This window comes from Streptomyces sp. NPDC017979 (assembly GCF_044328175.1).
Lineage (GTDB): Bacteria > Actinomycetota > Actinomycetes > Streptomycetales > Streptomycetaceae > Streptomyces.
Window position 1 is genome coordinate 419,708 of the sequence record NZ_JBIRGU010000004.1, and the last position, 57,671, is coordinate 477,378.

46 protein-coding genes (2 of these 46 running past the window's edge) are annotated in these 57,671 nt (G+C 71.3%); 20 read left to right on the forward strand and 26 right to left on the reverse strand.

The features are described 5' to 3' along the window. Together ACH4E8_RS14805 and ACH4E8_RS14810 are read right to left on the reverse strand one after the other, a co-directional pair. On the reverse strand, positions 1–216 hold the 5' end (the start) of the coding sequence (locus ACH4E8_RS14805; protein ID WP_398447987.1) for a CaiB/BaiF CoA transferase family protein. The gene continues 957 nt to the left of window position 1, outside the view; only the first 216 of its 1,173 coding nucleotides appear in the window; it begins with the start codon at positions 214–216; its stop codon lies off the left edge, out of view. Positions 217–273: 57 nt separating this feature from the next. Then, complete coding sequence (locus ACH4E8_RS14810) at positions 274–1,068, reverse strand: enoyl-CoA hydratase-related protein (RefSeq protein WP_398447989.1); 795 nt, start codon at positions 1,066–1,068, stop codon at positions 274–276. Between the two features lie 1,029 nt (positions 1,069–2,097). Between ACH4E8_RS14810 and ACH4E8_RS14815 the strand changes: the two genes are divergently transcribed. Further along, positions 2,098–2,499, forward strand: coding sequence for a transposase (locus tag ACH4E8_RS14815; protein ID WP_398447991.1), 402 nt, complete (start codon positions 2,098–2,100; stop codon positions 2,497–2,499). A gap of 21 nt (positions 2,500–2,520) precedes the next feature. Here ACH4E8_RS14815 and ACH4E8_RS14820 read toward each other — a convergent pair whose 3' ends face one another. The 4 genes from ACH4E8_RS14820 to ACH4E8_RS14835 all read right to left on the reverse strand — a co-directional run bounded on the left by ACH4E8_RS14820 (position 2,521) and on the right by ACH4E8_RS14835 (position 6,731). Then, positions 2,521–2,970 carry a nuclear transport factor 2 family protein gene (locus ACH4E8_RS14820; RefSeq protein ID WP_398447993.1) on the reverse strand — a complete coding sequence of 150 codons (450 nt, stop codon included), beginning with the start codon at positions 2,968–2,970 and terminating at the stop codon, positions 2,521–2,523. 393 nt (positions 2,971–3,363) lie between these two features. Next, complete coding sequence (locus ACH4E8_RS14825; RefSeq protein WP_398447995.1) at positions 3,364–4,278, reverse strand: tyrosine-type recombinase/integrase; 915 nt, start codon at positions 4,276–4,278, stop codon at positions 3,364–3,366. Between the two features lie 166 nt (positions 4,279–4,444). Continuing rightward, on the reverse strand, positions 4,445–5,488 hold the full coding sequence (locus ACH4E8_RS14830) for a DUF4157 domain-containing protein (protein ID WP_398447996.1): 1,044 nt from the start codon (positions 5,486–5,488) through the stop codon (positions 4,445–4,447). A 310-nt stretch (positions 5,489–5,798) separates the two neighbouring features. Then, entirely contained in the window at positions 5,799–6,731 is a 933-nt protein-coding gene (locus ACH4E8_RS14835; RefSeq protein WP_398447998.1) for an alpha/beta hydrolase, read from the reverse strand. A gap of 307 nt (positions 6,732–7,038) precedes the next feature. Here ACH4E8_RS14835 and ACH4E8_RS14840 point away from each other — a divergent pair, with 307 nt between their 5' ends. After that, on the forward strand, positions 7,039–7,944 hold the full coding sequence (locus tag ACH4E8_RS14840; RefSeq protein ID WP_398448000.1) for a helix-turn-helix domain-containing protein: 906 nt from the start codon (positions 7,039–7,041) through the stop codon (positions 7,942–7,944). Positions 7,945–8,302: 358 nt separating this feature from the next. Further along, positions 8,303–8,563: a hypothetical protein gene (locus tag ACH4E8_RS14845; RefSeq protein WP_398448002.1), complete on the forward strand. Its 261-nt coding sequence runs from the start codon at positions 8,303–8,305 to the stop codon at positions 8,561–8,563. Positions 8,564–8,866: 303 nt separating this feature from the next. On the opposite strand, the gene ACH4E8_RS14850 is transcribed toward ACH4E8_RS14845, so the two are convergent. Continuing rightward, positions 8,867–9,310 carry a ricin-type beta-trefoil lectin domain protein gene (locus tag ACH4E8_RS14850; protein WP_398448004.1) on the reverse strand — a complete coding sequence of 148 codons (444 nt, stop codon included), beginning with the start codon at positions 9,308–9,310 and terminating at the stop codon, positions 8,867–8,869. Positions 9,311–9,911: 601 nt separating this feature from the next. Between ACH4E8_RS14850 and ACH4E8_RS14855 the strand changes: the two genes are divergently transcribed. Further along, the gene (locus ACH4E8_RS14855; RefSeq protein ID WP_398448006.1) at positions 9,912–10,322 is read left to right on the forward strand and encodes a hypothetical protein; all 411 of its coding nucleotides are present in this window, start codon (positions 9,912–9,914) and stop codon (positions 10,320–10,322) included. Positions 10,323–10,890: 568 nt separating this feature from the next. Here the strand turns inward: ACH4E8_RS14855 and ACH4E8_RS14860 are convergent. Next, positions 10,891–11,130 carry a hypothetical protein gene (locus tag ACH4E8_RS14860; protein ID WP_398448008.1) on the reverse strand — a complete coding sequence of 80 codons (240 nt, stop codon included), beginning with the start codon at positions 11,128–11,130 and terminating at the stop codon, positions 10,891–10,893. A 757-nt stretch (positions 11,131–11,887) separates the two neighbouring features. After that, positions 11,888–12,181 carry a hypothetical protein gene (locus tag ACH4E8_RS14865; RefSeq protein WP_398448010.1) on the reverse strand — a complete coding sequence of 98 codons (294 nt, stop codon included), beginning with the start codon at positions 12,179–12,181 and terminating at the stop codon, positions 11,888–11,890. A 589-nt stretch (positions 12,182–12,770) separates the two neighbouring features. On the opposite strand from ACH4E8_RS14865, the gene ACH4E8_RS14870 reads away from it, so the two are divergent. Beyond that, a complete protein-coding gene (locus tag ACH4E8_RS14870; RefSeq protein ID WP_398448012.1) occupies positions 12,771–13,238 on the forward strand; it encodes a cyclic nucleotide-binding/CBS domain-containing protein in 468 nt (155 codons plus the stop codon). Between the two features lie 178 nt (positions 13,239–13,416). Here ACH4E8_RS14870 and ACH4E8_RS14875 read toward each other — a convergent pair whose 3' ends face one another. The 7 genes from ACH4E8_RS14875 to ppsA form a co-directional block, all read right to left on the reverse strand. Then, positions 13,417–14,745, reverse strand: coding sequence for a Ni/Fe hydrogenase subunit alpha (locus ACH4E8_RS14875; RefSeq protein WP_398448014.1), 1,329 nt, complete (start codon positions 14,743–14,745; stop codon positions 13,417–13,419). Next, positions 14,742–15,524, reverse strand: coding sequence for an oxidoreductase (locus ACH4E8_RS14880; RefSeq protein WP_398448016.1), 783 nt, complete (start codon positions 15,522–15,524; stop codon positions 14,742–14,744). The genes ACH4E8_RS14875 and ACH4E8_RS14880 overlap by 4 nt, the downstream gene beginning before the upstream one ends. Position 15,525: 1 nt before the next feature. After that, complete coding sequence (locus tag ACH4E8_RS14885) at positions 15,526–16,332, reverse strand: FAD/NAD(P)-binding protein (protein ID WP_398448319.1); 807 nt, start codon at positions 16,330–16,332, stop codon at positions 15,526–15,528. A gap of 5 nt (positions 16,333–16,337) precedes the next feature. Further along, entirely contained in the window at positions 16,338–16,781 is a 444-nt protein-coding gene (locus tag ACH4E8_RS14890; protein ID WP_398448018.1) for a cyclic nucleotide-binding domain-containing protein, read from the reverse strand. Next, complete coding sequence (locus ACH4E8_RS14895; RefSeq protein WP_398448321.1) at positions 16,781–17,938, reverse strand: 4Fe-4S dicluster domain-containing protein; 1,158 nt, start codon at positions 17,936–17,938, stop codon at positions 16,781–16,783. Before ACH4E8_RS14895 ends, ACH4E8_RS14890 begins: the two co-directional genes overlap by 1 nt. 136 nt (positions 17,939–18,074) lie before the next feature. Further along, positions 18,075–18,614 carry a hydrogenase maturation protease gene (locus ACH4E8_RS14900; protein ID WP_398448020.1) on the reverse strand — a complete coding sequence of 180 codons (540 nt, stop codon included), beginning with the start codon at positions 18,612–18,614 and terminating at the stop codon, positions 18,075–18,077. Between the two features lie 21 nt (positions 18,615–18,635). Continuing rightward, the gene (gene ppsA, locus ACH4E8_RS14905) at positions 18,636–21,008 is read right to left on the reverse strand and encodes a phosphoenolpyruvate synthase (protein ID WP_398448022.1); all 2,373 of its coding nucleotides are present in this window, start codon (positions 21,006–21,008) and stop codon (positions 18,636–18,638) included. A gap of 553 nt (positions 21,009–21,561) precedes the next feature. Between ppsA and ACH4E8_RS14910 the strand changes: the two genes are divergently transcribed. After that, on the forward strand, positions 21,562–21,888 hold the full coding sequence (locus tag ACH4E8_RS14910) for a carboxymuconolactone decarboxylase family protein (protein WP_398448024.1): 327 nt from the start codon (positions 21,562–21,564) through the stop codon (positions 21,886–21,888). A gap of 225 nt (positions 21,889–22,113) precedes the next feature. Here ACH4E8_RS14910 and ACH4E8_RS14915 read toward each other — a convergent pair whose 3' ends face one another. Together ACH4E8_RS14915 and ACH4E8_RS14920 are read right to left on the reverse strand one after the other, a co-directional pair. Beyond that, positions 22,114–22,935: an isocitrate lyase/phosphoenolpyruvate mutase family protein gene (locus tag ACH4E8_RS14915; protein ID WP_398448026.1), complete on the reverse strand. Its 822-nt coding sequence runs from the start codon at positions 22,933–22,935 to the stop codon at positions 22,114–22,116. A 640-nt stretch (positions 22,936–23,575) separates the two neighbouring features. Continuing rightward, positions 23,576–23,830: a DUF1876 domain-containing protein gene (locus tag ACH4E8_RS14920; protein ID WP_398448028.1), complete on the reverse strand. Its 255-nt coding sequence runs from the start codon at positions 23,828–23,830 to the stop codon at positions 23,576–23,578. Positions 23,831–24,443: 613 nt separating this feature from the next. Here ACH4E8_RS14920 and ACH4E8_RS14925 point away from each other — a divergent pair. The 7 genes from ACH4E8_RS14925 (at position 24,444) to ACH4E8_RS14955 (ending at position 35,504) form a co-directional block, all read left to right on the forward strand. Then, positions 24,444–25,388: a 1-phosphofructokinase family hexose kinase gene (locus ACH4E8_RS14925; RefSeq protein ID WP_398448030.1), complete on the forward strand. Its 945-nt coding sequence runs from the start codon at positions 24,444–24,446 to the stop codon at positions 25,386–25,388. 260 nt (positions 25,389–25,648) lie between these two features. Then, positions 25,649–26,515: a universal stress protein gene (locus tag ACH4E8_RS14930; protein ID WP_398448032.1), complete on the forward strand. Its 867-nt coding sequence runs from the start codon at positions 25,649–25,651 to the stop codon at positions 26,513–26,515. Between the two features lie 307 nt (positions 26,516–26,822). Continuing rightward, positions 26,823–27,221, forward strand: a complete 399-nt coding sequence (locus ACH4E8_RS14935; protein ID WP_398448034.1) for a DUF302 domain-containing protein — start codon at positions 26,823–26,825, stop codon at positions 27,219–27,221. 480 nt (positions 27,222–27,701) lie between these two features. After that, positions 27,702–30,476 (forward strand): cation-translocating P-type ATPase, encoded by a 2,775-nt coding sequence (locus ACH4E8_RS14940; protein ID WP_398448036.1) that lies wholly within the window; start codon positions 27,702–27,704, stop codon positions 30,474–30,476. Between the two features lie 753 nt (positions 30,477–31,229). Continuing rightward, complete coding sequence (locus tag ACH4E8_RS14945) at positions 31,230–33,452, forward strand: MMPL family transporter (protein ID WP_398448038.1); 2,223 nt, start codon at positions 31,230–31,232, stop codon at positions 33,450–33,452. 118 nt (positions 33,453–33,570) lie between these two features. Continuing rightward, positions 33,571–34,800 carry a sensor histidine kinase gene (locus ACH4E8_RS14950; RefSeq protein ID WP_398448040.1) on the forward strand — a complete coding sequence of 410 codons (1,230 nt, stop codon included), beginning with the start codon at positions 33,571–33,573 and terminating at the stop codon, positions 34,798–34,800. After that, positions 34,797–35,504: a response regulator gene (locus tag ACH4E8_RS14955; RefSeq protein WP_398448042.1), complete on the forward strand. Its 708-nt coding sequence runs from the start codon at positions 34,797–34,799 to the stop codon at positions 35,502–35,504. The genes ACH4E8_RS14950 and ACH4E8_RS14955 overlap by 4 nt, the downstream gene beginning before the upstream one ends. Positions 35,505–35,634: 130 nt before the next feature. On the opposite strand, the gene ACH4E8_RS14960 is transcribed toward ACH4E8_RS14955, so the two are convergent. Continuing rightward, complete coding sequence (locus tag ACH4E8_RS14960; RefSeq protein WP_398448044.1) at positions 35,635–36,231, reverse strand: dihydrofolate reductase family protein; 597 nt, start codon at positions 36,229–36,231, stop codon at positions 35,635–35,637. A 312-nt stretch (positions 36,232–36,543) separates the two neighbouring features. Continuing rightward, on the reverse strand, positions 36,544–37,239 hold the full coding sequence (locus tag ACH4E8_RS14965; protein ID WP_398448046.1) for a DUF998 domain-containing protein: 696 nt from the start codon (positions 37,237–37,239) through the stop codon (positions 36,544–36,546). A gap of 443 nt (positions 37,240–37,682) precedes the next feature. On the opposite strand from ACH4E8_RS14965, the gene ACH4E8_RS14970 reads away from it, so the two are divergent. Next, positions 37,683–38,954, forward strand: coding sequence for a cytochrome P450 (locus ACH4E8_RS14970; protein ID WP_398448048.1), 1,272 nt, complete (start codon positions 37,683–37,685; stop codon positions 38,952–38,954). On the opposite strand, the gene ACH4E8_RS14975 is transcribed toward ACH4E8_RS14970, so the two are convergent. Next, the gene (locus tag ACH4E8_RS14975) at positions 38,933–40,441 is read right to left on the reverse strand and encodes an SDR family NAD(P)-dependent oxidoreductase (protein WP_398448050.1); all 1,509 of its coding nucleotides are present in this window, start codon (positions 40,439–40,441) and stop codon (positions 38,933–38,935) included. The two genes, ACH4E8_RS14970 and ACH4E8_RS14975, sit on opposite strands and share 22 nt — an antisense overlap. 314 nt (positions 40,442–40,755) lie before the next feature. On the opposite strand from ACH4E8_RS14975, the gene ACH4E8_RS14980 reads away from it, so the two are divergent. After that, complete coding sequence (locus ACH4E8_RS14980; RefSeq protein WP_398448052.1) at positions 40,756–41,922, forward strand: pentapeptide repeat-containing protein; 1,167 nt, start codon at positions 40,756–40,758, stop codon at positions 41,920–41,922. Positions 41,923–42,092: 170 nt separating this feature from the next. Further along, the gene (locus ACH4E8_RS14985; protein WP_398448054.1) at positions 42,093–43,343 is read left to right on the forward strand and encodes an acyl-CoA thioesterase/BAAT N-terminal domain-containing protein; all 1,251 of its coding nucleotides are present in this window, start codon (positions 42,093–42,095) and stop codon (positions 43,341–43,343) included. Positions 43,344–43,482: 139 nt separating this feature from the next. On the opposite strand, the gene ACH4E8_RS14990 is transcribed toward ACH4E8_RS14985, so the two are convergent. Together ACH4E8_RS14990 and ACH4E8_RS14995 are read right to left on the reverse strand one after the other, a co-directional pair. Continuing rightward, on the reverse strand, positions 43,483–45,612 hold the full coding sequence (locus tag ACH4E8_RS14990; protein ID WP_398448056.1) for a M4 family metallopeptidase: 2,130 nt from the start codon (positions 45,610–45,612) through the stop codon (positions 43,483–43,485). Between the two features lie 593 nt (positions 45,613–46,205). Continuing rightward, positions 46,206–47,645, reverse strand: a complete 1,440-nt coding sequence (locus ACH4E8_RS14995; protein ID WP_398448058.1) for a helix-turn-helix domain-containing protein — start codon at positions 47,643–47,645, stop codon at positions 46,206–46,208. Between the two features lie 176 nt (positions 47,646–47,821). On the opposite strand from ACH4E8_RS14995, the gene ACH4E8_RS15000 reads away from it, so the two are divergent. Continuing rightward, positions 47,822–48,139 (forward strand): hypothetical protein, encoded by a 318-nt coding sequence (locus ACH4E8_RS15000; RefSeq protein WP_398448060.1) that lies wholly within the window; start codon positions 47,822–47,824, stop codon positions 48,137–48,139. Positions 48,140–48,204: 65 nt separating this feature from the next. Further along, complete coding sequence (locus ACH4E8_RS15005) at positions 48,205–48,495, forward strand: hypothetical protein (RefSeq protein WP_398448062.1); 291 nt, start codon at positions 48,205–48,207, stop codon at positions 48,493–48,495. A 104-nt stretch (positions 48,496–48,599) separates the two neighbouring features. Here the strand turns inward: ACH4E8_RS15005 and ACH4E8_RS15010 are convergent, their stop codons facing one another. Together ACH4E8_RS15010 and ACH4E8_RS15015 are read right to left on the reverse strand one after the other, a co-directional pair. Continuing rightward, positions 48,600–49,808, reverse strand: coding sequence for an MFS transporter (locus ACH4E8_RS15010; RefSeq protein WP_398448064.1), 1,209 nt, complete (start codon positions 49,806–49,808; stop codon positions 48,600–48,602). Between the two features lie 166 nt (positions 49,809–49,974). Further along, positions 49,975–51,831: an SMI1/KNR4 family protein gene (locus tag ACH4E8_RS15015; protein WP_398448066.1), complete on the reverse strand. Its 1,857-nt coding sequence runs from the start codon at positions 51,829–51,831 to the stop codon at positions 49,975–49,977. A gap of 122 nt (positions 51,832–51,953) precedes the next feature. Between ACH4E8_RS15015 and ACH4E8_RS15020 the strand changes: the two genes are divergently transcribed. Further along, positions 51,954–53,702 (forward strand): hypothetical protein, encoded by a 1,749-nt coding sequence (locus tag ACH4E8_RS15020; protein WP_398448068.1) that lies wholly within the window; start codon positions 51,954–51,956, stop codon positions 53,700–53,702. A 213-nt stretch (positions 53,703–53,915) separates the two neighbouring features. Next, entirely contained in the window at positions 53,916–55,223 is a 1,308-nt protein-coding gene (locus tag ACH4E8_RS15025; RefSeq protein WP_398448070.1) for an MFS transporter, read from the forward strand. 18 nt (positions 55,224–55,241) lie between these two features. On the opposite strand, the gene ACH4E8_RS15030 is transcribed toward ACH4E8_RS15025, so the two are convergent. Further along, positions 55,242–57,671: the 3' end of a type I polyketide synthase gene (locus ACH4E8_RS15030; protein WP_398448072.1), read on the reverse strand. 5,646 nt of this gene lie beyond the right edge of the window; 2,430 of the gene's 8,076 nt are visible here — the last part of the coding sequence; the start codon falls outside the window, past its right edge; its stop codon occupies positions 55,242–55,244.

Sequence of the window (57,671 nt, forward strand, 5' to 3'; positions counted from 1 at the left end):
GACGGTGATCGAGCGGCGGTTGCGGTGGAGCACCGGGTGGGCACTGGGACTGCCTGCGTCCGATGGCCGATCGACGCGGACGACCTCGGCGCCGAGGTCGCCGAGGAGCATGCCCGCGTAGGGGGCCGGCCCCACGCCGCCGAGTTCGAGGACGCGGACGCCTTGCAAAGGACCGTGCACGCCCCGGCCTGGCGTGGTCGACGCGGGTGCGGTCATGGGGTGGAGTCTCCTGTTCGTGTACGGGTCGGGGGCGGCGCGGAGCACGGAAGCGCCCTAGCTGTACGCGCCGTACCGAGGGGCGCGCTTCTCCAGGAACGCGCGCCGGGCCTCTTCGGCGTCGGGTGAGACGGCGCAGGTCATCAAGTGGTCGGCCTCGACCGGCAGGTAGTCCCCGAGCGACAGGGTCTGGGCGGCCTGGAGATTGTGTCGGAGGGCGGCCATCGCACCGGGGGCGGCGGCGGCGATGCGCGCCGCCGTGTCCCGGGTCCTCGCTGCCAGTTCGTCCGGCGGCACCACGGCGTTGACCAGTCCCCAATCCGCCAGCTCCGTTCCCCGCACCTTCGGCGACAGCATCATCAGTTCCCTGGCCCGCAGCGGGCCGACCGCCCGGGTCAGCAGCCACGAGGCTCCGAGGTCGCCGGCGAAGGCGACCTTGATGAAGGCCGTGCTCATCACGGCGTCGGTGGACGCGTAGCGGAAGTCGCAGCCCAGGGCGAACGACATGCCCGCCCCGGCGCAGCCGCCCCGGATCTCGGCGATGACGGGGGTGGTCATCTCGTACATGAAGGTGACCAGTCTGCTGATGCGCATCAGCTTGGTCCGGCCCTGCAGGTAGTCGCCCGGCGGGTAGGGCGGCTCCGGTGCTTCCGAGTTGTCCCGGCCGACGCAGAAGTTGTTGCCGGTTCCGGTCAGGACGACGGCTCTGACCTTGCTGTCTCCCTCCGCGTGCTCGAAGGCGGTCATGAGTCCGTCGGCCATCTCCACGGTGAAGGCGTTGCGGCGCTCGGGGCGGTTCATCGCGATGGTCGCGACGGCGTCGTCCACCGAGTACAGGACGGTGTCGGTCATGGCGGACCCTTCTGCCGGAGAGCGTGTTCCCGGGTGCCGGAGGCCACCTGCGAGCACGCGGGGTCGGGTGGGTGCGAGACGGCCGGCAGGGGCCTGGAGCGAGGGACCCCGGCGCGGGACGGCTCGTCAAAGTGACTGGCCATTTGTCTTCATGTTCCAGCGATCTCCCTCATGATGCGCGCCCGGAGCGATGGGGTCAACCAGTTGTTACTGCATATATGGCCATGCTGGTTCGCACGCCGCCTTGGTGTGCCTGCCGATGACCTCAAAAGTGAATCGCGATTCGCTTTGGTGGGGGCCTTCGGTGGAGTGCCTGCGGGATCTTCCGGACGTGCCCGCCCGCGGCAGGTCGTAGTCAACACGACAAGCGGACAACGGAGTTCGCTTCGACGCCGACGCTCGCACGCCCCTGCTCCCTTCCCGCGGGCGGCGCCGGTGACCTGCCACCAGAGCGAGTGGCCAGCGCTCTGACGGGTTGACGTTCCTGCTCGTGGTAGGCGTAGAGGCTCTCGCCGCCCCAGCGGCCCAGCAAGAGCCAGAACCCGTCCGGATCATCGAGGAACGCGACCGTCGACAACGCCAGCAGACCGCTACACCGCGTGCAGCGAGGGCACGGCGCTCACCGGGACTGGAGGGGCGTCCACGGACTCGCGGGCACCTGACCGCCGAAACGATCACGGACGGTGATCAGCAGGCGGCATCCGCGCCATCGGGGATTGGTGCCCCGAACACGACGAAGCCCCCGTCCGTGGCGGATTCCAGGGATCGTTGCAGCACGTGATCACTGGCGTGTCTGGCGAGCAGTGTAGGCAGTGGCTCGGCTGGGAGTTCCCGGCCGAGCCACTGCTGCGTTGTCGGTGGGACTGCGCGGCGTTCCGGGAAGTCCAGGGTTGAGCCGATCGCAGAGGTCCCGCCAGGGCCCCTGTTCCTGAGCCGTCAACGGGCGGGAACAGAATGAGCCCATGAATGACGGATCGGGCTGGCCGATGGACAAGCTCTCGCCGTCGAGCAGGGCAGAAGCCTTTGTCGGTGCTGATCACGGCCGGGCAGCGGGGCGATTCCCCGCAGTTCGAGCCTGTCCTGGTGGTGATCCGGGTGCCGCGGATCGGTCCTGGTCGGCCCCGCAGGAGACCGGACCGGGTGCGGGCCGACAAGGCATATGACTCCCGCAAGAACCGCGCCTACCTGCGCAGGCGCGGTATCAGGGCAACCATTCCGGTCCCAGCAGACCGAATCCGTAACCGCCAGAAACTCGGCTCCCGAGGGGGTCGGCCGACGAAGTTTGACAAGACCGACTACCGCGAGCGCCACGCGGTCGAGTGCGGGATCAACCGCCTCAAGCGGCACCGGGCCGTGGCCACGAGGTACGACAAGGTTGCCGTCCGCTACGAGGCGACCGTGCTGATGGCAGTCCTCAACGAACGGCTGTGACCAGCGGGTTTGTTGTCGACCTCACTCTGATGGTGTGGGCACGGCGCAGGCGTCGGCGATAGCCTGCGTGTCCCAGTAGAACGGACGGACCTTGGTGATCCTCCCGTCCTTGACCGTGATCGCTTGCAGAATCGGGAAGTTGAGTTCGCGGCCGGTCGCGCGAGCGCGAGCACGGACCTGTGTGAGCACGACCGCAGTCTCACCGGTGGCAAGAAACTCCTGTTCCACCATGTCGAACGACTCCCACACCTCTCCCATTTTGAGGAAGAACTGCGTCATGCCCTTGTGTCCACGCCAAGTGCCTCCATAGGGCAGAGCATCTGCTTGGTGCAGTTCGACATCCGGCGCAAAGAAGGGGGCGAGCAGGTCGAACGAAGCCTCGCCGGGGCCTCCTGCCGCCAGGTACTCCGCCTCAGCCGCGTACATGCCGGTGAGAACTGTTACTGACTGCGTATTGGGTGACATCGTCATGCCGCCAGCATGGTCACCACAGGAGGATCTTGCTGGCGGCAATCAGACATCGCATCGTGCGGAGGAGTCGACACTTCCGCAACACGCCCTCGGGGCCAGTGCAAGACCGACGGTAACGCAGCGTATGGAGAGCCCTTCGCCCGTCGAACACCGCCATGGCCACGCACCAGCCTTGCTCTGGGGAGAATCTGGGGAGTATTCGCGTTGCTGGGGAGCGCGTGGGGAGGATGCGCCAGGTAAGACGGCACAGCTCTGAAGCACACGGAAAGAGACGTCTCCCATGTCATCCGCGTGGACTAGCGGAAAACCGCAGGTCCATGGCGCTAGCTCGACGACTTCATGACGTACGTACCGAGGTCGTCGGCCTCGACGATCCCGGGGAGCGAACCGCCCTCACGCAAGGGCGTGACGTAGCGGGTCGCTGTGACCTCTGTCAGCATTTCCCCAGGCTATACGGGGCAGCTCCCTGCCAATCCGCGGAAGGACACTGCGGCCTACGGCCGGGAGTATCCGCCTCCTCAGCCCTGGGGAGAACCTGCAGAGTTTCCACCGACAGCCCCTAACTCCCCAGAAGCCCGTCGATACCCGCATGCCCACTTCTTCCCGGCCCCCGGCATGAAGTGGGCATAGCAGCGAATCATAACCGTCGGCGAGGAGTGCCCGAGCCGGCGTCACCTCGCACTCCCCCGCCGCCAGCACCATCGAGGCGTAGCTATGACGCAGCACATGGAATCCGCCCTTCGGGGATGCTGCCCACTGCCAGGGTTTCGCGCCCTCAGCCCGCGGCGGGATGACCCCGGCTCGGGCCAACGCGGACTTCCAGGTCCAGGTGTTCCACGTGTTCACCGCGACGGCGATGCCGAATCGTGTGGTGAGCAGGAGCGGGAGCTTCTTCTCCTGCCCCTCTGGTCTCCCCCAAGGCAGCTCCACTGAGACGGGTGGGAACGCCACGTGGGGCGGGAGGGGGACTTCGCGTTGGCTCTTGGAGCTCTTGGGGTACTCCTTGATGCCGCTCTTGGTGTTGACCTCGACGACGAAGAGGCGGGAGCAGCGGCGGTCGATGCGGTGGTGGTGGTGGAGTCCGGTGAGTTCGCCCCAGCGAAGCCCGGTGTAGAAGCCGAGCAGACACATGGTGCGCCATGCGGCGGGGAGTTCGTCCAGGACGCTCTGGGCCTGGTCGAGGGGGAACCACTGCGGGGGGGTGGTGGCGATGGCGGGCAAGTCGATGCTGCGGCAGGGACTTACCGCGATGACGTCGTCATCTACGGCCGCGCGCATGATCGAGGACACCGGAGACGTGGCGTTCACGGACGTCGCGGGTGCCCGTCGCTGCTTCGGGCGCGATGTGCGGGACCTGGTCGTGTTGTGGGTGGTCACGGTGTACGGGATCGACTGCGCGGCGGGTATCGGTCCGGACCATTGGCTCGCCCGGATCGCCACTCGGTCCGGCCCGCCGGCCGCGATCAGCTGCGACTCAGCCGCTGGTGATGTTCTGGAGTTCGTCGTTGGCCATGAGCTGGACGTGGTACCCCCGGCCACCGGCGTTGATGGTGATGTGGCGGTTGGGGTCGGCGCCGCGGCCCGCGCCACCGAGGCCACCCGCGTGGACGCCAGCAGTGATGCACCAGAAACGTTCCGCCATCCGGCGCAGCAACTCCTTGACTATCCGGCCGCGCTCACCGCGATCATTCATGTGCGCGACGAGCAGGTCCACCAGCCGCTCAGGGCTGACCCGGGCCTCGACGGGGACGGTCGCGTTGCCCTGGAACTCGGCCTGCCTCTGGTCGTAATTGGTCACCGCATTGTTGCGCAGCACAGATGCCTGGCTCGGCATTCGTTGGATCGGACCGGTCTGCTTCATGGCGGCGGATGCCTCGTCGACCGCGCTGGCGCGCTGGAGTGAGCCTGCCGAGGCCGACATGACCCGTCGTGCGTTGGCCTCCGCCTCGCGCTCGAAGCGGTCACCCGGTTCGCTCACGCGCAGCCCCTGGCCGTTGTCCTTGCCGGCGACCGGTCCCTGCCGCTGCTGGATGACGTGGGTGAGCTCATGGGCGAGGGTGTGCTTGTCGTCTCCGCCCTCGCCGATGACGACGTGGTTGCCGGAGGTATAGGCGCGGGCACCGATCTCGGCAGCGGAGCGCTGGGCAGTGGTGCCCGTGTGGAGCCGGACGTCGGCGAAGTCCGCGCCGAGGCGCGTCTCCATCTCCTCGCGCAGCGGCGCAGCGAGAGGTTGCCCGGTGGAGGCGAGGGCATCGTGGACGGAGGAACGCTGTACGAGCGGTGCTTCCTGAACGCCCTCTTTGTTCTGGTGGCTGCAGCCGGGGCCGTGCTGGTGACGGGCCTCCTGGATTGCGCGGCTCACAGCGGCGTTTCCCACAGCGCGCTGCAGCGCCAGCAGCTCGGCCGGAGCGAGGCCGCCGACACCGGGCCTGGTGGAGAGCGGTAAGGGCATGGTGCGGGGACGGGGTGTTGCCCTGGCATGAGCCTCGGGGCGCTTCGCAGACTCGTTGATATGCATTCCTGGTTCCTTCCAGAGGGGGGATTGCTCCCTTTCTACTGCGGCCGCCACCGGTCCCGGCAGGGCGGGAAGGGCAGTGCCGGTGCCTGATAGGTCCTCGGAAAGCACCGACCGGAAGAGGTCTCAATGTCCAGTCCAGCACCTGCCCACGTGCTATGTCCTTGAGGGCCAGCTCCTGGTCGTTGCCGACGTCCGCGGCCTCCACGGGTTCCCCGGGGGCGACGGCGGTCGGACGGGGTGCGGGGTAACACGACCGGGGCCACCGATGCGGCAGGTCGTCCTCGGGCCACGCCGCTGCGGATTCGGCTGCTCAGAGGTGCTTGTCGAAGAACGGGATGAGGGCCTCCAGCGCGGGCCCGACGGCTTCGGGCTTGTCGTAGAGGTCGTAGTGGGAGACGTCCGGGATCACCAGGACCTCCTTGTCCTTCGACGCCGCGCGGTCGAAGACCTCGAACGCGTCCCGGTAGGCGCCGAACTCGCCGGGCTTGTTGCCGACGACGAGGAGCAGCGGCTGGGTCAGCAGCTTGTCCGCGAGGTGGTAGGCGTCGAACCCGACGGTGGGCGCCATCGAGGAGAACGACCACAGGTTGGTTCCGTGCGGGTGGGCGCCGCGCGGCGTCTTGTAGTACTCGGTGGCCTCCGCGACATCGATGTGCAGCGGCGGAACCAGGCCGAGCTCCCGCGCCTTCTCGACCGAGGGCGGCAGAGAGCTGTCGAGGCGCTGCTCGCCGCCACGGGCCTCCGCTGTGCGCTGGGCGGCGATGGCCTCCAACGTCTTGATGGCGGCGTCGGGGGACATGTCGCCCTGGCGCAGCAGGCGTCCCAGGTTGACGCCGGTGACGGTCGCCACCGCCTTGAAGCGGCGCTCGGTCATGGCGGCGGCCCAGGTGTAGCCGCCGCCGGCGCACATGCCGAACACGCCGATGCGGTCCTCGTCCACGTAGGGGAGGGTGACGAGGTAGTCGGCGGCGCAGCGGAAGTCCTCCACCCGCCAGGTGGCGTCTTCCAGGTGGCGCGGCTCGCCGCCGCTGGCGGCCTGGAAGGCGGCGTCGAAGGCGAGGACGACGAAGCCCGCCTGCGCGAACGCCTTGCCGTACACCGAGCCGGAGGTCTGTTCCTTGCAGCTGCCGACGGGGTGGGCGCTGACGATGGCCGGGTAGGTGCGGGCGGGGTCGAAACTGGGCGGGAAGTGGATGTCCGCTGCGACGTCGACGTGCTTGTTCTTGAAGGTGACGGTCTCCACGGCTGATGCCTCCTGGGAGTCGGTTCTACGGGGAGGGGAACGAGGCGCCGGCCGTCCCGTGCTGCGGGCAGCGGTCACGAGGCGGTCCTGCCTGATCTCACCGTTGCATGCGGGGCGGCGGCCGTGCAGGGTAGAGATCTCTACCCCTCCTCCGAGTCGCCCTGCTGCGGGGTGCGCGCCGCCTTGGCTGCCGAAGACGCGGGCCGGGCGCCGGGGCGGTGGTGCCATCCGGCCGCGTTTCAGGGGGTAGAGGTTCCTACCCCCGGGGACCGGCGGCCCCGTACGGTCGCGGCAGTACCGTGGTCGTATGGGCATGGGTACGGACAGCAACGAACTCGGGCAGTTCCTCAAGGCCCGGCGCGCCGGGCTGAGCCCCGGGGACGTGGGTCTGACCACCGACGGGCGGCACCGGCGCGTTCCCGGCCTACGGCGTGAGGAAGTCGCCCGGCTCGCCTCGATCAGCGTCCAGTACTACACGCGGGTCGAACAGGGGCGCCTGCAGGCGTCCGCACCCGTCCTGGCCACCCTGGCGAAGGTGCTCCGCCTCGACGACGACCAGCAGACCTACCTGCTCGAACTGGCCGGCAAGGACGCCTCGCGCCCCCGCCGACCCAGGACGCAGCACGTGCGGCCCCAAACCCGGCGCCTCCTCGACGCGATCGGCGCGCCCGCGATCATCCTCGGGCGCCGCATGGACATCCTGGCCTGGAACCCCCTCGCCGCGGCCCTCCTCACCGACTTCTCCCAGCTCCCCGACAAACAGCGCAACTACGCCCGCCTGGTCTTCTCCGACTCCGACATCCGATCGCGCTACGAGAACTGGGAGACCGTGGCGCCGGACTGCGTCGCCTTCCTGCGGATGGAGGCCGCACGCCACCCGGACGACCCGCGCCTGAGTGAGCTGGTCGGCGACCTGTCCATCAAGGACCCGCACTTCCGCACGTGGTGGGCGGCCCGCAACGTCGCCGTGCAGACCGCCGGCGTCAAGACCATCAGCCACCCGCTCGTCGGCAGACTCACCCTGGACTGGGAAACCCTCGCCTGCGCCGCAGACCCCGACCAGCAGCTCGTGGTCTGGACTGCCGAACCCGGCACCCCGAGCCACCAGGCACTCGACTTCCTGGCCTGCTGGGCCGCCGCCGGCTCCGCCTCCGAACCCACCGCCCACCCGGCTGACGAGCCGGCCGAGCGGACCGGCCCCCATCCCCGGTGAAACCACTCCACCCGCAGGGCCTCCACCGGATGCGGACTCAACGCCCCCGAATGGATCGCTCGTTCGGTACGCCGTACTGGCACCCACAACGGTGACGTCTGTCAGGCGCATCGGGACGGTGCAGGCCATGACCAGCCACCTCGCGCACACCGGAGACGACCTGGGAGTACTGCATCTCCGCAGGCGATGAACTGGTTCTCTGGCACCTTGCCGAAGACTGCGGGCGCGTTGTCCGGGACGGGGATCGCGCGTTGATCGTCGTTCTCCTGGCGGCAGCGCTGCAGGAGCCGGCCGGCGCCGGCTGCTCAACAAGGCGTCGACCGGAGCCCCTCGGCGCATCCGCGTCAAGGTCGAGGTCGTGAGCACCGTGTTCGTCCTCGATGACGACGGCGGCACGGGTACGCCGTTGATCTGCGGTACGTGCGCCGCGCGGACCGGCTTCCGGCTCGCCGCCGACTGCGACCTCGCCACCGCGACCTGCCCCGCCGGCCACATCCAGGCCGACTCCCGCCTCACCCCCGCCGGCATCCGAGCCGTCGTCGATGAGGACCGCGCCACCTTGCTCGGCGACCTCGACGTCCCGCTCGACGGTGCTGAGAAGCCGTCCCACAACTCCTGATCTCGGATCGAGCCCGGCCTTGCTCACCAGGCACTTGACCCGGGGCAGGCGTCTCCCTGTGGAAGGCCAACAGCATGCGCAGGATGCCTTCGGGACTCCCAGCGGCCACTCCTGCCACTCCCGCGAAGAAGTGAGACGGCTTCTGAAGATGCTGGCCACCTCGACCCGACCGGCGGCGACGCGATGAACCGCATCATCAACGGCCTGTCGAAGGTGGCCCCGAAGGCGTGACGGCCCGCCGGGAGGGGCCGGCCGGCCCCTCCCGGCGGCGCGCGTGGTGGGATCGGCCGCCGGGCCGGGCGGTCAGTTGTTGAGGATGATCTTCTCCCCCTGGACGAGCCACCGCTGGTGGCCGGTGTTCATGCAAGTGTTGAGGCCGGCCGAGGTGCCGTTGCCGGACAGGCACCGGGAGCTCCCGGCGAGCCTGATCTTGTCTCCCTCGACGGCCCACCGCTGCCTACCGGTGTTCATGCAGACGCCGAGGGTGACAGTGCCGCCGAGATTCCCTTCGGACAGACACCAGGAGCTGCCGGAGCGCCTGATCTTGTCTCCCTCGATGGTCCAGCGCTGCTTGCCGGTGTCCATGCAGACGTTGACGAAGACCCCGCCGAGATTTCCTTCGGACAGACACCGGCCCGCCAGTGGGGCCGCCGGCTCGGCGGGTGCGGCGGTGGCGGGTGCCGGCAGCCCGAGGACCGCCAGCGCGAGCAGCGCGGGCAGGAGGAACTTGTGCGTGGTCCTGGCCATGGAATGAGCCCCTTCGGCAGTCGGCGGATCCGCCCCGGCAGGTGGGCATGCGCCTGCCCGGACGGTTGGATCCGGTTGCGTGGCGTGCCTGGACTGATGCCCTTTGATGGTGGCGGCAGGGGTGGCCGCTGCGAAGTCGGATATCCGCCGCCTGCGGATGCGGATGAGGCCGAATACGCATGCGCGGACGGCTGTCCCGGCACGAGTGGTGCGGCCGGGACGCGTGTGCCCGCCCACCGCGCGCCGCACTCGACGGGCCCGGCGGGATCTCCGCACCCCGGTGAGCCGGTCGGGGCGCCCAGCGGGTGCCGTACCCGTGGAGTGGGTCAGTATCCGGTCAGGCTGATCAGCTCGCCGAGCCTGATCCAGCGCTGTTGCGCCGAGGAGGCGTTGCAGCCGTCCACGCCTTCGTGGCGGAGAAGCGGACCGAGTACGGCTGTGCGGTCACTGGGTGCTGCCGGGGTGAGGCTGCGTGCGAACTGAGCCGGATGTCGCCACTGGTGGCCTGGGCGACCGGCTACCGTCTTTCGGTGCACGGCGCACTCTCGTGGCGTGCAGGCTTGAGGCGGGCTCTGTCCGACCGTGCTGGTAGAACCTCGTCATGACGTTTCGATTCACTGCTCGCGCTGCCTGCGTGGAGATCGATCCTGAGGGCTGTTTCACCGAGGCCGGTCTCGCGGAGAGCGAGGACGGCAGCGGCTTCATCCTGATGTTCATGGCGGGCGAGGCTGAGCCCGACGATCAAGAGGTCGCCTTGGGGATGGACACGCACTGCCTGGTCACAGCCGGGCAGGGGACTGCCTACGGGTGCGTGCGCGAAGCCGTCCTGGAGGACAACGTCCTCCGTGTCGTGCTGGATCCCGAATCGTTGGAGAGCCTTCGGTTGGACGACGGCGAGATCGAAGCCGTCATCGAGGCACCCGCAGGAGACATCGCTCGCTTCCGAGAGGTCCTTGCTCAAGTACTCACCTACGGGCGCGCGGACGCCACGCCAACACGGCTGGCCGTCTGACCCGAGGGACGGGGCCACATCATGCGCCCGCGGCCGGCCGTCCGATCTGTCGACCACAGCCCGCCTCGCAGCGCTCCGTGTACCGCGACCCGAACTCGTCCAGGTCGCGCAGCCGCTCCAGCAGCGCGGTCAGCAAGTACTGCGCGGTGCCTCTGCCAGGCGGTGTCGACGGGCTTCGTCCCACCGGCGACGGCTCCGCGACGGGCGGGTTGTGTTTGAACCAGCGCCCTCCCCTGCTCGCCGACACGACCAGCAAGCCTCTACTTCGGGCACCTCAGACCGCCCCCGCGCGCCGTGCAGCCAGCAGATTCCGCCACCGCGGAAGACGACCACCGCACCCGGGACCGCTGCCTGACGAAGGCCCAGGCCAAGGTTGCGATATCCAAGCCTCCGGGATCTGCGAGCTAAGGGGTGTCCCGTAATCCCTGGCGGATCAGCGTGCGGCGTCAGATGCGGTGCATCGCAAGGCGTCGGGGTGTTCGCATACTGGATGTATGTGGACACTCCGACAACGCAGCGAGGAGCCGTAGCTGTCGTCGCACGCCCGCCAGGGATTACGGGACACCCCTTAGCCGAACCTGACGAACGCCGGGAACGGAGCTGAGAAATCAGCCGATTGCCGGGAACCGAGGGCTACGCCATCCGACGTGCAACTGCTGTCCGTGAACAGTTGGGCATCCGTGTCGGTGTTGTTCAGCGCTTGGCTGGCCCCGCCCGGAATGGGCAGGCACTTGCCGTTCGGTGTCAGGCCGAGCACGCTTTCGGCTCCCGTGTCGGCACGGGTGTAGAAGAAATCTCCTTCGGCCACGTCAGAGTTCCTTTCAGTGAGCGGCGGTACTGGCACGGAGACGCGTCACCAGCCGAGCCAGTCTCTCGCGCTTCACCTTGAATGTAATCAGCCACAAGTGTGGCATTTCCCTATCAACCAATGGCACCTCTCTGTTAAAGGCCGGACTCCTCGTCTGGATCGCCATCGGCCGGTTGGAGATCTCGGCCGATGGCGATCCAGCTACACGGCGACGCGTTCAAGCACTGGAACGCGGGCCTCACCCCGACCGACGGCTGCAACACCCGCCACAAGGTCCTGATCGCGGAGGCCATCGAACGAGGCCCTGGGCATCGCGGGAAAGGCCGGGGAGGTGAGTACCCGTGCTCACGCCTTGCTGCCTGGGCGTGAGACGGGCTGATCGTCATGTACGAGACGGGCACGACTGCAGGCCGTGTCGGCTGGTACCCGCGCATACGCAGCGCTGACGCCTTGGTGGCGGTCTTGGTCGGGTCACAACCCGGCTGTGTACTTCGGCCTTGTCGTGGCAGGGTGACGACCGCGCTGCACATTGGGGACGACGTCCATGCGGCCTTGGCCGCGTCGAACTCGCGGCCTGGACCCGCCCGGCGAGTTCGGGCACGGCCGCGGCGAGCCCGAGCGGCTCGCCCGCCGCGCCGTACGACCACGGTGGTGCCCCGCTTCGGCTTGGCGTTGGCACCCCTTCTTCTTTGCCGCCTCCCGGGCCGCGACCAGGGCCTGGCGCGCAAGGTCGAGGCCGCTCAACTCGGTCATGCGATCACCGCCTCGGCGTCGTCGAGACGGCGGCGAGCTCGGGAAGCCGGTCCGTCCACGGCGCGGCCGTAGCCGTCGCGGTACGGGCGGTGGTCCGTTCGCGCAGCCGCACCTCGAGGACGCGCTGACGCTCGCCGCCGGACAGGCCGGGCAGCTCCCCGGTCGATCTCCGCGCCGATCCGGCCACCGCGCCCTCGGCCTCGGCGCCCTTCGACCAGGTCACCGTGAAATCGGTTCCCCTTTCGCGTATGACCGGGCAAATCTCGTTGGGGCCGTGACTGCCGATGGTCACGTCCACCGAGTATCCCGTTCCCGCTGGGATACCAGCAGTCGACTGGGGTGTAAACGACGCACCAACAAGGAATCCGCTACACGGCCGGACAAGGCATTGGTCCTCGGAATCTCCAGCGGGAATCCGCCCGGTACACCTACCTCTTCGCCATCGATCTGCTAGGGGCCAGCGCAAGACCGACGGTAACGGAGCGTACGGAGAGCGCTTCGTCCATCGAAAACCGCAGTGGCCACGAGCCAGCCTTCCTCCGGGGAGAATCTGGGGAGTCTTCGCGTTGCCGGGGAGCGCCTGGGGAGGATGCGCCAGGTAAGACGGCACAACTGACGCTCAGAGTTGGCTTCTCCGGGCCCTTTCCGCGTCAGCGAGCGGACGGCGTCCCGGATCTCCACCATCTGGGTTCGGTCGCCAAGAGTCCCCGGGCCCGCACCAGCCGCAGGAGGCCGTCGCTGCGGCGAACGCCCGCGCGAGTACGTAACGTGGGAGGCACCATGCATCCAGCCGGAGGTTGTCGCGACGCTGCGAAGCCGATTGCGCCCCCCTGCGACGGGCAGCGCGGTCCCCCGAGAAGGCTGGATGACCTGGGAGGTGCTCGATCATGCGTGTGTCCGAGTTGATGAGTTCTCCCGCAGTGACCGCCGCGCCGTCGGCGTCCCTCCGGGCCGTCGCCGAGTTGATGGACGTGCACGGGGTCGGCGCCGTGGTCGTGACCGACAGCAGACCTCCGATCGGGATCGTCACGGACCGTGACCTGGTGCTCCGTGGACTCGCCTGTGGACTCGACCCCGAGTCTGCGGCGAGCGGTGTGATGACGACGCCTGTGATCACCTTGAGCGTGGACGACGGGACCGCGGACGCCTACCGCGTCTACCGTCGGTCCGGGGTGCGCCGCCTGCCGGTCGTCGACGGGCACCGAACCGTCGGGATCCTGACCGTCGACGACATGCTCATGGACGTCTTCCGTCGCATGGCCGACCTGCTGAGCGGTCCCATCGCCGACAGCGTCCTGGCCGAGTACCTGGACCCGCGGAGCGCCCGACGGGAGGGCCCTGGCGGCCGAACCTGACCGGCGGGTTGCCGTCCTTCCGTTGTGGCGGTCCCGGCACTCCGCTGCGTGGCACGGTGGGGGCCGGTGGTTCCGGCTCGATGCCACCGAGCCTCGGCCCGGGCTGTTGGCTCGAACGAGGTGCGTGCCCCGGGTCGGCCGTGTCCGGCTGACGGGCTCCGTCCGGGCGGGTGGTCGGTCACGACCGCTCGACGTCCAGGTCGAGGAAGTGGGTTGCGCACGAGATGCAGGGGTCGTGGTTGCGGACGACCCTCTCGCACAGCCGGGTCAGTTCCTCGTCCGTCACGGCCTTGCCTCGTCCGAGCAGTCGTTGCGCGTGGTGGCGCAGGTCCTCCTCGATCGCCCCCTGGTTCTGTGCGGTGGGGGGCACGATCACCGCGTCCTGGACGATGCCCTGCCGGTCGAGGGCGTACCGGTGGTAGAGGAGCCCACGGGGGGCTTCGGTCGCGCCGTGGCCGGTGCCGGGCCCTGGTGGCACCTCCTTCGCCGGGCGGGGTGGCGGTTCGTAGGAGTCGATCAGCCGTCGGGCCTCCTCCACGGCGTAGAGGACCTCGATCGCGCGCACGACGATGCTGCGGTACGGGTTGCGGCACACGTCGTCCAAGCCGGCGGTCCGGGCGAGGTCCCGCACGGCGGGTGGAAGGAGGCGACTGGCGATGGAGTACCTGGCGAGGGCGCCCGTCAGGTGGCGTCGTCCGTCCAGGGTCGCGTGCAGTGCGGTGGAGTGCCGCACCTGTGTTTCGGTCACGTGCTCGGCGAAGTCTTCGACGGGGAACGTGTGGCGGTGTTCGCCGTTCCGCCCCTGCCTCAGCACGGTGGGGACGCCGCTTTCGATCGCGTACGCGTCCGGCCGCGCGAGTGCGAGGAGGTCCGCGTCGCAGTGCGCGTCGGGGAAGTCGAAGCCGGCGACCCAGCGGACGGTTTCCACCGCGTCGTCGACCGCTCGCTCCAGGCACTGTGCCAGGGGTCGCAACTCGGATCGGGCGGGGGTGCGGTGGAAGCCTCCGACGCGGACGTTGACGGGGTGGACCGCTCGGCCGCCCAGGACCTCCACGATCAGGTTGCCGGCCCTCTTCAGCCGCAGCCCCCGCTCGACGTGGGCCCGGTGGGTCCTCGCGAGACCGAGGACGTCGTGGTGGCCGAGGAAGTCGGGTGCGTGGAGCATGTAGACGTGCAGCGTGTGGCTCTCGATCCACTCGCCGCAGTACAGCAGCCGGCGGAGCGCGGCGACGGTTCCGTCCACGGCGATCCCCCGGGCGTCCTCGATCGCTCGGCAGGCGCTGAGCTGGTAGGCGACGGGGCAGATGCCGCAGATCCGGGCGGTGAGGTCCGGTGGTTCGGTGTGGGACCGCCCGCGGAGGAACGCCTCGAAGAAGCGGGGAGGTTCGTAGATCCTCAGCCGCGCGGCGGTGACCGTGTCGGCCTCGATCACCAGGCGCGCGGCGGCTTGGCCCTCGACGCGTGCCAGAGCACCAACGGACAGCTCCCGGTACCGCTCCCCCGTCATTCTTCCTCCCCGGGAGGTACGAGCGGTTCGAACGCGCTGGTGTTGAAGGTGCGCAGGAAGCGCCGGACCTCGTCGTCGCTCATTCCGTCGCTGCGCAGGAGCGGAATCATCGCGGGCATGTTGACCGAGGCGGAAGGGCCGAAGCACCCGTAGCACCCGCGGCCGTAGGCCGGGCAGAGGGCCCCGCAGCCGGCGTGGGTCACCGGGCCCAGACAGGGCGTGCCGCGGGCCACGGTGACGCACACCGTGCCCCGGCGTTTGCAGGCGAAGCACACGCTGTGCCGAGGGACGTCAGGGGTGCGACCGGCCAGGAAGGCGGTGACGACTTCGATGAGTTGACCGCGGTCGATGGGACAGCCCCGCAGCTCGAAGTCGACGGGGACGTGGGCCGAGATGGGGGTGGACGTCGCGAGGGTGTCGACGTAGTCGGGACGGGCGTAGACGATTGCACGGTATTCCTCGACGTCAGCGAGGTCCCGCAGCGCCTGGACTCCCCCGGCCGTGGCACACGCGCCGATGGTGACGAGCCGGCGCGAGGCGGCTCGGACCTGGAGGATGCGTTCGGCGTCCTCCGCAGTGGTGACGGATCCCTCGACGAGCGACAGGTCGTACGGTCCCGGCTGCACGGAACTCGACGCCTCCAGGAAGTGCACGATCTCCACCGCCTGTCCGAGGGCCAGGAGTTCGTCCTCGCAGTCGAGCAGGGTGAGCTGGCAACCGTCGCACGAGGCGAACTTGAAGACCCCCACCCTGGGGCGGCGCCGAACGGTCGCGGCCATGTCACAGCTCCCGCACGGCGAGCAGGGGCGCGGCACGGTCGTAGGCGACGACGGGGCCGTCGCGGCACAGCAGGAGCGGCCCCAACTGGCAGTGCCCGCAGTGGGCGGTGGCGCAGCGCATGTTTCGCTCCAGGGAGATCTGGATCCGTCGGGCGGGAACGCCCCGGTCGGCGAGTTCGCGGGCGGTGGCGCGCATCATCACCTCGGGGCCGCAGACGAAGGCCGTGGTGTCCGCGGGGCGGAACAGGGCCTCGTCGAGCAGGGAGGTGACCACGCCGATCCTGCCCCGCCACCCGGGGGTGGGGCGGTCGACGCAGACGCCCCGGAAACGCACGTCCCACTCCTGCAGTTCGGACCGGTAGATGACGTCGTCGGGCGTCCGAGCGCCGACGAGCACGTTCAACCGTCCGTACCGGCCCGGTTCTTGCCGCACGGCGCGGATCAGGGGGCGCAGGGGGGCGAGACCGATGCCGCCGGCAACCACGACCAGGTCCCCTCGTTCTGCGTCGGCAAGGCCCCACGTCGTACCGAAGGGGCCGCGGACGCCGACCTCGGTCCCGACCTCGCTCGCCCACAGGGCGCGTGAGACGGCTCCGACCCTCCTGACGGTGTGCTGCAGCGCGCCGCCGGGAAGGATGCCGGACACCGAGACGGGAACCTCTCCCACTCCGAAGGCGTACAACATGGCGAACTGACCAGGGGCGAAGGCAGGCAGGTGCGGGCCTCTTGGTTCGAGCCGGATCGTGACGGTGTCCGGGGTCTCGTGACGGCGTTCGGCCACCCGGTACGGCAAGGGGGCGGCCGTCACCGCGGTCACCGCTCCTCGGGTGCCGCGTAGAGGTCGAGCAGGCGCGTTCGGGCGGCGCGCAGTCGCTCTCCCACCACTGCGACGACGTGGAGGAGTACGGCGTGGTCCAGTGCGGGATCGCTCTCGCAGAGCCTCATCACGGCCTCGGCGTCGAACTCCAGGGCCTGGACGTCGCTCACGGCCCGGGCGCCGAGGTGCCACTCCCGGGGCGGACACAGCCACGACCACCCGAGGAGTTCGCCTGCTCCGACGGTCTCGATCAGGACGGGGCCCCGTCCCGGCACTTGGACGTCGAGGGCGACCTTCCCGGTGCCCACCACCCAGAAGCGGTCGGCTGGTTGTCCTTCCTCGAAGATGCGGGTTCCGGTGCGGAAGGACACCTTGCGGGACAGGTCCGTCACGCCCTGGTAGCGGTCGGCCGGAAGGGCAGCGAGGAAGCCGGTGCGCATCACGGTCCCTCCGCGTCGGACTGCGTCGCCGGGCGGCCCGCCTCCTGGTGGAGGGCGTGCGCCTCCTCGGTGATGTCGATCCCGACCGGGCACCACACGATGCACCTGCCGCACCCCACGCAGCCCGAGCTGTCGAACTGGTCGTACCAGGTGCCCAGTTTGTGGGTGAGCCACTGGCGGTAGCGGCTGTGCGGAGACGGACGGACGGGTCCGCCGTGGAGCAGTGAGAAGTCGAGGTCGTAGCAGGAGTCCCAGCGTCGCCAGCGCTCGGCGTGGTCGCCCGTGAGGTCGGTGACGTCCTCGGTGGTGGTACAGAAGCAGGTGGGACAGGCCATGGTGCAGTTGCCGCAGGTCAGACAGCGCGCGGCCACGTCGTTCCAACGCTCGGCCGTCAAGGACCCCGCCATGAGCGCCCGTAGGTCGACCGACGGCATGGTGCGCCCCATGCGGGTGGCAGCGCCCTCCACCGCCGCGCGGGCGGACTCGGTCAGCGAGCGGTCCGCAGGTCGGTGCGGCACCTCGGCGAGGACGTCCGATCCTGCCGGTGTACCGGCACGGGCCAGAAAGCGGTGACCGTTGTCGTCGACGACCTCGGTGAGCGCCAGGTCGTAGCCCGGGCCCGCGGAGGGGCCGGTTCCCATGGAGACGCAGAAGCAGGTGGCACCGGGCTCGGTGCATTCGACGGCGATCAGGAAGGCCCCTTCGCGTCGCCCCTGGTAGTCCTCGTCGCGGTGTCGTCCTCCCGTCAGGACCCGGTCCTGGATGGCGATGGCCCGCAGGTCGCAGGGGCGCACCCCCAGGAAGGCAAAGGAGGCCGGCGCCGGCTGCTCGGCCCGCACCGTCAGCGCCCCGTCCGCGCCGCGGTCCGCGGTCCACTGCCGGACCCGTTCGGGGAGCAGCCAGTTCTTCCAGGACTGCGGTCCGGCGCTGTGGGCGAAGGCGGCGCCGTCCGCGCGACGGACCAGACGGTAGTGGCCGGCCTCCAGCTCCACCCCCCAGCCGAAGGGCAAGGCGTCGGCGCCGTCGAGTTCGGCCAGGACGATCGCCCCGTCCCGCACCGTCGGGCCCACCACGACGCGCCCCCGGGCCCTGAGAACGTCCACCAGCGCGCCGAGTCCCGTGCGGTCCAACACGACGGCGGGCTCGACCGTCGTCATCGCCACGGCCGTGGGGGCATGGGCTCTCCTCATGAGGCACCGTGGGAACTGCTGTGGATGCGCCAGCGTTCCCCGGTTGGGCGCGTGACGCACACCGGCTCCGCGGCTGCTGGTCCGACCGGGGCCGTTCCTCACTTCATCGGTCGAGTCGGCAGGCGGACGGCCCGGGCTGCGCCGTGCGGGGCGATCCGTGGACGTCGAGGAAGCGCCGGACGTACGCGTCGACCGTGTTGGCCACGCTCACCACCGCCGCCGCTGCCGAGGGCGAGAGTCCGGGCCCCGGACCGGTGTCGTCGACGTTGACGCCCCACACCACCATGCGTGCGGGAAGCACGTCGAGGGCTGCCGACAGTTCGACCGCCTCGCGCACGCCCAGCCCGTGCGTACTGGCCGTCACGGGCAGCCGGCCCGGGCTCGTCCGCGGCTCCCATCGACGGATGCGACCGGGTCGTCCGTCGGCGACGCGCACGGCGTCGACGACCACCGCGAGCGCCCTGCCCTCCCACAGGGCCATCAGCCGGGCCGGATCGCCGTCGGAGCTGGACAGCGTGACGCCTTCCGGGCGGTGTGCCATGTGGTGGTGCGCGAGCCTCGTGACGACGGCCGGGCCCACGCCGTCGTCGCGCCGGAACGCGTTCCCCACTCCGATGATCGCGACGCCACGGGAACCTGGCACAGCGGGTGCTCCCCTTCGCGGTCAGCTCTGTTCGGCCTTGTGGACGTGGTGCTTCACGGTGACGAAGCTGTCGGGCGCCACGGACACGGAGTCGATGCCCGCCGCGACCAGGAAGGCGGCGAAGCCCGGGTCGTCGCTCGGTCGCTGGCCGCAGAGGCCGACGGTGCGTCCCGCGTCGTGGGCGACGTCGATCAGGCTCTCGATGCTGCGGGTGACCGCGGGGTTCGCCTCGTCGAAGAGGTCGGCCAGTTCCGCGGAGTCGCGGTCGACGCCGAGGGTGAGCTGGGTCAGGTCGTTGCTCCCGATGGAGAACCCGTCGAAGCGCTCGGCGAACTCCCGCGCCAGGACGACGTTCGATGGGACCTCTGCCATGACGAGGACCCGGAGGCCGCGTTCGCCCCGTCGCAGTCCCTCACCGGCCATGACCTCCAGGACGCGGTCCGCTTCCCCTGGCGTACGACAGAAGGGGATCATGACGACGACGTTGGTCAGTCCGAACTCCTCCCGGACCCTGCGGATGGCACGGCACTCCAGGGCGAAGCCGTCCCGGTACCCGTCGCTGTAGTAGCGGCTGGCGCCGCGCCATCCGATCATCGGGTTGGCCTCTGCCGGCTCGAAGGGGCCGCCACCGATCAACTTCGCGTACTCGTTCGTCTTGAAGTCGCTGGTGCGCAGGACTACCGGGGACGGCCAACGGGACGCAGCGATGGTGGCGACGCCACGTGCCAGGCGGTCGATGAAGTACTCCGTCCGGTCGGGGTAGCCCTCGGTCAGCTCGTCAACCGAGCGGCGGTCATCGGGGGCGAGGAGCTCGGGCCGCACCAGCGCCATGGGGTGGACCTTGACCCCGTGGGCGACCATGAACTCCATGCGGGCCAGCCCCACCCCGTCGGCCGGGAGCCCCGACCACCGGAAGGCCGCACCCGGATCGGCGAGGTTCAACATGACCTTCGTGCGGGTCGCCGGAAGCTCCGTCAGGTTCACGTCGGACACCTCGTAACCGACCGAGCCCGCATAGACGCGCCCCTGCGCTCCTTCGGCGCACGAGACGGTCACCTGCTGACCGTCGACGAGGACGGCGGTCGCCTCACCGGTGCCCACGACGGCGGGAACCCCCAGCTCACGGCTGACGATGGCGGCGTGGGAGGTACGACCCCCGTGGTCGGTCACGATGGCGGCAGCCCGCTTCATCAGCGGCTCCCAATCGGGGTCGGTCACCGGGGTCACGAGGACGGAGCCGGCGGGGAACCGCTCCAGCCCCACCGGGATCGCGAGGGACCGCACGGGGCCCGCCCCGACCGCCTCACCGACCGCCGCCCCCGTCACCAGGCACTCCCCCGCCTCGGTGATCCGGTAGCGGTGGAGCACCGTCGAGTCGGTTCGGGACCGGACCGTCTCGGGGCGGGCCTGGACCAGGAACAGCTCCTGCGTGCGGCCGTCCTTCGCCCACTCCAGGTCCATCGGTGTGCCGTAGTGCTCCTCCACCGCGACGGCCCATCGGCTCAGGGACCGCGCCTCGCCGTCGTCGAGCACGCGCGAGGCGCGTTCGACGCCGTCGGTGTCCACGGTCCGGGTGAGGCCGCCCTCGGCGTAGACCACCTTGGTCGCCTTGCCTCCGACCGTCACCCCGATCACCGGGTTGAGCGCCTTCTGCGGCAGCACGGGCTTGAACACCACGTACTCGTCCGGGTCGACGCGCCCGCTCACCACGCTCTCGCCTAGCCCCCAGGCGGCGTCGATGACCACCACGTCCCGGTAGCCGGTCTCCGGGTCGAGGGTGAAGGCGACCCCCGAGCCACCGAGATCGGAGCGCACCATCAACTGCACACCGACCGACAGCGCCACGGATGACTCGCCGAAGCCCAAGCGTTCCCGGTAGTCGATCGCCCGGTCCGTGAACAGCGACGCGTAGCAGCGATGGCACGCGTCCAGCAGCGCGACCGCGCCCCGCACGTTGAGATAGGTCTCCTGCTGCCCGGCGAAACTCGCCTCCGGCAGGTCCTCCGCGGTCGCGCTGCTGCGCACGGCCACCTCGGGGTCCGCAGGCCCGTCCCCCGGGGCGAGACGGACGTACGCCGCCGTGATCTCGTCCTTCAGCCCCTGCGGCAGGGGGGTGGCAAGGATGCCGGCGCGAATCGCCGCTCCCACTTCCGCCAAGGCCGCGCCCGCCCGCAGGTCCGCGAGCCGGGCGGCGACCCGATCACCGAGTCCGCCGGTCCGCATGTACTCCCGGTGGGCGTCCGCAGTCGTGGCGAATCCATCCGGTACCCGCACCCCGATCGGCCCCAGGTGCCTGATGAGCTCCCCGAGGGAGGCGTTCTTCCCTCCCACCGCGGACACGTCGGACCGCCCCACCTCCGAGAGGGGGACCACTCGTCGACCTTCGAAGGACATCACGCCTCCCAGCAGAACTCGGGCGCGGCACCTCTCCCACGGGGTCGTCTCCAGGCGCGGGCGCAACCACCCCCGCCCACACGTCATCAAACGCTCAACCACAGACCGGAAAGTGCCGGCGGGCCGCACTTTTCCCATGAGAGCACGTCCCCAGGGGGTCCGCCCTACGGCATCACACCCTCCTGCGGATCGGCCTGGCCACCGGAGCTGGAACGCGGTCCTCCCCCCAGGTCGGTCCTCAAGTGGGTGGCCCAGCAGGCCGTCGACGTCCTTCCCGTCGGGAGCGCTTGCAGCGCGTCAACGCCGGCAGGTACGTCGCTGAGCCAATTCACTATCCCGTTCCCGCTCGCTTCTTTCATGACCGCCACAAGTGGATTGGGAGACTCGCGCACCACTTCGTCTTTCTCGTCCACCGAGTCTTCCTCATCCACTGAGCGAAGGTCGCATGAAAGGCAATCCGGGAAAATCAGATCTACGGTGAAAGTGTGGACGTGAGAAGCGACCCGCCAAGGCATGCAGCTCCTCACCACGACGCTTTTGGAGATGACCCAAGATGGCCACAGCATCCGAAACACCCGTGCTGGACACCCTCACCGCGATGACGGACGACTCGGTCGAGCGGTGTGGGCTGCCCCCCGACACGTTCATGCTCACGCGCATCGCGGCCCTCGCCGCCTCGGACGCCCCTCCGATCTCCTACATCGCCAACATCGAACCTGCCCTGCAGACCGGTCTGACCGCAGAGAAGGTGCAGGACGTCCTGGTCGCCATCGCCCCTGTCGTGGGCACGGCCCGCGTCATGACGGCAGCGGCCAACATAGCCAAGGCACTCGGCATCACCATCGCCGTCGCAGAAGCACAGGACCAGGATTTGGGATAGCCATCGGCACACCTGTGAAGCAGCAGCCAAGTGGTGGGGCGTGCCATTGTCATTGGCTGACGCGAAGTGGACACGAATCGAGCCGTTGCTTCCGGACCGAGATTACTTCTGCTCGTGGGGGCGGGCTTGCGGGCCGTGGCGACGCGCTTCGACGAGGGGCCTACGTTTTCCAGGGCACCGTCACCGTGGCGGCGATCCGGCTGTGGCTGCGCTCTTGACCGCGTCTCAGTACGGGGACTCGGCCAAGATCAACGCGTTGAGCGTGGCATAGTCGAATCCGCCCTCCAGCGTGGTCGTCGTACCTTTCTCCAGCAGTTCGCGGGCTGCCCGGCGGACCAGGCCGTACGCCGCCTCGGCAATGGAGGATCCCGCGCTGATGCGGGCGGCTCCCGCCTTCGCGAGCTCGGACACCGGGAGTGTGCCGGGGTCGGCCAGAACGTTCACCAGGAGGGGCTGAGAACTCACGAGCGTTCTGACCGTCTCGGCGTCCGGTGCGCCGAGGACGAAGATGCCGTCCGCGCCGCCTGTCGCATAAGCACGGGCGCGGGTGAGGGTTTCGTCCAGCCAGGCAGTGCGGTCACCGGGCGGCAGGCGGTGCGTGTCGATGCGGGCGTTGATGAACAGCGGGATGCCGATCTCGTCCGCGGCCCGCCGGGCGGCTGAGATCCGTTCGACCTGCTCGGCGACGGGGCGCAGGGTGTCCTCCAGGTTGATGCCCACGGCTCCGGCCGCGAGGACGCCTCGGACGGTCTCGGCCACGCCGGGCGCATCGGTTGCGTAGCCGCGTTCGATGTCGGCGGTGACCGGTACGTCGACAGTGGCCGTGATCCGCGCGATCGCGTCAAGCGCCCCGTCGCGGGTCATGTGCTCGCCGTCGCCGCGCCCGAGTGACCAGGCGACCCCGGCACTTGTGGTCGCGATCGCAGCAGCACCCGCGTCCGCCACCACACGGGCGGAAGCACCGTCCCACACATTGGGCAGGACCAGCGGCGCGCCTGGTACATGCAGGGAACGGAACCTCTGTGCCACATCGAGAAGTGTTGCCATGAGCAACATTGCACCATGAAGGCCAGATGGACGATCGCGACCCACACCCTGTCGACATCATGGTCCGCCGGACATGGCCTAGACCTCAGGCGCTCGGCGTCCCGCACGCAGCGTCACGCCCAGCCAGCACGCCCACCCGAGTGGCTAGCGCCCAGTAGCTCCGCAGCCGCCCGAAACTGCCGTAGCAACCGTGACACGTCCCCCCTGACCTTGCGCAAGCCGCGAGACCGTAGGTTCACACGACGCCAGGCCCGGCGCGCTCGCCATCACACCGGCCGGAGCTGCCACAGTGCGTACGAGACGGCCGCCGCGGCGATCCCGAGGGCCGCAATCCCATGCCCGGTCGTGGCCGTCCGCAACACTGCTTCCTCCCGCAGGTCGGACACCGTCCCGCGTACGGCTGTCGATGGTCCTCAGCGAGAGGGCTACGTCCTTGCGGCCCGCTCTGAGATGCCTCGGCGACACATGTGGTCGACGGTGGAAGGGGAGCACCCCACCGTCCGGTGGTCCCGATCGGCCCTCGCGGTCTGTTGCGATTGGCCATCCGCCCGTGCACGACCAGGTACGGGACAGCTCGGTGTGCCGGTGCCGCGTTTCCGCGTCGACACGCGCCGGATGCCCCGTCGGCCGCGCCACGAACTCAGCGCGTGACGCTCTCCGCCCCCTCGATGTCCCGCTCCGCGGCGGTCACCAGCTGCTGACCGAGGTCGCGCATGGCCCTACCGGCCGCAAGCTCGTCGCCGATCTCGGGCACGTCCATGTCCGCCGGGTTGCAGTGCGCGACCCCATGGCCCGTGAGGACGGCAGTACCCGTGTCGAGGACGGCGCGTGCTTTCGTCGTTCCTTCCTCTTCGAAGAGATGGACGCGAACCTTCCAATCCAGGGTGCGCGTCATGGCTTCCTCCGTGGGTGTCAGTTGGCCGGGACGACCAGGCATGGCGTTGTGGCTTCGTGCGTTCAGTGGCCTCCGACAAGTGGTCGCCCGATTCTCGGTCGTTTCCCGGCTGGGCAGCTTCGTCGGGCGGGCAACACGGCCGTTGCAGGATTACCACTACCAACACCATAAGTTCTCCGCCCGCCCCCGACGAGGCCGAACAACGCGGCATGACGTCCACGTGGTGCCGCAGGCTCCGAGGAGTGCCCTCGTTGCCCGGGGCGCGGTGGGCAACACCTCGCGGTGGCGGGCGCCCGAGCAACGGTGTGGCCCCGCGGTCGGCCGTCCCGGGCAGGCTGGGGAACCGTGGGAGTGGGCAGCGGGCGCCGGAGGCGGGGCAGTGCGGTCGGCATGCGGGTGGCCTCGTACTGCCCCAGCATGGAGAGCGGTTCGGGTTTCCGTCCACGGAGGTGAGCGTGATGACGCGAGGCCGTGTCGAACAGGCGGTACGCCGAGCGCGGTCGGACACGTCGGCCTGCGCACCGCGGTGAACACGGTCGGGAGGCCGGGCCCCGCCGCGGACGGGAGCACCGACAACGCGAGGGAGTCGGGGCGTGAGGCTGCTGGGCCGTCCGTGCTCACGTTGACGATGAACCCCGCCGTCGATCTCTGCTGGGAGGTCGGGCGCCTGGAGGGCATCGGCAAGAACCGCGCCCGAGTCAGGTCGGTGACCGCCGGGGGCGGGGGGATCAACGTGGCCCGTGGTGTGATGCGGCTCGGAGGGCGGGCCACCGCCGTCCACACCGCCGGTGGCGAGGTGGGGCTGCGCCTGAACCGGCTGTTGGACGAAGAGGGCGTCGACCACGTCGCCGTCGACGTCGAGGGCGAGACCCGCGAAGCACTCGTGCTGGTCACGACGGATCCGCGGCACAGCTACCACATCGTGCCGCCCGGCCCACGACTGCGCGACCACGAAGCGGTGTGGTGCCTGGACGTGCTGGAGCGGGTCATGGCAGAACACCCGTACGTCGTCGCCAGCGGCAGCCTGCCGGGCGGCCTGCCAACCGACTTCTACGCAGCCGTCGCCCGCCGCGCCAAGGAGGCCGGATGCCGACTGGTTCTGGACACTTCCGGGCCGGCGCTCGGCGCAGCGCTGTCGGAAGGCGTCTTCCTCTTCAGGTGCAACCGGACGGAGGCGGCGAGCCTGACCGGTCGGGACGTCCTCGTCTTGGACGACGCCCGCGCCGTCAACGAGCACCTGCTCACCACGGGGGCCGCCGAGGTCGCCGTCACCACGGTGGGAGCGTTGGGCGCGGTGTGCTCGACCCGGGAGGCCCACGTCGAACTGCACGCGCCGCCGTTGCCCGGCGAGCCGTTGAGCGATGCCGGTGCGGGAGACGGCATGGTGGCCGCCATCGCCACGAGGCTGACTGCCGGAGACGAACCGGTCGACGCCTGCTCGCTGGGAGTGGCCGTGGCCGCCGCGTCCATGCTCACTCCCAGCACCGAGCCCTTCGACCCGGAAGTGGCCCGGTCCCTCCACCCCGAGGTGGGAACGAGGTTCCAGCGCCGCGGATGACACACCTGTGAGTGTCCACCACGGCCTCGACCGGAGCCGCACCACCGGGAGGGGGCCGGGGGCCTCGGCCTCCCGGGAACCACCGGTTGCTCCGGCGCACGGCCATGAAGCAGCGGCGCTCCCGAACCGGCGGGGTCCTGTCGCGCGCATGCGCGCCGGGGCGATCTGAGGTAGTCCTCGACTGAGGGGAAGGCGTGCTCCGCCCTTCGGCAGCCGACGCGCCCACTCCCTTCCCACGGTTCGAGACGGAGGCATCTTGCATGGAGCCCGTCGTCACGGTCGGCCTGGACGGCTCACCCGAGAGCATGGCTGCCGCTCACTGGGCCGCCGACGAGGCCGCACGGCGCAAGGACACGCTGCATCTGCTGCACGCCTGGCCCATGCTCGCTCCCGAGCCGATCCGTGCCGCATCGGAGGTCGACCAGAACTACTGGGCGAAACGGCTCGTGCGCCAGGCGCAAACGGAGATCCAGGAACGCCACCCAGACCTCCGGGTCGTCGGCAACCTGGCTGCCGACGACGCGCAGGACGCGCTGCTGAAGGCGGCATCCGAGTCCGATCTGACGGTACTGGGGTCACGCGGCCTGACGTCCGCCGAGAGCTACTTCCTCGGCTCCGTGAGCATGGCCGTGGTGGCGCGGGCCAACCGGCCCGTGGCCCTGGTCCGCCTGACTGCCCGCGAAGTAGGCTCGCCATCCGCCGGTGCCAGCGTCGTGGTGGCACTGAAGCTGCACGGTCCCTGCGATGACCTGCTCTCCTTCGCCTTCAAGGCCGCCGCGGCCCGCGGTGTATCCCTCCGGGTCGTCCACGGTCGGAGCCTGCCCATTCACGCGCACGCTCCGGGGGGCGTGGACCACGACGTCATCGAGGAGGTCACGCAGGTGGCGCAGAAACGGTTGGCTGAGGTCCTCCGCCCCTGGCGCGAGAAGTTCCCCGGCGTGGAGCCGGTCGACGCCGTTCGGCTTGAAAGTCCGGCCGAGGCCGTCGTGCGCGCCGCAGAGGGGGCCGATGTGCTGGTCGTCGGCCGGCGCAAGCAGCGTCCCGTCCTCGCACCGCGCCTCGGTCCGGTAGCCCATGCCGCCCTACATCACGCGCGCTGCCCGGTCGTTGTCGTCCCACACGACTGAGCCAGGCAACCGCGGGAGCCCATCACGCCCGCGCTTGACGACGACGCGTCCGCGGTCGGGACATGCCTCGCCTCGGGCCCGCCCCTACGGGCAAAGGCGCGCGGGAGCGGGCCGCGCGCCGGACGTGGACACGGGTGGCGCGCGGGACGCCCCGTAGTCACGCTGGGAGGCGGGCCACAGGAGTACCCACCACCGCTGCGGTGATGCGCCTCGGGACGAATCCGGTCAGGGCATCGTGCTGCCGGTGCCGCGACCGGGCCCGCGCCATGTGCCGATCGGGTTTCGTAGGAGAAGTGAGGTGGAGAGCATGCCGTATGACCGCAGCATCAAACTGGCGGGCGCCTTCGACGAAACCGTGGAGGCCGTACGCCGTGCGCTGGCCGACCAAGGCTTCGGCATCCTGACCGAGATCGACGTCCGGGCCACGCTCAAGGCGAAGCTCGACCACGACATGGAGCCGTACCTGATCCTTGGAGCGTGCAATCCCGCGCTTGCCCGTCAGGCACTGGACGCCGACCCCGCAGTCGGGCTCCTGCTCCCCTGCAACGTCGTGGTCCGCACGGAGGACGACCAGGTGATCGTGCAGGCGATCGACCCCTCCACCATGGTCGCCCTCACCGGCGTCGACGCCATGGCCCCCGTCGCGGACGAGGCGACCCGCCTACTCGACGCCGCACTGTCCTCCCTCGCGAAGGGCGGTGCGTGAACGGTCGGCGACGCCGTGCAAAGGCCCCGCCCTCCGCGAGCGTCGGTCGGGCGGGCAAGGACGTCGTACCGCGGACGTCGTAGCCGGGCGGGACGGAGAGCACACCTTTGTGCCATCGAGGTGTTCGTACCGGACGACCGTGACCTGCGGCACCTGTTCGACCGTCAGGGCGTGCCGCCGAGCCCCCGGGGCGCCGCCCATGAAACCGACGGGCGCGGAGCCGTCACGCTCGCCGAGACGCCCTTCATCGGGGTGCGCGCCCAGCCACAACACGTCTGCGCGTTCACCCGTACGCGACTGGGCGCATCAACTCGTCCGCCGATGCTCTCAACATGTCCGCCAACAGCTCCGGCCGGGGCCTGTGCCACCTTCCTCGCCCCGGGGTTTCTGGTGCGGGACACGGCCGGAGACGCGGAACTCTCACTGACGCCAAGTCTGTTATGGCGGCAATTACGGCAGTTTGACCAGTAGTCTCCTGCGGTGAGGAGTCGGCATGAAGCGTGGCTGCGGCCTCCCGGCGTGGATCCGGAGGAGGCCGCGGAGTTGTTGCTCCGTGATCTGCGCAGTTCGCGGCGGGGACTGTCGAGCGCGGAGGCGCGGCGGCATCTGGTGCAGCACGGGCGCAACGAGCTGGAGCGCAGGCACGGGCGGCGCTGGCCGCGGGAGCTGGGCCGGCAGTTCACCCATCCGCTGGCATTGCTGCTGTGGTTGGCGGCCGCGCTCCTGTTCGCCGTCGGCTCTCATGTGGTCGCTGCTGCGGTGGTGCTGATCATTCTGCTGAACGCCGGGTTCGCCTTTGTCCAGGAGGTGCAGGCCGAACGGGCGGTGGAGGCCCTGGCGCAGTACCTGCCTCAGCGGGCCAAAGCGGTGCGTGACGGTGTCCGGGTGGAGATCGACGCCGTCGAGCTGGTGCCGGGCGACATCGTCGTGATCGAGGAGGGTGACCGGATCGCCGCCGATGTGCGGCTGCTGACCGGTGCGATCGAGGTGGACATGTCGGCGCTGACCGGAGAGTCGATTCCCGCCTTGCGGTCGGCGGCCATCCTGGACGTCGACGTGCCGGTGCTGCGCGCCCACGATCTGGTCTTCAGCGGCACGAACTGCACTGGGGGCGAGGCGCACGGCGTGGTGTTCGCCACCGGCATGGCGACCGAGCTGGGCCGTATTGCCGCTTTGTCGCAGCGGGTCAAGCAGGAGCCCAGCCCGTTGGAGCTTCAGGTGCGGCGGGTGGCGTGGCTGATCGCCGCGGTGTCGGTGGCGCTGGCGCTGGCGTTCGTCCCGCTGGCCGTGTTCGGCGCGGGCCTGCCCTTGGTCCAGTCGGTGATCTTCGCAGCCGGGCTGCTGGCCGGCATGGTGCCCGAGGGTCTGCTTCCGGTGATCACCCTGGCGCTGGCCGTGGCCGTGGGGGCGCTCGCGGCCCGTGGCGCCCTGGTCAAACGGCTCAGCGCGGTGGAGACCCTCGGCTCGACGGACGTCATCTGCACCGACAAGACCGGCACCATCACCGAGAACCGCATGCGCCCCGTGGCCGCATGGACCGCAGCCGGCCCCACCGACCTCGGTGCCCGGGAACACACAGGGCCCGTACCGGAGCCCGGGCCGGCGCTCCAGACGGCCGCCCGCATCGCCGCGGCCTGCAACAACGCCCGCCTCCGGCCGAACGCCGAAGCGACCGGTGATCCCACCGAAGTGGCCGTCCTGCAGGCCGCCCAGGTCCTGGGCGCCGACCCCGACGCCGACCGCCGGGAAGCCGTGCGGCGCTGGCAGTTCCACTTCGACCCCGAGCTGAAGATGATGTCCACCATCGACCAGCACGGCGACGACCTCGTGATCCACACCAAAGGGGCACCGGAGGCGGTCCTACCGCACTGCACAACCCTGCTGGACGAGAACGGACGGCCCGGCGCCCTGGACGATGCCGCCCGCGCGCGCATCACCGCGCAGGTCGACGCCTACGCCTCCGACGGGCTGCGGGTGCTCGCCCTGGCCCGGCGCACCCTGGTGAGGGAACGCCGGCCGCCGCACCGGCGGGCCGACGCCGAGCGGGACCTGTGCTTCGTCGCACTGATCGCCCTCCTCGACCCGCCCCGCCCCGAGGTGGCCGATGCCGTCGCCCACTGCCACACCGCCGGGATCCGCATCATCGTCATCACCGGCGACCACCCGCTCACTGCGGCCGCCATCGCCCGCCGCGTCGGCATCACCGGCCCCCACCCGCGCGTCGTCACCGGCGACGACCTCGACCGGATGCACGAACACGAAGTCGCCGAACTGGTCCGCACCGAAGGCGACATCGTCTTCGCCCGCGCCTCCCCCGAGGCCAAGCTCCACATTACCGAGGCCCTGCGCGGCCAAGGGCACGTCGTGGCGATGACCGGCGACGGCGTCAACGACGCCCCCGCGCTCCACCGCGCCGACATCGGCGTGGCCATGGGCCGCTCCGGCACCGACGTCGCCCGGGAAGCCGCGACGATGATCCTCACCGACGACAACTTCGCCTCGATCGTCGAAGCCGTCCGCGACGGACGGCGCATCTACGACAACGTCCGCAAATTCATCATCTACATCTTCGCCCACGCCACCCCCGAGGTGACGCCCTTCCTCGTCTTCGCCCTCAGCGGCGGCGCCGTCCCCCTGCCCCTGACCATCCTCCAACTCCTCGCCTTCGACGTCGGCTGCGAAACCCTGCCCGCCCTGGCCCTCAGCCGCGAGAAGGCCGAACCCGGCCTCATGCAACGCCCCCCGCGTCCCCGCTCCGAAGGCGTCATCCGCACCCCCATGCTGCTCCGCGCCTGGCTCTTCCTCGGCCTGCTGGTCGCCGCCCTGCAGATGGCCGGCTTCTTCTACGTCCTCACCCACGCCGGCTGGCACCCCGGCGACCCGACCGGCCCCGGCGCACCCCTGCACCACGCCTACCAGCAGGCCACCACCATGGCCTTCCTCGGCATGATCGCCGGACAGATCGGCACCGCCTTCGCCGTCCGCACCCAACGCGCCTCCCTGCGCTCCATCGGCGTCACCTCCAACCGCTACCTCCTCGCCGCCATCGCCGGCGAGATCGCACTCGTCGCCGTCTTCGTCTACGCCCCACCGCTCCAAACCCTCCTCGGCACCGCCCCGCTACCGGCCAGCACCATGCTCCTGCTACTGCCCTACCCGTTCGTCGTCTGGGGCGCGGACGAACTACGTCGCTACCTCCTCCGACGACACACCCAGCCAGCCCCGGCGAAAAACGGCGCCGTAGGCCAGTTGTGACACCGCGCCCTGCCTGGAAGGCTCACGCCCGGCAGTCCGAGGTCACCTTCACCGCTGCGTCCCGTCCTCTGAAACCGGCCGGACGGAGCGCACGAGCTCACCCGGTCTGACGCAGCACAGGAGAGCCGGTCGCCCCGGCACGCTCCGACGGCAGCTGGCGGAACAAAGGCACAGTGTGGATCTGGTCGGCGTCGCCGACGACCCGGGCACGCTCACCACACCCACTCGCAGCATCAACTGCCGACGGAATTGAGCATCATGCCCGACAGCACCCATGTTCGCGGCTCTGTTCGGCGATCTGGCCCTGCACCCGTGGCGAGACCCCGCCGCCGGCTCCTCGGACGCGTACAGCCTGTTCGTCGCGAGGTCGTCCGCGATGGGATGGCTCACTTCCGCCGAGGAAGATGCGTCCGGCGGAGCCTGGGGCATGAATGACGGCGGAAACTCCCGCGTCCTGCGGGTGGGCCTGCCTTGAGCAAGAAGGAGAACCGCGGCGGCGACTGGCAGTTGCCTGTCCACGGCGGACGCCGATCGGTCGGCGGGCGGGAGCCGCCGGACGTCCTACTCCTCAGGGGTGGGGCTTTGCCACGCCGGTACTGCACCTGCAGTACGGGCGGTTGTCTGCAGGAGCCGGACGACGTGGCGGCCGGTGTTGCCAACGATGGAGATGAGACCGCGGACCGTCTGCGCCGGCGACGCGCACGGTGCGGCCGCGGCACCATCCTTCTCCTCTTCGACTGGAGCGCCCTCGTCATGGCTTCCTTGCTCTATCGGCTAGGCCGGCTGTCCTTCCGGCAGCGCCGCTACTTCGCTCTCCTGTGGGTGGCGATCCTGGCGGCCTGTTCCTTCGCCGCCCTCAGCGCCCCGGCCGCCGAGGAGGACGGGTTCTCCGTGCCGGGCACCGAGTCGCAGAAGGCGTTCGACCTGCTCGACGAGCGCTTCCCCGGGGACAACGCGGAGGGTGCGGACGCCCGCGTCGTCTTCGCCGCGCCGGACGGGCAGAAGGTGACCGCCCGCGAGCACCGGGCGGCCGTCGAGAAGGTCGTGGCCGCCATCGCGCGCGGCCCGCAGGTGAAGGACGCCTCAAGCCCCTTTGTTCCGGGCGCCGTCAGCAAGGACGCCACGACCGCGTTCGCGACCGTCACCTACACCGTCTCCAGCGACGACCTGAGCGAGACCACGTCCGCCGCGCTGATGGACGCGGTCGAAGACGGCCGCGCGGCGGGCCTGACGGTGGAGGTCGGAGGCTCCGTCGTCGACGGCGGCCCCGAACTCGGCGGCGTCACCGAACTGATCGGCATCGCCGTCGCCGCGCTCGTGCTGTTCATCACCTTCCGGTCGATGGTCGCCGCCGGACTCCCCCTGATCACTGCGCTCATCGGGCTGGGCGCCGGAGTCTGCGCCATCGTGGCCGCGGGCATGTCCACCACGACGATCACCCTGGCCCTGATGCTGGGCCTGGCTGTGGGCATCGACTACGCCCTGTTCATCGTCTCCCGCTACCGCGCAGAACGAGCCGGCGGACGCACGCCGGAAGAAGCCGCGGGCCGGGCGGTGGGCACCGCCGGATCCGCCGTCGTCTTCGCCGGCGCCACCGTCGTCATCGCGCTTGCCGGGCTGTCCGTGGCGGGCGTGCCGATGCTGACCGACATGGGGCTGGCAGCCGCCGGAACCGTCGTCATCGCCGTACTCGTCGCCCTGACGCTGCTGCCCGCCCTCCTCGGGTTCTTTCCCCGGGCCGTCCTGCCGCGGGCCGAGCGCCGCACCGCCACCGCGCCCCCGTCCGCGCCCGGGAAGGAACTTGAGAAGGAGCCCGCTGGAAGCCGGTGGGCGCGCTTCGTCATCCGGCGGCCCCTGGCCACGTTGCTGCTGAGCGTGGCGGGGCTCGGCGTCGTCGCCGTACCGGCACTGGATCTCCAGCTCACCCTGCCCGGTGACGAGGCGCAGCCCACCTCGACCACGCAGCGCCGCGCCTACGACGAGCTCGCCCAGGGCTTCGGCCCCGGCTTCAACGGGCCCCTGACCATCGTCATCGACGCCAAGGGCGCCGACGACCCGAAGGCCGCCGCCGCACTGGCCCGCACGGCCCTCGCCGCCACCGACGGCGTCGTGGACGTGTCACCCGCCACCTTCAACGAGGCCGGCGACACCGCGATCATCACCGCAGTGCCCGGCACCGGCCCCAGCGCCAGCGCGACCAAGGACCTCGTCAAGACGATCCGCTCCGAGGCCACCGACCTGAAGAGCACATCCGGCGCCTCGATGTGGGTGACCGGCCAGACCGCGATGAACATCGACGTCTCCAACAAGGTCACCGCCGCCCTCGTCCCCTACCTCGCAGTGGTGGTGGGACTCGCCGTCCTGCTCCTGATGCTCGTGTTCCGCTCGGTCCTCGTCCCGCTCAAGGCGGCCCTCGGCTTCCTGCTCTCGGTCGCCGCGGCCTTCGGCGTGATCGTCGCGGTCTTCCAGTGGGGTTGGCTCGCGGGCCTGTTCGGCGTCGCCCAGACCGGACCGGTGATGAGCATGATGCCGATCTTCCTGATCGGCGTGGTCTTCGGCCTGGCCATGGACTACGAGGTCTTCCTGGTGACCCGCGTTCGCGAGGCCCACGTCCACGGGGAACCGCCCGCGCAGGCCGTCGTCACCGGATTCCGGCACAGCGCCCGCGTCGTCGTGGCAGCCGCCGTCATCATGATCGCCGTCTTCGCCGGCTTCATCGGCATGACCGACTCCATGGTCAAGATGCTCGGACTGGGACTGGCCGCCGCCGTCCTCTTCGACGCGTTCGTCGTCCGCATGACCATCGTCCCGGCCGCGCTCGCGCTCCTGGGGCACACGGCTTGGCGGCTGCCCGGGTGGCTGGACCGGCTGTTGCCCGACCTGGACGTCGAAGGTGAGAAGCTCACCCGCAGCCTCGCCACCGAGCACCCCGCTCCGGCCGCCACCTCGTCACGGGAGGAGTCGGTGAACGCCTGACCCACCACGGCCCCGGGGCGCCCGCCGACCTGCGGGCCCCGGGGCTTCCCGCATGCGCGGGGGCCGCCCGCCCCGGCCGCAGACGACAACCGCCAAGCACACCCCTGAAGGAGGGCGCTTGTTCGCCGACATCCGGTCGTGGGCCCACCGCCACCCCCGCGGCTTCGACGCCGCCATGGCCGGCGCCCTGTGCGCCATCGCGCTGCTCTCCACCTCCATGGACCAGCCGCCCCTGATCGTGCGCTGGCCGCCGCCGGCCGCCGCCCTCGTGGCCGTCCTGGCCTGCGCGGCGCTGCTGGCGCGCCGCAGCCACCCGCGCCTGACCGTGATCACCACCACCGCGTGCACCGCCGTCCTCGGCGCCATGGGCCCCGCCTACGGGTACGAGTTCGGCTCCACCTTCACCGGCCCCGTCATGGCGGCGCTCGCCTCACTGGCCTGGCACAGCGACAGCCGCACCGCCGCCCGCTACACCGCCGCCTCCGCCCTGGCGCTACTGGCCGCCTCCGCCCTGTGGCAGCCGGGCGGCCCGCAACTGCGGCCCGAACAGGTGGGACTGGCGGCCTTCGTCCTCGTCGCCCCGGCCGTGGCCGACTCCCTGCGCAACCGTCGCGACTACGTCACCGCGGTGGAAGCACGCGCGGAGATGGCGATGCGCACCCGCGAGGAAGAGGCCCGTCGGCGCGTGGGCGCCGAACGGATGCGCATCGCCCGCGAACTGCACGACGTCGTGGCCCACCACATCACGCTTGCCCACGCTCAGGCCGCCACCGCCGACTACCTGCTGGCCAGCCGGCCCGACACGGCGCAGCAGGTCATGCACGACCTCACCGCCACCCTCAACTCGGCGCTGGGCGAACTGAGATCGACCGTGGGCCTGCTGCGCGAACGCGACGAACCCCACGGCCCTTCGCAGGAGCCCGCCCCCGGACTGGCCCGGCTGCCGGATCTGATCGCCTCGTTCGACCGGGTCGGCCTCACCGTCACCCTCACCCAGGACGGTGCCGCGCAGCCGCTGTCACCCGGCGTCGACCTCACCGCCTACCGCATCGTGCAAGAAGCGCTCACCAATGTCTCCAAGCACGCCCTGACCACCACCGCCGCGGTCCGCCTGCACTACGCCGACGACCTGCTGACCTTGACGGTCACCGACAACGGCCCGCCCCTACAGGCCCGCGGCGCCGCGGGATACGGCCTCATCGGCATGCGCGAACGCGCCCACGCAGTCGGCGGACACCTGCACGCCCGCCCCCGCGACGACACCGGGTTCGAGGTGCGGGCCGAGCTTCCCGCCCCCGCGTACTCCCCGGCAGGCCGCCCGCGCGCCCACGACAAGGACGCCCCGTGACCATCCGCGTGCTGCTCGCCGACGACCAGGCGCTCCTCGCCGCAACCTTCCAGGTCCTCATCGACGCCACCGACGACCTTGAGGTCGTCGCCACCGCGGCCGACGGCGACCAGGCCGTACGGCTGACCCGCACCACCGCACCGGACGTCGTGGTCATGGACATCCGCATGCCCCACCAGGACGGGCTGTCCGCCGCCGCGCAGATCACCGCCGATCCCCAACTGGCCGGCACCCGCATCCTGATCCTGACCACCTTCGAAACTGACGACTACATCACCCGGGCCCTGCGCGCGGGCGTCAACGGCTTCCTCGGCAAAGGCGTCGGCCCCGCCGAGTTCCTCGCCGCCATCCGCACCGTCGCGGCCGGCGACATGGTGCTCTCCCCGTTGGCCACCCACGCCGTGGTCACCCGCTACCTCGCCGCCTCCGGCCCCGACCGCCCCCAGGCCACCCCCCGCGAGATGGACAACCTCACCCCCCGCGAACAGGAAGTCCTGCTCTGCGCGGCAGAAGGGCTCACCAACGACGAGATCGCCGAGCGCCTGTGCGTCAGCCCGCTGACCGTCCGCACCTTCGTCCAGCGCATCATGCACAAACTCGGCGCCCACCACCGCGCCCAACTCGTGGCCCTCGCCTACCGAACCGGCTTCGCCCGCGTGCCGCAGCCGCCCCCCGCCCGTCCCCCCAGCGGACGCGGCCCCTGAAGCACGCCGCCCACGACGTCCGGTACGTCGACCAAGAACCTCGCGCGGGCCATGTCCGTGCCGCATGCCGGACCGGCGCGGCCGGATGGGTTTCCGGCCGCGCCGTGCGAACCCGGACCCGGGCGTCGGACTACGCCGCGACCACCGGCCGGTAGGTGCACACATGCACGCCCGTGCTGCTGACCTCGGTCGAGACCAGCTCCAGCGTGCGCAGTCCGCCGTCGGCCGGGTAGACCGTCTTTCCGCCGCCGAGGAGCACCGGCATGGTCATGAGCCGCAGCTCGTCGACCAGTCCCTCCGTCAGGAGGGTGCGGGCGAGCGAGAGGCTGCCCATCACCACCAGGTCCCGGCCCTCGGTGCCGCGCAGCTTCCGGATCTGGTCCAGAGCCCGGTCCCCAGCAATGCGGGTGGTGTTGTTCCAGGTCAGGTCGGGTTCGCCCAGGGTGCTGGAGACGACGTACTTGTCGACCGAGTTCATGTGGTCGGCGAAGGGGTCACCGGCCCGGCCGGGCCATGATGCGGCCATGACCTGCCATGTGCGGCGCCCGAAGAGCAGGGCTTCGGTATCGGCGGCCCACTCGGCGAGGGCGCCGCCCATCACCTTCGGGTCGAAGAAGGGGTGTGCCCAGCCGCCGTGGGCGAACCCGCCGTCGGTGTCCTCCTCCGGGCCGCCCGGCGCCTGCATGACGCCGTCCAGGCTGACGAATTCACCTATCACGATACGCATCGAACTGTCTCGCATCCTTGCTTGGTTGATTGCTGGTCATCGGGTTCGTCGAGTCGTTCGGGACTCATCGGTCCCGGCGCTCTCTTCCGGTGAGCACCCGCTGTAGGTGATCTTCAAGCGCCCGCTTCCGGCGACGGGTGCGTCAACGCGGCGTCGAACGCATCCGGGCGGTGGCTGTCCCGGGCCACCGGAGCCCGGGGCTCTTCTGCCCGCTCGGTGATCGCGCGCGGGCTTGTCCGAGGGCTGTGCCCACCGGCCCGCGCCGGGCTGTGCTCGCCGGGCCGCGCCGTCGCGGGCCGGCGGTGGTGTTGCTCAGGCGGTGCGCCGGTAGTGCACGGCCACGAACGCGAGCAGCGCGAACATGACGGTGGTGCCGGTGGCTATGGTCAACGCGCCGGCCGGGCCGCCGCCCATCGCCCACGCGTCGCCGGTCAGCTTCACGGTGGCGGCGACGCGGGAGACGACGGCCAGCCGCTGGTTCCCGAGCCGGGAGAAGTGCCGGCCGAGCAGATAGCCGGCAGCGATCAGTGCGGTGAAGGTGACCGACCCGGCGATCATGTGCCCGTACGCGTGCCAGCTCATGGACTCCGGGATGCCCTCCGGTGTGCCCACGGGGAAACCGTCAGCGGGGTCCATCGTCAGCAGCCCGGCTGCGACCATGCCGATGCCGATCACCCGGACCAGCCACGGCACCGCGACGCCGCCGGCCGTTCCCCGCATGACCCGGCGCAGCCCGGTCGCGCCCCCGGTGGCCAGAACGCCGGCGATCACGAAGTTGGTGATCTGCAGCCAGCCGAGCGAGCCGGTGGCCAGTTGGCTGAGCGGGTGCCGGGTCGGCTCGAAGCCTTCGCGGGTGAGTGCCTGGGCGATCGACACGGCCACCCACAGCGGACCGGCGACGGCGGCGCAGGCGAGCAGCGTTCGGGTGCCGGTCGCGTCGCGCGTGGCGGCGGTGCCGGTCCGGCCGGTGGCGGTTCCGGTACGCGGAAGACGGGTGGTGGTGGTCACGGCGGGCTCCTTCGAGGGACGGGCGAGCCTCGGGCTTCTTCTGTGGGGCTCGCCTCTACGTCGATCCACCGATGTGACAGGGAACGCGTGGGCTCCCGTCCATCGCCCGCCGTGCCGGTGCGCTCCGGTGACGCGCCCGGCCGGGACTCGCCGAAGGAAGTGGGGCAGGGGCCCGCGGGCGGCGATGTCGCCGGGAGAACGCGGTCGGCGGCCGGTTCGGTCGTTGGATCGCACCCGACGTTCCGGCATCGGGTCGCCGTGATCAGCGAAGACAACGGCGCACCCGGAGGGTCAGGGGCTCGCAGACGTGCCTCCCGGTGCGGCCGAACGATCCGTTGACGGCTCTCCCGTGGCGTTCTACAACGGAGGCAGAGCCCGCAGACCACATCGGTCCCCGTACCGACCGCCAGAACTCGGCACGAGAGACTCCGAGGAGCAACGCCATGACTCCTGACGACGACCGCGGCTGCCCTGTGTTGGACATGAGTGGCCGGGCTATGCACCAGCAGAACGCGGACCTGCGCTCGGCGGGGCCGGCCGTGCGGGTCGAACTTCCCGATGGAGTCATCGCCTGGTCGGTGACGCGCAGTTCGGTGATCCGTGCGCTCGCCTCCGATGCGAGGGTCTCCCGCGACCCGTACCGGCATTGGCCCGGCCTGGCGGCGATCCCCGAGGGCTGGCCGATGGGGGCCATCGCCCTCGGCTACAACTTCCTCAACCGCTACGGCGACCGGCACCGGTCGGGACGACGGCAGATGACGCCCGCCTTCTCGCCCCGCCGGGTGGCAGCGCTGCGGCCCGGGATCGAAGCGACGGCGACTGCCCTCGTGGCCGGGTTGCGCTCACTCGGCCCCGGCGAGGCGGTGGACGTCCGCGAGGCCCTGTCGAAACCCTTGACCACGACGGTGATCTGCGACCTCTTCGGGGTGCCCGCCGACATGCGGCACCGGCTCACCGCGCCGATGGACGCCCTGCTGACGACCACGGCAACCGCTGAGCAGATGACAGCCTCACGGGCCGCCCTCGATGCCGCCCTCACCGAGTTACTGGAGCTCAAGCGGCGCGTCCCCGGGACCGATCTCGCCAGCGAGGTGGCCTTCGCCAGGGACGACGACGGAGTCGGCCATACCGATCAAGAGTGCCGGGACATCCTCTATCTGATGCTCAGCGCCGGCTACGAGACCGCGGTCAACCTCATCACCAGCGCCATCGATGCCCTCCTCACCCACCCCCACCACCTGGCAGCCGTCCTCGCCGGTTCCCTGAGCTGGGAGGACGTCATCGAGGAGATCTTGCGTCAGGAATGCCCCGTGATGCACTTGCCCCTGCGCTACCCGCTGACGGACATCGACCTCGGCGACGGCGTGGTCATCCTGCGCGGCGAGCCGATCCTGCTGGGCTTCGGCGCAGCCGGGCGCGATCCGGAGGTCCATCCGGACCGGCCCGACGACTTCGATCCGACGCGCGACAGCAAGGAGCACCTGGCCTTCGGTCACGGCCCGCACTTCTGCCTCGGCGCGCCCCTGGCCCGGCTGGAGGCCGAAGTGGCCCTGCACGGCCTGTTCGGCGCCTACCCCGACGCCGTGCTGGCCCCGTCCCGCCCGGCGCCGCCCCGGCTGGAGTCCGTCATCGTCAACGGTCCGTCCGAGCTGTGGATCGTCCCGTCCCCGATGTCAGCAGCCCCGCTGGGGCGTCACCACTTGCCGGGGGCGTAGTCCTTCAGGAAGACGCCGTAGACGTCGTCGCCCGCCTCGCCGCGCACGACCGGGTCGTAGACGCGGGCCGCGCCGTCGACCAGGTCGAGGGGGGCGTGGAAGCCCTCTTCGGCCAGCCGCAGCTTGTCGTAGTGGGGGCGTTCGTCGGTGATCCAGCCGGTGTCGACGGAGGTCATGAGGATGCCGTCGCTCTGGAACATCTCCTGGGCGCTGGTCCGCGTCACCATGTTCATGGCGGCCTTCGCGGCGTTGGTGTTGGGGTGGCCGGCGCCCTTGTAGCCGCGGCCGAACACGCCCTCCATCGCGGAGACGTTCACGACGTACGCGCGCCCGCTCGGCGCCTTGCGCGCCGCGTCGGCCATCGCCGTGCGCAGCTTGCTGATGAGGATGAACGGCGCCGTGTAGTTGCACAGCTGGGTTTCGAGGAGTTCCACGGGGGAGATCTGCTCGATGGACTGCACCCAGGTGTTGCTGTCGACGACGTCCGGCACCAGGCCGCCCGCGTCGATGGCGCTGCCGTCGCGGTGCCGCTCGACGCTGGCGTTGCCCGCGACCAGGGCGAGGTCGGCGACCTTCTGCGCGTCGAGCCCGGTGACGCCGACGGGCAGCGCGGCGAGGCCGTCCACCGCGCCGGAGTTGAAGGCGCCGATGACGTGGTGGGCGGGGAGCTCGCCGGCGGGCAGCGGAGCGCTCTCGCCCTCGACGAGCGCGGCGTACGCGGACGGCAGCCGGCGCACGGTCTGCGTGGCGTTGTTGATCAGGATGTCCAGCGGGCCCCGCTCGGCGACCTGATCGGCGAGGGCGACGGCCTGGGCCGGGTCGCGCAGGTCGATGCCGACGACTTCGAGGCGGTCGATCCAGTCCGCCGAGTCCTCCATCGCCTTGAACCGGCGGATGGCGTCCTTGGGGAACCGGGTGGTGATCGTGGTGTGAGCACCGTCACGCAGCAGCCGCAGCGCGATGTACATGCCGATCTTGGCGCGGCCGCCGGTGAGCAGCGCGCTCTTGCCGGTGAGGTCGGCGCGGGCGTCGCGCTTGGCGCGGTTCAGGAAGGCGCACTCGGGACAGAGCTGGTGGTAGAAGTAGTCGACTTCCACGTACCGCGTCTTGCAGGTGTAGCAGGAGCGGGGGCGCTGGAGTATCCCCGCGATCTTGCCCGCCTCGGTGACCGACGACGGCAGGATGCCCTCGGTCTCGTCGTCGATGCGCTGCGCGGATCCGGTGGCGGTGGATTCGGTGACGGCCTTGTCGTGGGCGGTCTTGGCGGCCCGGCGCTCCTGGCGGCGGCGCTGCTTCACGGTGCGGTAGATCCCGGCCGTGGCGCGGCGCACGGCGATCGCGTCGGGGTGGTCGACGTCCAGCCGGTCGAGCTCTTCGAGCACGCTGAGGCAGACGGCGAGGCGCTCGGGAGCGATGCCCGGGCCGTACGCGTCGGCCCCGGCGACGGCGCCGGTGCCTTCCTGCTGGCTCTCGTCTGTGACCGTCATCGCCGCTGTCGTTCCTCATCGCGCTCGTGCCGCGGCTCGCCTGGGATCGACCGCGGATGCTCCAAAAGCGCAACTTTACGTAGCGCGGGGGCCCGGCACCAAACTCGTCCGGCCGTCGCAGACGGTCACGAGCCCTCCAGGTGCGACCCCAGTGAGCGCATGGTTACCCAGGGTTAGAGCTGGGCCAGGTGGGGGTGCGCCCGTGACGAGTGCGTCGCACAGCGGATGGGGCGACGGCCCCGCCCCCTGTCGCATCCGCGCCCCAACTCCCGCGTGTTGATCGCATTTTGGGCGGCGTCTAGGCTCACATGCCCATGGAGGCGGGGGAACCGAACAGCAGTCGCAGTCCGGGGCGCGACCGGCCGGCCAGGCGTCGTACGACCGCGGCCCTGTTGGCCGGGGCGGCGGGGCTGGCCGCTCTGGGCGCGCTGCTCGTCGTCGTGCCGGGCCTGGTCGTCGACCACGACCTCGGCGGGGCGAGCGTCGCCGCGCAGGACCGGCTGAAGGCGGTGAACGACGTCCGTACGACGCTGCTCCAGGCCGTGGGCGGCGTGATCGTGCTGTTCGGCGCATATGCCACGTGGCGGCAGTTGCGGGTGAGCCAGGACGGGCTGCGCGCCACCCAGGAGGGCTACGTCACCGACCGGTTCAGCACGGCCGTCGACCAGTTGGGCAGCGACAAGCTGGCGACGCGCATCGGCGGGCTCCACGCGCTGTGGCGGATCGCGGAGCACTCCGCCCGCGACCGGCAGGCCGTCATCTCCATCCAGGCCGCGTACCTGCGCACCCACCTGCCCTGGCCGCCCACCGGACCGGAGGCGCCGGCGGCGGACGCGCCCATCAACGACGTCGTGCCGCTGGAGGTCCGCGTTGCCGACGCCCAGGTGGCGCTGACCGGGCTGGGGGTGTTGTTGCTCCACCCACGTGAGCTGTCCTGGATCAACCTCAGCGTCACGGACCTGCGCCGGGCGGACTGCGACGGGCTGTGGCTGACCGAGGTCAACCTCGACCGGTCCTGCATGGAGGCGGCGGGCCTCTACCACGCCAATCTGACGCAGGCGTCCCTCGTCTCCACCAACCTGCGGCACGCCGACCTCAGGACGGCGATCCTGCGCCGGGCCCGCTGCGTCCTCGCCGACCTGCGGGGCGCCCGGCTGGTCGAAACGGACCTGCGTGACGCGGACTTCAGCGATGCCGACCTGCGCGAGGCGAACCTGCGCAAGGCCGACGCCGGCCGCGCCGTGTTCCGCGGCGCCGATCTGCGGCTGGCCGACCTGCGCGGCTCCGACCTGAGCACGGCCGACCTCCGCCAGGCGCGGCTGACCGGCGCCCTGGTCAGCGACCGGACCCGCTGGCCGGCCGGTTTCGACCACGCGGCCGCCGGTGTCGTCACCACCGGGGATCCGGGGCCCGAGCCCCCTCCCCTGCTCCAGCCCTCGGGGATCACGACGCAGCATCCGCCGCTGCGGTCCGTGCCGTGACCGCGGGGTCCGGCCTACGGGTCCGACCAGACCCGCAAGGGTGGGGCTGCCGTCGTGCAGCAGCCTGCGGGCGGCGGACGCTGCCGGGCCGGGCCCGTGCAAGCGCCGTCGGCATGGCGCATCCTCCGAAGGAAACAGGAGGGAAGACGGATGAGTACGGGGGCTCGGGAATGCTGAGGGCAGGTTTGCGGGCGGCTGCCGCCTCGATGGGGCTCGTGCTGTTCGCCGTGGGGTGCAGCGGGGCCGGCGATGGCGGCGGCGACGTGCGGATCCGGGTCGACAAGGTGGTGGCGCTGGCTGATGAGCCGGTGCGGATCGAGATCACCGGTCTTGACGCGGGTCAGGAGGTGGTGGTCACGTCGCAGGCCGCGGACAACGAGGGGACGTCGTGGTCGGGGCGGGCCGCGTTCACGGCGGACGAGTCGGGCGCGGTGGACCTGACGCGGGCCCGGCCGCGTTCGGGGACGTACGGGAAGGCCGACGGCATGGGCCTGTTCTGGTCGATGAACTCGAAGAAGGCGCCGGCGGACGAGGCGTGGTTCTACGCGAAGTGGCCGGAGTCGCAGCCGGCGCACGACGTGCACCTGGCGGTCGAGGTCGACGGGAAGCAGGTCGCGTCGGAGCGGCTGACCCGCACCTGGATGGGCGAGGGCGTCACCCACCGCACGCTGACCGCGGCGCGGGACGGGGGCGTCGGCACGCTGTACGTGCCGGGCCCCGAGGCTCCGCGTCGCCCGCCGGTGCTCAGCTTCGGCGGCTCGGAAGGCGGCCCCGGCGACAAGCACGCCGCCGCGCTGTTGGCCTCCCGCGGGCACCCCGTGCTGGCCCTGTGCTACTTCGGCTGTCCCGAGCGTCCGAAGAACCTGGAGCGGATCGAGGTGGAGTACTTCGCCGCCGCGGCGCGGCTGTTGCACCGCGAGTCCGGCGCGGGAGCACAGCGGCCGTCCGTCATCGGCTACTCACGCGGCTCCGAGGCCGCGCAGCTCCTGGCCCACCACCACCCGGACCTGGTCCAGGACGTCGTCCTGTACGCCCCCAGCCGCGACACGAACCCGGGGCTGCCCGACCCGAAGGTGCCGGCGTGGACGAAGGGCGGCAAACCGACGGAGCTGAAGCCCATTCCCCTCGACCGGGTGCGCGGCACGGTGCTCGCGATCGGGGGCGGAATGGACGGGCTGTGGCCGGCGGAGGGCTGGACGGTCGGGATCGGGAAGCAGCGCGGCGCCTCGGGGCAGCAGCACCGGGCCCTGGTCTACCCGGGTGCCGGGCACGGCGTCGGCACGTATCCGTACGTCGCGGCCGGGCTGCGCGGCAAGCACGGGCTGACGGGCCAGGCCATGGACATGGGTGGCACCCGGGCAGCCGACGCCGCGGCCCGAGCGGACAGTTGGCCGCAGGTGCTGTCGCTGCTCCAGGACTGAGGACGCGGTCGGAGCGATCTGGTGCGCGGGGGCGACGGTCGGACTCGGGGTCCGGCCGCCGCCCCCGCGTCGTGATCGGGGGCGGCGGGTCAACCGGTCAACGGCGTCGCCGGGTCTGCGGCGTCACCCGGTCCTCGGATCAGAGGAAGTTGAGCTTCCAGCTGTCGATGTAGCTCCAGGTGTTGCCTTCCTCGCCCTGCACCCTCAGCTTCCAGGTGCCGTTGGCGGTCTCGCTGGACGCGTCGACGCCGGTGCTCCCGGAGGTGGGTCCGTTCTCAAGAGTCCACTTGGTGACGAGGGGATAGGTGGTGCCGTCCGGCGCCACCAGCTCCATCGGCATCGCGGGGCCGGCGAGACTCACGTCGACGACGAGGATGTTGGACGCCTTGCCGGGGACCCCGGTGACGGTGATCGGGGACTCGGCCGTACCGGGTCCGGCCGGGATGGGGTAGTTGGCGGTGTTCTCGAAGCTGGGGCCGACCGGCCTCGGTGAACCGCCGGGCCGGGTGCCGACGTTGACGGCACCCCAGGCGTCCGCGACCCGGTGGTGCGTCTGGGAGGACGCCCCGTAGAGGTCGGCCGCGGCCGCGAGGGTGGCGGCGCGTGCCCCGGCGTAGTCGGTGGTGGAGGTCATGTAGACGGTGAGGGCGCGGTACCAGATCCGCTCGGCGGCGGCGCGTCCGATGGGGGTGACGGGCTGTCCGTCGTGGGTGGGGCTGTCGTAGGCGACCCCGTTGACGGTCTTGGCGCCGTCGCCCTCCGAGAGGAGGTAGAACCAGTGCGTGGCCGGGCCGCCGCTGTAGGCCCCTGAGTCGCTGGAGGCGATGCGCGGGTGCCAGTAGTCCGTGCCCCTGATGTTCTTCGAGGGCCGGTCCATCTGGCGGTGCCGGGCGTTGAGGCCGCCTATGTCGACGTTCTCGCCGGTCAGGTAGTCACCGGGGTCGTGGGGATTGTTCGCGTGGAACTCGACGGCGGCGGCGAAGATGTCCGTGGTCGCCGCCCAGAGCCCGGTTGACTCGCCGGAGTAGAACTTCGTGGTGTTGTTGATGAGTCCGGTGCCCAGCGCGTTGGCCGCCATGTCGATGGAGGTGTACGGGGTGGTGCCGCCGGGGCCGTAGATCACGCAGAAGCAGGAGTCCCACCAGTAGGCGCCGCGGCCGTGGACCGAGTCCTGCACCTTGCTGGACCCGCCGTCGCCGTCGTTGCGCACGCCGTAGCGCTGGTGCACCTCGGCGAAGTAGTCCCAGGTCACCTGGGCCCCGTAGGCGGCGTCAGCCGCGTCGGTCTGCCGGTTCGCCGAGGTGCCGTCGCCCCAGACGTTGTCCGTGCCGGTGACGAGGCGGCCGCCGTAGCCGTAGCCGCCGGAGCCGTTCAGGAGGTCGTACGTCCGGTGCCCGCCCCGGGCGCTGTCGGTCATGTTGTACAGGGAGCCGTAGCGGGAGGTGCCCAGCTGCACGTCGCCGCTGTAGCGGGTGCGGCCGGTCCCGAGGGCGTCCGCCTTCGGGGCCGGCTTCGTCTCCGCCGGCTTCGCCGCGGCCCGCTGGCGGACGGAACCGGCCTCCCGGGCGTCGGCGCTGCTGCCGGCGGCGTTCACCACCGCTTCGCGGCGGTGCAGTTCGGCTCCGGTGGTCGCGTCGGTGACGACGTGGAGTTCGCTGGGCGTGCCGTCGGGCTGGCTGCCCTTGACGACGGTCTCCCAGGCCAGGACGGGACGGCCGCCGGCCGCCGCCCAGACGACCTTGCGGGGGGCCTGGCCGAGCGCGGCGCCCTTGGTGCCCGCCGCCTTCGCCGTCCCCAGCGAGAACGCACGGGCCGATGCCGCGGTCCGGGCCGGGCTGGTGCCGGGGACGGCGATCCGGGCCTTGGTGGCCTTCGTCGAGCCCTTCATCCGGCCGGACGGGGCGGTGTGCACGACCAGGTCACCGCCGAGGACGGGTAACCCCTCGTAGGTGCGTTCGTAGCGGGTGTGCAGGGTGCCGTCGGCGTCCTTGAGGACGCTGCGCGGCACGAGTTGCTCCTTGTCGCCCAGCCCGAGCGCGGCTGCGGTGCCGGCGCGGGCCGCGGTGGCGTCCGCGAGGAGCTTGGCGTGCTCGGCCGGGCTCAGGCGCGCGGGCAGCGCGCCCGCGCGGGGCTGCACGGCGGATGCGGCAGCTGTGGTGGACGTGGCGGGCGCGGCGCCCGCGGTCGCCGGTGGCAGCACCACGGCGAGCAGCGCGATACCGGTGAGCAGTGCGGTGGCGGCTGGTGCTCTACGAGGGAGTGGCGTCATCTGAACTCCTCTGCGTCGGCCGTGTGCCACGGCCTGGGCGGGCCCGTCGGCGAGGTGCCCGACGGCGGGATGTCCGGTGCCTGTGTGGCCCCTCGGGAGCGCGCACGGGTGTCCCCGTGCTGCGCGGGTGGGGGTGTTGACCTAAGGGGCCACTGGGAAGCGTGGCACCCTCGGTTCTCATGTGGCAGGAGGGATAAGTGATTTGGCCGTAACTCACCCTCGCCGACCGGCCCTGGCCGCAGCGGGAGGGGAATGGCCGGCCGTGGACCGCGGGGGGAACCGGCACGGCAACGGCCGGATCGGGGCACTGCGAAGCGGTGCCGTTGCGCCGCACCACAGTCGATGTCCCGGAGGAAATCACGGGCCCGATATCGATCGAGGGCGGCCGGACGGGCCGTGCGGCGCGGGCACGGGGTCGCCGTGGCCCTGCGGGAGCGTTGGTCTCCTCCGGACGGTGGTGGGCTTGTCGCGCAGCTCCCCGCGCTCCTGGAGCCGCACGCCCTCCTGGCGTAGCGGGCGGAACTGCGCGACAGGCCGAAGACGCCGTCGCGGACAGGCCCTGGGCGTTGTCCGACACATGGCGTCGTCCGTCCCTAAGGGGTGTCCGGGCTCGTCGGGGCGGACGGGTGAGGAGCCTCGGGGGCGGCGGGCGCGGCGGGCGCGTTCTCGTCCGGGAGCGTGAACCAGCGCCGGAGGCCGGTGTCGTACAGATGGGCGGGCCGGCCCTCGATGCCGCTCGTCCGGAACGGCGCTCCGCCGTCGTCGATCCGCACGGTCCCGGAGCGGTCGCTGGTGCTCCACTCCAGTTCCAGGTACCAGTCGCAGTCGCACCTGACCGTGCGGCCGGTGACCATCAGGACCTCCGGGTCCCGGATCGAGATCCGGTAGGGCAGGGACACGGCGGGGATCTCCGCGCCGGAGTCGTTGCCGGGTACGGAACGGGCCGTCGGGCGGGCGGCGTCGAGGTCGACGTCGAAGAGGCGGGGGGTCATCGTGCCCCCGCAGCCCATGCCCATCCCGTAGACGTTGCCGCGGTGCGGGGGGCGCTCGGCTGCCACCCGGACCCGGAGCGCCTGGATCACCACCGCCTGCTCGCTGCGGCCCTGGAGGGTCAGCCTGATCAGGGTGTCGCCGCCGTGCACCGCGCCCAGGGAGCGGGCCCACGGCTCGGCGTCGGACACGGAAGGCGGCGGGGGGACCGCCGACGGCGGGCGGTCGATGACGTAGGAGTGGTTGCAGCCGCCCGTCCAGAGGTGGTCGTCGACGTTCCAGGTGAACGGCGGGACACCGCTCGGGGACTTGGCGGCCCCTGCGGACTCCGAGGGTGCGGTACGGGAGCCGGTACGGCTCGGTCCCCCGGAGTCCGAGGCACCGGTCGGCCGGCCGGAAGCGGACGCGCGGGGCCTGGCGGACGTGCCGGGCGTCGGGCCGGCGACGAACGCCGAGGGGGCGGCGGCGCCCGCGTACCGCGGGGTGGGGACGTGCTCCGGGCCGCCCCGGCCTTCCAAGGAGGACGGCGCGAGTTCGAACGGCGGCAGGGCGAGGAGGGTCAGGACGGTCGCGGCGGCGACCAGTCCGGCGGCGCGGGCGACGCGACGCCGCTGCGGCGGCGGGCTTGGCGGTTGCTCTTTCGGAACGGGTACGGGGGCGGCATCGTGGCCCGGTTCGGCTTCCGGCTCCGCCCCTGGCTCCGGATCCGGCACCGTCCCTGGTTCCGGCTCCGGCTTCCCGGCCGTGCTCCGCTCCTGCGCCCCGGCAGCTGCACTCGCCTGACGTCTGCGGCGCTCCCCGTCCGCCAGCACCCAGAGGCGGTGCAGTGCGACGAGGTCGTCGCCGCGGCAGCCGCACAGCCGCGCCAGCCGTTCGACGGGGGAGAACTCCAGCGGCACGATGTGACCGGAGCAGTAGCGGTGGAGGGTGGATGCGCTGACGCCGACCCGACGGGCCAGAGTGCCGTAGCTGTGCCCCGACGCCTCCCGCAACTCCCGCAGTCGACGCGCGAAGACCTCGGTCTCCGAATCTGACGTGCTCAACCGTTCAAGCCCCCCGGCGTTGCGGGGTGGCGTTCCACCCCTGTCGGATATTCCCACGTCAATGGGGGTGGAATGGTTCCACCGTTCCACCAAAGGGCGGATCGCTTGCGGCCGTTCGCCGACGCTGCCGAACCTGTTGGTCGTCACATCGACCACTCAGCAGGGGGAAGCGACTCATGAAGAAGGTTCGCGTCGCCGCCGTGGCACTTGCCGCCGCGGCGTGCCTCGCCGGAGGCGTCACGTCCGCCCAAGCGGCTCCGGTCGGGGCCGAAGCCTCGGCGAGCACGCTCGCCGTGCCCGAGGTGAGGACGTTCACCGGCACGGGCATGGGCGTCTCGCAGGTCCAGGCGGTGGACAGCGCGGTCCGGTTCACCTACACGATCGCCCAGGGGTACGGCTGGCAGGCGAGCCAGTGCTACGTGCACTCCACCAGCGTCAGGTCGGTCGGCGGCGGCTTGTACTCCGCGGTCGCCAACCTGTTCTGCCAGCGCTGAGCGCCGCTTCCACCGTTCCAGCCACTCAAGCCACTCCAGCCGTTCAACAGGAAGGGAACACCGACATGACCTCGATCCTCGCCCGAACCGGCGTCGCCTTGGCGATCGCGGGCCTCGCCGCCTTCACGCCGACCGTCGCGCAGGCGGACGTCAGCGTCCAGGAGACGCAGGCGTTCACCGGCTCTTCGTACGAGCAGAGCTCCGGCAAGGCCAAGCGGGAAGCCGAGGCCCAGGCCCGTCGCTACGCCCTGCTCAGCGGGTTCAACAACGATCAGTGCGTGCTGCTCTACTCGTACTCCGACGGGGCCGGGTTCGGCTGGTGGTACGGCTACGCCGGAATCAGGTGCACCCGCTGATCCGCATCCACTGATCCGCATCCGCTGACGCCGTTTCCACGAGCCGACTCGTGGAACGGTCAACAGGACCCGTCCGACTCGATCAGGTCGGACGGGTCCTCCCGTCATACGGAACGCTTCCAGCAGGCCACCAGCACCGCCGCAGCGGCGGTGACCCCGGCGGACGTCAGGGCCAGGGAGACGGAGCGGTGGTCCACGACGACTCCGCCGAGCAGCGCTCCGAGCGAGATGGTGGCCTGGAACGACGCGGTGAACAGCACGGACGCCGCCTCCGGCGCGGTGGGTGCGGCGCGGGCGAAGGAGGCGCTGGAGCAGACCGGGACGGCTCCGTACGCAAGGCCCCACAGGGCCAACAGGGCCAGCGCGCCGACCGCCGAACCTCCCAGTGCCGGCAGCGACAGCGTGGCGAGGGACAGCAGGGCCGCCGCGCCGGCGAACGCGGCCCGGGGGCTGTGCGCCACGGCGGCAGCGCCGATGAAGGTGCCCGCCGTGCCCGCGGCGCCGAAGACGAGCAGACCGACGGTGACCAGCTCGGGTCCGGCTCGGGTGACCTGTTCCAGGAACGGGGTGACGTAGGTGTACGCACCGAAGTGGGCCAGCACCAGGAGGAACGTCAGTGCCAGCGCGACGCCGGCGCCGGGTCCGCGCAGCGCGGCGCGCAGGGCGGCCGGCCTCGTGGTGGCGGATGCGGGCAGCGGGGGCACCGTGCGGACCAACATCGCGCACGCCGCCAGGGTGAATCCGCCCATGGCGGCGAAGGCCGTGCGCCAGCCCGCGGCGTCGCCGACGAGGGTGCCCAGCGGGACGCCGAGCACCGACCCCACGGGAACCGCGGCGAACATGACCGCCGTCGCCCGGCCCGCCGTCCGCGCGGGCACCAACCGGCCGGCCAGCCCGGCACCGACCGACCAGAAGCCGCCGATCGTGACGCCCACCAGCACCCGGGACACCAGGACCAGCCAGTAGCTCGGCGCGGCGGCGACCAGGAAGTTGGCGAGCGCCAGCAACAGGAGGAAGGCCGCCAGCATCCGCCGTCGGTCGAACCGGGCCGTGGCCACGGTGACCAGCGGCGCGGCGATCGCGGCGACGAAGCCCGGCAACGTCATCGTCAGGCCGGCCGTGCCGTCGGAAACGGCGTAGGTGTCACCGATGGAGGTGAGGAGGCCGATCGGCAGGATCTCCGTGGTGACGATGGCGAAGATGCCGAGGGCCACCGCCACGACGGCGGGCCACGACCCCCGCGCCGGCGGGGGCGGCAGCGCATCGAACCCGCTGGTGGCGCCGGTGGGGGAAGGAGTGTTGACCGCGGACATGGGCTCCGTCCTGCTGTGGTGGTGTCGGGTGGAGGACCACCAGTGCAGCAACGACGGGGGCGGCGCTCCGGCAGGAATCCGACATCGCGGTCGGCGCCGACGTGGACGTCGGATTCCTGCCGGTGCCCGTCGGGACGCGCGCGGGCGCGTGGCCGTGCGCCGTCCGTCAGCCCACGCCCCCTCGCCACATGCTGACCACGACGTACGACTCCCCGTCCGCCGGCGGCCTCGTCCACGAGCGGGTGGTGAGCCAGTGCAGTCGCCCCTGCCTGATCGCATGGCGCGGCAAGTGGACGTGGTACTCACCGGTCACCGCTTCCAGGAGCGGCCGTTCCGCCTGGACGACGTCCTCTCCGGAGCCGAAGAAGCGGTCCGGGTCCAGTGCCGCTGGTATCGCACCGGTACGGCGCACCCTTCCGTCCGCGTACGTGAAGGCGTACTGCTCGATGCCGTTCTGCGCGACGGAGAGGTGGAAGAACGGCTCGCTGTCGGACCGTAGATCGCTCCACACCACCACCGCGCGGGTGCCCGCGCTGGCTTCCGCGGCCGGGGAGACGAATCGCTGCGCGTCGAAGGACGCGGGGTCGCCGTCGTAGGCGAAGCTCCAGCGCGGCCCGGCCCGGCCGACCGCCGCGAGGGCCTTGTCGTCGAAGGACGAGAACTCCCCCACTCCGCCGAACAGTCGGTGCCGGGCTTCGTCGGAGGTCATGGGGTCGTCGAGCGCCGTCGCGTCCCCGTCCGAGAGGCGTCCGGGGAGGTCCTGCGGCTGCACGCCTTCGACCAGGACGAACCGGAAGGGCCTGCGGTTGCCGTACTGGTCGGGGTCGGCGAGCCACGCCAGGCCGGACGGGTCGAGTCCGGCCGTCGGTTCCGGGGCCTCGCCCGGCTGGCCGCCCCTGGGCATGGCCAGCAGTTCGCGCCCCCGTTCCGGGGTGATCAAGGGCCCGAGCAGGGGATCCGCCAACCAGCCCAGCGGCGCCAGGTCGTCCGGGCCCAGCGGCGTCCACGCCGGCAGGGCCGCCATGAACGTCCGCCACGCCCCGTCGGTGTCCCCCCAGCGCGCCGACTCCCGCGCCCGCGAGACCGCTTCCCCGAAGGGGCCGGCCGGGGCGTACCGGTACGTGTCGGCGCTCACCCGCATCCGGGCCGCGGGGCCCGTCATCATCTCAAGCCCGTGCCGCCGGACGGTCGCCGATTCATCGACGTACCCCCTGCAAGGCTCACGGAGCAGACGGCGGATCTGGTCGCCCAACTCGGCGGCCCCCGGCCTGCCGTACTCGAACGCCTCGTCGAACGCGGCCATGGCCCCGCCCCAGTCGCCGCGCAGCGCGTCCAGCCGGGCCTGCGCCATCCGGGCGTCGAGTTCACGCGTCGTGTCGTTGACGAACTCCGGCTCCCCGTCGCCCGGGCGTGAGCGCAGGCTGTGGAACTCCTTGTGCATGTCCCGCATGAACTCGGCGAAGTTCGCGTACCGCTCGGGCGGTGCGGCCCGCCAGCTCGCCCAGGTGTACACGGCCCACTCGCCGTCCTCGTCCACGTCCTCGGGGTCCATGAGGACGTGGGATATGTCGGACTTGACGTCGAGTTGGAGCCCGCGGCGCCACAGGTTCGCCTCCTGGCGTTCATCGGGCCCGGAGTCCTCGTCCAGGTGCTCCTCGAAGATGTCCGCGAGCCCGGACTCATTGTCGTGCCAGCGCGCCTCCGCGGTCCCCGCCAGCAGGTACACGGATCCACCCGCGTGCCGCCACCCGTCGCTCACCTGGAGGAACTCCCGGTACGACGGCGGCATCCGCACGCCGAGGCGCTGTTCCATGGCCACGATCCGCTCCTCCGACGCGGGCGGGAACCCTAACCACCTGGCCCGCCCGACGGCTTCGTCGTCCTCGTGCACCGTCTCCTGTGCGAGCACGGAGTCCGCCCACTCACCGCTCCATCGGCGCAGGAACGGCCGCCAGTCGAAGGGTGCCCCACCGGTTGTGCCCGTCGCATCGGTCGTATCCGCCTGTTCCTTCGTGTTCGTCATGCGTCCGATGCTGTCAGCCGCCACTGACACTGCGCCGCGCCACCGACCACGGCCCGCATCGGACCGCTCCAACGAGCACTAATCTGTGGGCGACTTGAACACATCACGTAGAGGTACTGTGCATGGGAAGACTGTTCCAACTGCTGTCGCTGCCTCGAATGGTGCGTCATCTCGACGCGACCGCCGTCGGGTTGCCGGTGGACGACGAAATACGGTTCGACGCCCTGGAGCCACGCGTCGAGCGGGCGTGCGCAATGGCCCGGCAGGGCTCGTTCGGGCCTGCGAAGGAGCTGCTGGTCGCCGCTCGCGAGACGGCCGACTGGTGGTTGCGCCGCCAGGCGTCCCGCGAGCTCGGCGAAACCGCGCTCACCAGCCCCGCCTGGCTGGAGGAGTGGCACGAGGAGTCACCGGGGGATCCCGATCTGGCGCTGGTCCGTGCCGAGTTCGCCGTCGCTCAGGCGTGGGACGTACGCACCACGGCTCGTGCCTCTCAGGTGGCGTTGGAGCAGTTCAAGGGCTTCCACGCCTTGCTCCAGGACGCGCTGCCGGTGCTGGAGCGGGCGGTTGAGCTCAATCCCGAGGACCCCACGCCGTGGGCCGTCGTCCTCCAGCACGACCTCGGTTCGGGGGCGCCCCGGGAGCTGTTCGAGGAACATCTGCGCGAGGCGCTGGATCGCGATCCGCACAACTGGTCCGCGCATGCGGTTGCGGTGCAGTTCCTGGCTGCCAAGTGGTACGGCTCGCACGAGGAGATGTTCGCCTTCGCCGAACGCGCCGCAGCGCAGTGCCCGGACGACGGCCCGCTGCGCGGGCTGCCGGTGGTGGCGCTGTCGGAGCTGATGCTGGACGACGAGCTCCCGGACGAGCCGGGACTCCGCTACGGTCCGATCGGCCAGGACCGGGTGGACGCGGCGATCGCGGCGGCGCTCGAACTCTCGGCGACCCGTCCCCAGGGCGAGCCGCGGATCGCGCTCGTCCGCAACCACCTGGCATGGGCGTTGATCAGGGACGAGAGGCCCGCGCCCGAAGTCCTGGACGTGTTCCGGGCCGTCGGCACCGGCGCGACGACCTACCCGTGGGCGTACACCGGCGAAGGCGCCTCGATCTTCTTCTCCTACCGGCTGCAGGCCCGGACGCGAGTGGCACAAGCCACCCCGTTCTTCCGGGGAACGGTCCCCCTGCCGGCGGGAGCGCGGGACGGAGCCGGTTCGGCGGGCGGCCCCGACGCGGGCGACGGCCCGACGTCCCGGCAGACCGCCGCGGGGGCGCGCCGCGAGTTGGCCCTCGTTCCCGCGCCGATCGCTCAGGTCGCGGACGCGGTGTCGCTCACCGGCGTCACCTACCGCATGGCCCCTCTGGTCCGTGCAGGGTGCACCCTCGTCGAGGTCGCGCCCTCCCAGGAGTCGACCGGCAACACCGGCAAGCCGTCCGGCCTGCGGCGGACGCTGCTCGGCGAAGGCGATCTCGTCCGCCTGGCCAAGACGTTCAGCACCGCACAGCCCTGGCCGGTGCTGGTGGTCTCCCGGGTCGACGGCGCCTACGGGATCAGTCTGGTGCGCGAGCGGAAGATCGTCACCGTGCACTTCTGGCGGGGTGCGGAGGGCGCTCCGCCGCACGCGGAGGCCACGGAGACGGCCACGGCCCTCGTCGCCGCGTTCCCCGAGGGGGACGTCAAGCAGGTCACCGCGGCGTTGCGCGACCCGGGCGACGGGCGAGGACCGCTGGACTCGGCGCTCGCAGCGCTGCGGTTGCCCGGTCTGCCCGAGGGGTACGGGGAGGGCTTCGAGGTGCTCGCGGAAGCGCCTCAGGTACGGCTGGTGGAGAAGCGCTCCCTCATGTCGTCCCTGCGCGCCCCCGACCGCCGGTCCTAGGGAGCGTCCGGCCGGGTGGGGGGTGCCCGGCCGGACGTGGCTCTGCTACGGTGCGACGCATGTTCCTCTTCCGTGTGTAGGAGTCAGTGCCGACTGCGCCCCGCCGGGGCGCGGTTCTCGCTGCCCTAGCACACCTTGAGCGCCGCTCGTTCGGCGCTGTCTTTTGAGGGACATCCCATGTCTTCGTCTTCGACGCCCCCTTCGTATGCGGCTGTGTTGCGCACCCGCTACGCCCGCCGCACGTTCGGTGCGGCCCTGTTGGGCCGACTCTCCTACGGAATGATCTCCCTGTCGCTGGTTCTTGCGGTCAAGGAGGCCACCGACTCCTATGCCGTAGCCGGCACCGTCGTGGCGCTGTTCGCGCTGACCAGCGTGTTCCTCTCGCCCACGCGTGCCGGTTTGGTCGACCGGTACGGGCCGCGACGGGCCCTGTTGCCCATGGCGGTCGCCTACTCGCTCTTGTTGACCGCGCTGGCGTTCGCCACCTCGTGGTCGGGCGCTTCGGGCGTCCTGCTCGGGATCCTGGCGTTGCCGGCGGGGGCGTGCACGCCGCCGCTGGGGCCGGTGATGCGGACGGTGTGGAGCAACCTGCTGCCGGACCGGCGGATGGTGCAGCGCGCGTACAGCCTCGACGCGGTCGCTGAGGAACTCCTCTTCGTCGTCGGGCCGTTGCTGGTCGGGCTGCTGGTGCAGGTGTCCGCCGCGTCGATCGGGCTCGGGGTGAGCGCCGCGTTGGTGCTGATCGGCACGGTCACCATGGTCTCGTCGCCGGCCGTTCGCAGTTGGGTCGGCCGCAAGGATGCCAAGGAAGCCTTGGTAGGCGAGGGAGCCACTGAGGCCACGGCCGGCACGGCGGCTTCCGACGGGGATTCCGGCGCGTCGCGCCGGCGGCTGCTGTTGACCGACCCCGGGCTGCGACAGGCGATCGTCGTCTCCGCCACCGTGGGCATCTGCCTGGGCGCGTTCGAGCTGTTGGTGATCGCGTTCGCCGACGCCCATCACGAGCCCGCTGCGGTCGCCTGGATCCTGGCCGCGCTGTGCGGCGGCAGCGCCGTCGGCGGCTTGATCTACGGCGCGGTCTCCTGGCGCGCCTCCAGCCGGCTGCGGCTGGCGTTCGTCGCGGGGGCCCTGGGGCTGACCCTGGCCGCGGCGGGGCTGTCCCCGCACCCGTACGTGCTCATCGCGTGGGCGGCGCTCGGCGGGCTGTTCATCGCCCCGGCCATCACCACCGCCTATCTGATCGCCGACGAGTGCTCCACCCCGGCCACCCGCACCCAGGCGGGGGCGTGGGTCAACACCTCGTTCAACGCCGGTTCGGCGGGGGCGACGGCCGCCGTCGGGCTCCTGGTGGGGCGGCTGCCGCTGGCGGTGTGCTTCGCGCTGGCCGCGATCCCGGTCGTGTCGTCCGCGGCGACCGTCCTGCGCCGGCCGCGTCGTGCGGTCGCCGACTCCGACGCCCCGCTTGAGTCCGCGCAGCAGCAGGCGCGGGACACGGCGCGGCGGGTGTCCGTCAGCAAGTGACCGACGCGGCTCCGCACGTCAGTCGGTGTGCTCCAGGAGCCCGTCAGCCCAGTTCCGGACGGTTCGGGCGGTGGTCGCGGCGTGGTCCTCGACGATGGTCCAGTGGTCGCCCGGGACCTCCGCGGTGTCGTAAGGGCCGGGCCAGGGCGCCCGGCCCTTACGGCCCGTGTCCGCATCCGACGGGCGGTCCGCGGCGCGGACCAACAGAACCGGGACCTTCAGGGGTTCGGGGCGCCAGCCGCGGAGCATCTGGGTGTAGGAGCCGAACGAGGTCAGGGCCGCGTCGTCCACCGCGGTGTCGAACTCGGTTCCCATGGCGAGGGCCATCCGGGCGGGCAGGGCGAGCAGCCACGGCTCGTCCTCCCGTTCGGGGGTCACGTGGTAGCTGTCGAGGAGGACCAGGCCGGCGGGCGGCGTGCCGGTGGCCGCGAGCCGGGCGGCGACCGCATGGGCCGGGCAGCCGCCCATGGACCAGCCGACCAGGACGGGGCGGCGCCCCTCCAGCCGTTCGCGCAGGGTGGCCGCGTGCAGGTCCACCAGGGTCGACCAGTCGCGCGGGGCCGCGTCTCCGGACGCGATCCCCGGGTGCCGCACTTCCAGTACGTCCCGGTCGTCCTCGAAGTGGCGGGCGAGCGCGGCGTACCAGGGCCTGCCGAGGGTCGGGGAGAAGCCGGGGAAGCACACCAGCGGCGGCCGGTCCGGGGCGCCCTTGGCCAGGTGGAGCGGGTCGACGGCGTGTGCGGCGGCGTCCTCGGGGCCGAAGCCGGGGAACGCCAGGGAGGCGGTCACGAGCAGGTGCATCGCCGAGACGACGTCGCCCGTCGCGCACACCCGGCGGTAGAGGGAGGCAAGGGTCTGCGGGGGCCGGGTCGCCGCGGGGCGTGCCGCTTCGGCGGCGGCTCCGGCCCGCGGTGGCGGTGTCTCGGCGAGCCGGCTGAGCAGATGGTCCGTCAGCCGTTGGCAGGTGGGCAGGTCGAAGGTGAGGGTGGGCGGCAGGTCGAGGCCGGTGAGCAGGGCGAGCCTGTTGCGCAGTTGCACGGCGGCCAGGGAGTCGAGGCCGAGTTCGCCGAGGGCCCGGTCGGGCGTGACGGCGGCGGCTCCGCCGTGTCCGAGCACGTCGGCGACGACCGTGCGGACCAGGGCGAGCAGGGCGGGGGCGCGGTCGGCGGCGGGCAGTTGCGCCAGTCGTACGTGCCAGGCGCCGGGCGTCTCGTCCGGGGCCGGTTCGGTGGCGTCGGAGCGGGTGCCGGCATCGACCGGCGGTGGGATGACGTCCCGCAGGGGCGGCGGGACGGGGCGGCGCGGCCGGGACGCCGCCGGGTCCAGCGGCAGCGGCGCGAGGACGGGCTCGCCCGCGGCGAGGGCGGCGCCGAACAGCGCCAGTCCCTCGTCAGCGGTGACGGCCCGGAGCACGCCGTCGCGCGTCCGGCCGGTGCGGACGGCCATGCCCTCGCCGCCCGTCCCGGGTGATGCCCACGGTCCCCACGCCAGCGAGAGCGCGGGCAGCCCCCGGGCCGTGCGGTGCAGCGCGAGGGCGTCGAGGAAGGAGTTCGCGGCGGCGTAGCCGGCCTGGCCGGGGTTGCCGAGCAGGCCCGCCGCCGAGGAGAAGAGCACGAAGCGGGACAGGGGCAGGTCCTGCGTCAACTCGTGCAGGTGCCACGCCGCGTCCGCCTTCGGGTGCAGCACGGCCGCGATGCGCTCGGGCGTCTGGCCCTCCAGCACGCCGTCGTCGAGCACACCCGCCGTGTGCACCACCGCGGTCAGGTCGGCGCCGCGCTCGGCGATCAGCCGGGCCAGTGCGGAGCGGTCGGCGGCGTCGCAGGCGACCACGTCGACCCGGGCGCCGGCCCGCTCGATGCGTTCCCGCAACTCCTCTGCGCCGGGGGCGTTTGGGCCGCTGCGGCTGGTGAGCAGCAGGCGCCGTACGCCGTGGTGCTCGGCCAGATGACCGGCGAGCAGGGCGCCGAGTGCCCCCGTACCGCCGGTGATGAGCACGGTGCCGTCGGTCGGGAACGCGCCTCCGGGGGCGGGCTCGGCCGGCGCCGGGCGGGTCAGCCGTGGCACGTGCACCCTGCCGGCGCGGACGGCGAGTTGGGGTTCGTCGCTCGCGAGGGCGGCCGGCAGCCGGCGCAGGGAATCCGGGTGGTCGTCGACGTCGACGAGGGTGAGGCGGCCGGGGTATTCGGACTGGGCGGTGCGCGCCAGGCCCCAGACGGCGGCGGCCGGCAGCTCCGGGTTCTTTCCGGTGGCGCCGCGGGTCACCAGGACCAGACGCGTTCCCGGGGTCAGGGCGGGCAGTCGGCCGCGCAGCAGCTCCAGTGCGCGGGTGACCAGGTCGTGGACTGCGGCCGGCTGGTCAGCGGTGGGGGCGGGCGGGGCCAGGGAGACGACGAGCGTGGTGGCGGACGCCCCGGGGTCCGCCGGGCCGGCTGCGGGAAGTCCCGTCGC

What these genes read in the sequence shown, in the direction of transcription:
- ACH4E8_RS14810 (WP_398447989.1), bottom strand. Translation starts at nt 1,068, where the DNA reads ATGACCGACACCGTCCTGTACTCGGTGGACGACGCCGTCGCGACCATC.
- ACH4E8_RS14820 (WP_398447993.1), bottom strand. Translation starts at nt 2,970, where the DNA reads ATGACGATGTCACCCAATACGCAGTCAGTAACAGTTCTCACCGGCATG.
- ACH4E8_RS14830 (WP_398447996.1), bottom strand. Translation starts at nt 5,488, where the DNA reads ATGCATATCAACGAGTCTGCGAAGCGCCCCGAGGCTCATGCCAGGGCA.
- ACH4E8_RS14840 (WP_398448000.1), top strand. Translation starts at nt 7,039, where the DNA reads ATGGGCATGGGTACGGACAGCAACGAACTCGGGCAGTTCCTCAAGGCC.
- ACH4E8_RS14850 (WP_398448004.1), bottom strand. Translation starts at nt 9,310, where the DNA reads ATGGCCAGGACCACGCACAAGTTCCTCCTGCCCGCGCTGCTCGCGCTG.
- ACH4E8_RS14855 (WP_398448006.1), top strand. Translation starts at nt 9,912, where the DNA reads ATGACGTTTCGATTCACTGCTCGCGCTGCCTGCGTGGAGATCGATCCT.
- ACH4E8_RS14870 (WP_398448012.1), top strand. Translation starts at nt 12,771, where the DNA reads ATGCGTGTGTCCGAGTTGATGAGTTCTCCCGCAGTGACCGCCGCGCCG.
- ACH4E8_RS14875 (WP_398448014.1), bottom strand. Translation starts at nt 14,745, where the DNA reads ATGACGGGGGAGCGGTACCGGGAGCTGTCCGTTGGTGCTCTGGCACGC.
- ACH4E8_RS14880 (WP_398448016.1), bottom strand. Translation starts at nt 15,524, where the DNA reads ATGGCCGCGACCGTTCGGCGCCGCCCCAGGGTGGGGGTCTTCAAGTTC.
- ACH4E8_RS14890 (WP_398448018.1), bottom strand. Translation starts at nt 16,781, where the DNA reads ATGCGCACCGGCTTCCTCGCTGCCCTTCCGGCCGACCGCTACCAGGGC.
- ACH4E8_RS14895 (WP_398448321.1), bottom strand. Translation starts at nt 17,938, where the DNA reads ATGACGACGGTCGAGCCCGCCGTCGTGTTGGACCGCACGGGACTCGGC.
- ppsA (WP_398448022.1), bottom strand. Translation starts at nt 21,008, where the DNA reads ATGTCCTTCGAAGGTCGACGAGTGGTCCCCCTCTCGGAGGTGGGGCGG.
- ACH4E8_RS14910 (WP_398448024.1), top strand. Translation starts at nt 21,562, where the DNA reads ATGGCCACAGCATCCGAAACACCCGTGCTGGACACCCTCACCGCGATG.
- ACH4E8_RS14915 (WP_398448026.1), bottom strand. Translation starts at nt 22,935, where the DNA reads ATGGCAACACTTCTCGATGTGGCACAGAGGTTCCGTTCCCTGCATGTA.
- ACH4E8_RS14920 (WP_398448028.1), bottom strand. Translation starts at nt 23,830, where the DNA reads ATGACGCGCACCCTGGATTGGAAGGTTCGCGTCCATCTCTTCGAAGAG.
- ACH4E8_RS14930 (WP_398448032.1), top strand. Translation starts at nt 25,649, where the DNA reads ATGGAGCCCGTCGTCACGGTCGGCCTGGACGGCTCACCCGAGAGCATG.
- ACH4E8_RS14935 (WP_398448034.1), top strand. Translation starts at nt 26,823, where the DNA reads ATGCCGTATGACCGCAGCATCAAACTGGCGGGCGCCTTCGACGAAACC.
- ACH4E8_RS14945 (WP_398448038.1), top strand. Translation starts at nt 31,230, where the DNA reads ATGGCTTCCTTGCTCTATCGGCTAGGCCGGCTGTCCTTCCGGCAGCGC.
- ACH4E8_RS14960 (WP_398448044.1), bottom strand. Translation starts at nt 36,231, where the DNA reads ATGCGTATCGTGATAGGTGAATTCGTCAGCCTGGACGGCGTCATGCAG.
- ACH4E8_RS14970 (WP_398448048.1), top strand. Translation starts at nt 37,683, where the DNA reads ATGACTCCTGACGACGACCGCGGCTGCCCTGTGTTGGACATGAGTGGC.
- ACH4E8_RS14975 (WP_398448050.1), bottom strand. Translation starts at nt 40,441, where the DNA reads ATGACGGTCACAGACGAGAGCCAGCAGGAAGGCACCGGCGCCGTCGCC.
- ACH4E8_RS14980 (WP_398448052.1), top strand. Translation starts at nt 40,756, where the DNA reads ATGGAGGCGGGGGAACCGAACAGCAGTCGCAGTCCGGGGCGCGACCGG.
- ACH4E8_RS14985 (WP_398448054.1), top strand. Translation starts at nt 42,093, where the DNA reads ATGCTGAGGGCAGGTTTGCGGGCGGCTGCCGCCTCGATGGGGCTCGTG.
- ACH4E8_RS14990 (WP_398448056.1), bottom strand. Translation starts at nt 45,612, where the DNA reads ATGACGCCACTCCCTCGTAGAGCACCAGCCGCCACCGCACTGCTCACC.
- ACH4E8_RS15000 (WP_398448060.1), top strand. Translation starts at nt 47,822, where the DNA reads ATGAAGAAGGTTCGCGTCGCCGCCGTGGCACTTGCCGCCGCGGCGTGC.
- ACH4E8_RS15005 (WP_398448062.1), top strand. Translation starts at nt 48,205, where the DNA reads ATGACCTCGATCCTCGCCCGAACCGGCGTCGCCTTGGCGATCGCGGGC.
- ACH4E8_RS15010 (WP_398448064.1), bottom strand. Translation starts at nt 49,808, where the DNA reads ATGTCCGCGGTCAACACTCCTTCCCCCACCGGCGCCACCAGCGGGTTC.
- ACH4E8_RS15015 (WP_398448066.1), bottom strand. Translation starts at nt 51,831, where the DNA reads ATGACGAACACGAAGGAACAGGCGGATACGACCGATGCGACGGGCACA.
- ACH4E8_RS15020 (WP_398448068.1), top strand. Translation starts at nt 51,954, where the DNA reads ATGGGAAGACTGTTCCAACTGCTGTCGCTGCCTCGAATGGTGCGTCAT.